General features: G+C 68.7%; 60 protein-coding genes and 1 pseudogene (2 of these 61 running past the window's edge). 27 read left to right on the top strand and 34 right to left on the bottom strand.

What is annotated here, in order from left to right:
• The 4 genes from BA895_RS07720 to pnuC all read right to left on the bottom strand — a co-directional run.
• Positions 1-932, bottom strand: the 5' portion of a protein-coding gene (locus BA895_RS07720; RefSeq protein WP_139142555.1) for a hypothetical protein. Its footprint begins 214 nt before the window's first position; 932 of the gene's 1,146 nt are visible here — the first part of the coding sequence; its start codon is at positions 930-932; its stop codon lies off the left edge, out of view.
• Entirely contained in the window at positions 929-2,524 is a 1,596-nt protein-coding gene (locus BA895_RS07715; RefSeq protein WP_217493857.1) for an AAA family ATPase, read from the bottom strand. The genes BA895_RS07720 and BA895_RS07715 overlap by 4 nt, the downstream gene beginning before the upstream one ends.
• A gap of 182 nt (positions 2,525-2,706) precedes the next feature.
• Entirely contained in the window at positions 2,707-3,747 is a 1,041-nt protein-coding gene (locus BA895_RS07710) for an AAA family ATPase (RefSeq protein WP_070191303.1), read from the bottom strand.
• Positions 3,744-4,343: a nicotinamide riboside transporter PnuC gene (pnuC, locus tag BA895_RS07705; protein ID WP_070191302.1), complete on the bottom strand. Its 600-nt coding sequence runs from the start codon at positions 4,341-4,343 to the stop codon at positions 3,744-3,746. Before pnuC ends, BA895_RS07710 begins: the two co-directional genes overlap by 4 nt.
• Before the next feature lie 158 nt (positions 4,344-4,501).
• Here pnuC and BA895_RS07700 point away from each other — a divergent pair, with 158 nt between their 5' ends.
• From BA895_RS07700 to BA895_RS07685, 4 genes are all read left to right on the top strand, one after another.
• Positions 4,502-5,518, top strand: coding sequence for an ABC transporter ATP-binding protein (locus BA895_RS07700; protein WP_083283097.1), 1,017 nt, complete (start codon positions 4,502-4,504; stop codon positions 5,516-5,518).
• Positions 5,515-6,261: an ABC transporter permease gene (locus BA895_RS07695; protein ID WP_070191301.1), complete on the top strand. Its 747-nt coding sequence runs from the start codon at positions 5,515-5,517 to the stop codon at positions 6,259-6,261. Before BA895_RS07700 ends, BA895_RS07695 begins: the two co-directional genes overlap by 4 nt.
• Before the next feature lie 143 nt (positions 6,262-6,404).
• Positions 6,405-7,523 (top strand): sensor histidine kinase, encoded by a 1,119-nt coding sequence (locus BA895_RS07690; RefSeq protein WP_254666380.1) that lies wholly within the window; start codon positions 6,405-6,407, stop codon positions 7,521-7,523.
• On the top strand, positions 7,520-8,134 hold the full coding sequence (locus BA895_RS07685; protein WP_070191300.1) for a response regulator transcription factor: 615 nt from the start codon (positions 7,520-7,522) through the stop codon (positions 8,132-8,134). The genes BA895_RS07690 and BA895_RS07685 overlap by 4 nt, the downstream gene beginning before the upstream one ends.
• Before the next feature lie 30 nt (positions 8,135-8,164).
• Here the strand turns inward: BA895_RS07685 and BA895_RS07680 are convergent, their stop codons facing one another.
• The 4 genes from BA895_RS07680 to BA895_RS07665 form a co-directional block, all read right to left on the bottom strand.
• Positions 8,165-9,505: a C39 family peptidase gene (locus BA895_RS07680; RefSeq protein WP_070191299.1), complete on the bottom strand. Its 1,341-nt coding sequence runs from the start codon at positions 9,503-9,505 to the stop codon at positions 8,165-8,167.
• Positions 9,506-9,736: 231 nt separating this feature from the next.
• Positions 9,737-10,438, bottom strand: coding sequence for a class I SAM-dependent methyltransferase (locus tag BA895_RS07675; RefSeq protein WP_139142554.1), 702 nt, complete (start codon positions 10,436-10,438; stop codon positions 9,737-9,739).
• A gap of 58 nt (positions 10,439-10,496) precedes the next feature.
• Positions 10,497-12,002, bottom strand: coding sequence for a multicopper oxidase family protein (locus tag BA895_RS07670; RefSeq protein WP_070191297.1), 1,506 nt, complete (start codon positions 12,000-12,002; stop codon positions 10,497-10,499).
• A gap of 38 nt (positions 12,003-12,040) precedes the next feature.
• Positions 12,041-12,250, bottom strand: a complete 210-nt coding sequence (locus BA895_RS07665; protein WP_254666379.1) for an SHOCT domain-containing protein — start codon at positions 12,248-12,250, stop codon at positions 12,041-12,043.
• A 215-nt stretch (positions 12,251-12,465) separates the two neighbouring features.
• Here BA895_RS07665 and BA895_RS07660 point away from each other — a divergent pair, with 215 nt between their 5' ends.
• Together BA895_RS07660 and BA895_RS07655 are read left to right on the top strand one after the other, a co-directional pair.
• A complete protein-coding gene (locus BA895_RS07660) occupies positions 12,466-13,209 on the top strand; it encodes a response regulator transcription factor (protein ID WP_217493856.1) in 744 nt (247 codons plus the stop codon).
• A 95-nt stretch (positions 13,210-13,304) separates the two neighbouring features.
• Positions 13,305-14,381, top strand: coding sequence for a cell wall metabolism sensor histidine kinase WalK (locus BA895_RS07655; RefSeq protein ID WP_254666378.1), 1,077 nt, complete (start codon positions 13,305-13,307; stop codon positions 14,379-14,381).
• A gap of 285 nt (positions 14,382-14,666) precedes the next feature.
• Here BA895_RS07655 and BA895_RS07650 read toward each other — a convergent pair whose 3' ends face one another.
• From BA895_RS07650 to BA895_RS07570, 17 genes are all read right to left on the bottom strand, one after another.
• Entirely contained in the window at positions 14,667-16,091 is a 1,425-nt protein-coding gene (locus BA895_RS07650; RefSeq protein ID WP_070191377.1) for an NADH-quinone oxidoreductase subunit N, read from the bottom strand.
• A 15-nt stretch (positions 16,092-16,106) separates the two neighbouring features.
• A complete protein-coding gene (locus BA895_RS07645) occupies positions 16,107-17,603 on the bottom strand; it encodes a NuoM family protein (RefSeq protein ID WP_254666377.1) in 1,497 nt (498 codons plus the stop codon).
• Positions 17,600-19,645 carry a proton-conducting transporter membrane subunit gene (locus BA895_RS07640; protein ID WP_083283094.1) on the bottom strand — a complete coding sequence of 682 codons (2,046 nt, stop codon included), beginning with the start codon at positions 19,643-19,645 and terminating at the stop codon, positions 17,600-17,602. The genes BA895_RS07645 and BA895_RS07640 overlap by 4 nt, the downstream gene beginning before the upstream one ends.
• Entirely contained in the window at positions 19,642-19,944 is a 303-nt protein-coding gene (locus BA895_RS07635) for an NADH-quinone oxidoreductase subunit K (protein WP_070191294.1), read from the bottom strand. Before BA895_RS07635 ends, BA895_RS07640 begins: the two co-directional genes overlap by 4 nt.
• Positions 19,941-20,501, bottom strand: coding sequence for an NADH-quinone oxidoreductase subunit J (locus BA895_RS07630; protein WP_070191293.1), 561 nt, complete (start codon positions 20,499-20,501; stop codon positions 19,941-19,943). The genes BA895_RS07635 and BA895_RS07630 overlap by 4 nt, the downstream gene beginning before the upstream one ends.
• Before the next feature lie 3 nt (positions 20,502-20,504).
• Positions 20,505-21,452 carry an NADH-quinone oxidoreductase subunit H gene (locus tag BA895_RS07625; protein WP_070191292.1) on the bottom strand — a complete coding sequence of 316 codons (948 nt, stop codon included), beginning with the start codon at positions 21,450-21,452 and terminating at the stop codon, positions 20,505-20,507.
• The gene (locus BA895_RS24385) at positions 21,442-22,569 is read right to left on the bottom strand and encodes a hypothetical protein (protein ID WP_070191291.1); all 1,128 of its coding nucleotides are present in this window, start codon (positions 22,567-22,569) and stop codon (positions 21,442-21,444) included. Before BA895_RS24385 ends, BA895_RS07625 begins: the two co-directional genes overlap by 11 nt.
• The gene (locus tag BA895_RS07615) at positions 22,560-22,904 is read right to left on the bottom strand and encodes an NADH-quinone oxidoreductase subunit A (RefSeq protein WP_070191290.1); all 345 of its coding nucleotides are present in this window, start codon (positions 22,902-22,904) and stop codon (positions 22,560-22,562) included. Before BA895_RS07615 ends, BA895_RS24385 begins: the two co-directional genes overlap by 10 nt.
• Before the next feature lie 153 nt (positions 22,905-23,057).
• Entirely contained in the window at positions 23,058-23,288 is a 231-nt protein-coding gene (locus tag BA895_RS07610) for a heavy-metal-associated domain-containing protein (RefSeq protein WP_217493854.1), read from the bottom strand.
• Positions 23,289-23,480: 192 nt separating this feature from the next.
• Positions 23,481-24,056 carry a DUF305 domain-containing protein gene (locus tag BA895_RS07605; RefSeq protein ID WP_254666376.1) on the bottom strand — a complete coding sequence of 192 codons (576 nt, stop codon included), beginning with the start codon at positions 24,054-24,056 and terminating at the stop codon, positions 23,481-23,483.
• Between the two features lie 116 nt (positions 24,057-24,172).
• Positions 24,173-24,814 carry a DUF3105 domain-containing protein gene (locus BA895_RS07600; protein ID WP_070191289.1) on the bottom strand — a complete coding sequence of 214 codons (642 nt, stop codon included), beginning with the start codon at positions 24,812-24,814 and terminating at the stop codon, positions 24,173-24,175.
• Positions 24,815-24,942: 128 nt separating this feature from the next.
• Entirely contained in the window at positions 24,943-25,602 is a 660-nt protein-coding gene (locus BA895_RS07595) for a DUF305 domain-containing protein (RefSeq protein WP_070191288.1), read from the bottom strand.
• Positions 25,603-25,696: 94 nt separating this feature from the next.
• Complete coding sequence (locus BA895_RS07590; RefSeq protein ID WP_070191287.1) at positions 25,697-26,209, bottom strand: hypothetical protein; 513 nt, start codon at positions 26,207-26,209, stop codon at positions 25,697-25,699.
• A gap of 256 nt (positions 26,210-26,465) precedes the next feature.
• Positions 26,466-26,768, bottom strand: coding sequence for a hypothetical protein (locus BA895_RS07585; RefSeq protein ID WP_070191286.1), 303 nt, complete (start codon positions 26,766-26,768; stop codon positions 26,466-26,468).
• A 16-nt stretch (positions 26,769-26,784) separates the two neighbouring features.
• Entirely contained in the window at positions 26,785-27,792 is a 1,008-nt protein-coding gene (locus BA895_RS07580) for a hypothetical protein (RefSeq protein WP_217493853.1), read from the bottom strand.
• 28 nt (positions 27,793-27,820) lie between these two features.
• Positions 27,821-29,338, bottom strand: a complete 1,518-nt coding sequence (locus BA895_RS07575; protein ID WP_070191285.1) for a molybdopterin-dependent oxidoreductase — start codon at positions 29,336-29,338, stop codon at positions 27,821-27,823.
• A 14-nt stretch (positions 29,339-29,352) separates the two neighbouring features.
• Positions 29,353-29,880: a hypothetical protein gene (locus BA895_RS07570; protein WP_070191284.1), complete on the bottom strand. Its 528-nt coding sequence runs from the start codon at positions 29,878-29,880 to the stop codon at positions 29,353-29,355.
• A gap of 588 nt (positions 29,881-30,468) precedes the next feature.
• On the opposite strand from BA895_RS07570, the gene BA895_RS07565 reads away from it, so the two are divergent.
• Together BA895_RS07565 and BA895_RS07560 are read left to right on the top strand one after the other, a co-directional pair.
• Positions 30,469-30,873 (top strand): hypothetical protein, encoded by a 405-nt coding sequence (locus BA895_RS07565; RefSeq protein ID WP_070191283.1) that lies wholly within the window; start codon positions 30,469-30,471, stop codon positions 30,871-30,873.
• Between the two features lie 103 nt (positions 30,874-30,976).
• The gene (locus BA895_RS07560; protein ID WP_139142552.1) at positions 30,977-31,657 is read left to right on the top strand and encodes a hypothetical protein; all 681 of its coding nucleotides are present in this window, start codon (positions 30,977-30,979) and stop codon (positions 31,655-31,657) included.
• Positions 31,658-32,150: 493 nt separating this feature from the next.
• On the opposite strand, the gene BA895_RS07555 is transcribed toward BA895_RS07560, so the two are convergent.
• Positions 32,151-32,477, bottom strand: coding sequence for a DUF308 domain-containing protein (locus tag BA895_RS07555; protein ID WP_175442274.1), 327 nt, complete (start codon positions 32,475-32,477; stop codon positions 32,151-32,153).
• Positions 32,478-32,518: 41 nt separating this feature from the next.
• Complete coding sequence (locus BA895_RS07550) at positions 32,519-33,517, bottom strand: LacI family DNA-binding transcriptional regulator (RefSeq protein ID WP_070191280.1); 999 nt, start codon at positions 33,515-33,517, stop codon at positions 32,519-32,521.
• A 142-nt stretch (positions 33,518-33,659) separates the two neighbouring features.
• On the opposite strand from BA895_RS07550, the gene BA895_RS07545 reads away from it, so the two are divergent.
• The 4 genes from BA895_RS07545 (at position 33,660) to BA895_RS07530 (ending at position 40,016) form a co-directional block, all read left to right on the top strand.
• The gene (locus tag BA895_RS07545; RefSeq protein WP_070191279.1) at positions 33,660-35,195 is read left to right on the top strand and encodes a xylulokinase; all 1,536 of its coding nucleotides are present in this window, start codon (positions 33,660-33,662) and stop codon (positions 35,193-35,195) included.
• Between the two features lie 46 nt (positions 35,196-35,241).
• On the top strand, positions 35,242-37,869 hold the full coding sequence (locus tag BA895_RS07540; protein WP_070191278.1) for an ATP-binding cassette domain-containing protein: 2,628 nt from the start codon (positions 35,242-35,244) through the stop codon (positions 37,867-37,869).
• Positions 37,866-38,870 carry an ABC transporter permease gene (locus BA895_RS07535; protein WP_070191277.1) on the top strand — a complete coding sequence of 335 codons (1,005 nt, stop codon included), beginning with the start codon at positions 37,866-37,868 and terminating at the stop codon, positions 38,868-38,870. The genes BA895_RS07540 and BA895_RS07535 overlap by 4 nt, the downstream gene beginning before the upstream one ends.
• A 99-nt stretch (positions 38,871-38,969) precedes the next feature.
• Positions 38,970-40,016 carry a substrate-binding domain-containing protein gene (locus tag BA895_RS07530; protein WP_070191276.1) on the top strand — a complete coding sequence of 349 codons (1,047 nt, stop codon included), beginning with the start codon at positions 38,970-38,972 and terminating at the stop codon, positions 40,014-40,016.
• A gap of 131 nt (positions 40,017-40,147) precedes the next feature.
• Here the strand turns inward: BA895_RS07530 and BA895_RS07525 are convergent, their stop codons facing one another.
• The gene (locus BA895_RS07525) at positions 40,148-40,732 is read right to left on the bottom strand and encodes an HdeD family acid-resistance protein (protein ID WP_139142551.1); all 585 of its coding nucleotides are present in this window, start codon (positions 40,730-40,732) and stop codon (positions 40,148-40,150) included.
• A gap of 167 nt (positions 40,733-40,899) precedes the next feature.
• Here BA895_RS07525 and BA895_RS07520 point away from each other — a divergent pair, with 167 nt between their 5' ends.
• The 4 genes from BA895_RS07520 to BA895_RS07505 all read left to right on the top strand — a co-directional run bounded on the left by BA895_RS07520 (position 40,900) and on the right by BA895_RS07505 (position 45,037).
• Entirely contained in the window at positions 40,900-42,129 is a 1,230-nt protein-coding gene (locus BA895_RS07520) for an acetyl-CoA carboxylase biotin carboxylase subunit family protein (protein WP_070191274.1), read from the top strand.
• Positions 42,130-42,157: 28 nt separating this feature from the next.
• A complete protein-coding gene (locus tag BA895_RS07515) occupies positions 42,158-43,081 on the top strand; it encodes a Type 1 glutamine amidotransferase-like domain-containing protein (RefSeq protein WP_070191273.1) in 924 nt (307 codons plus the stop codon).
• Positions 43,078-44,229 (top strand): alpha/beta hydrolase-fold protein, encoded by a 1,152-nt coding sequence (locus BA895_RS07510; protein WP_070191272.1) that lies wholly within the window; start codon positions 43,078-43,080, stop codon positions 44,227-44,229. Before BA895_RS07515 ends, BA895_RS07510 begins: the two co-directional genes overlap by 4 nt.
• Positions 44,230-44,311: 82 nt before the next feature.
• Complete coding sequence (locus tag BA895_RS07505; protein WP_070191271.1) at positions 44,312-45,037, top strand: esterase family protein; 726 nt, start codon at positions 44,312-44,314, stop codon at positions 45,035-45,037.
• A 78-nt stretch (positions 45,038-45,115) separates the two neighbouring features.
• Here BA895_RS07505 and BA895_RS07500 read toward each other — a convergent pair whose 3' ends face one another.
• Positions 45,116-45,826 carry a lysoplasmalogenase gene (locus BA895_RS07500; RefSeq protein ID WP_083283091.1) on the bottom strand — a complete coding sequence of 237 codons (711 nt, stop codon included), beginning with the start codon at positions 45,824-45,826 and terminating at the stop codon, positions 45,116-45,118.
• A 17-nt stretch (positions 45,827-45,843) separates the two neighbouring features.
• Between BA895_RS07500 and BA895_RS07495 the strand changes: the two genes are divergently transcribed.
• The 4 genes from BA895_RS07495 to BA895_RS07480 all read left to right on the top strand — a co-directional run bounded on the left by BA895_RS07495 (position 45,844) and on the right by BA895_RS07480 (position 48,466).
• Positions 45,844-46,374, top strand: coding sequence for a GNAT family N-acetyltransferase (locus tag BA895_RS07495; protein ID WP_070191270.1), 531 nt, complete (start codon positions 45,844-45,846; stop codon positions 46,372-46,374).
• 98 nt (positions 46,375-46,472) lie between these two features.
• Positions 46,473-46,871 (top strand): hypothetical protein, encoded by a 399-nt coding sequence (locus BA895_RS07490; RefSeq protein WP_070191269.1) that lies wholly within the window; start codon positions 46,473-46,475, stop codon positions 46,869-46,871.
• A 78-nt stretch (positions 46,872-46,949) separates the two neighbouring features.
• Positions 46,950-47,717 carry a class I SAM-dependent methyltransferase gene (locus BA895_RS07485; RefSeq protein WP_070191268.1) on the top strand — a complete coding sequence of 256 codons (768 nt, stop codon included), beginning with the start codon at positions 46,950-46,952 and terminating at the stop codon, positions 47,715-47,717.
• A gap of 62 nt (positions 47,718-47,779) precedes the next feature.
• Positions 47,780-48,466 carry an NTP transferase domain-containing protein gene (locus BA895_RS07480; protein WP_254666374.1) on the top strand — a complete coding sequence of 229 codons (687 nt, stop codon included), beginning with the start codon at positions 47,780-47,782 and terminating at the stop codon, positions 48,464-48,466.
• Between the two features lie 84 nt (positions 48,467-48,550).
• Here BA895_RS07480 and BA895_RS07475 read toward each other — a convergent pair whose 3' ends face one another.
• Entirely contained in the window at positions 48,551-48,910 is a 360-nt protein-coding gene (locus BA895_RS07475) for a VOC family protein (RefSeq protein WP_070191267.1), read from the bottom strand.
• Between the two features lie 106 nt (positions 48,911-49,016).
• On the opposite strand from BA895_RS07475, the gene BA895_RS07470 reads away from it, so the two are divergent.
• The 3 genes from BA895_RS07470 to BA895_RS07460 all read left to right on the top strand — a co-directional run bounded on the left by BA895_RS07470 (position 49,017) and on the right by BA895_RS07460 (position 51,054).
• Positions 49,017-49,361: a DUF2200 domain-containing protein gene (locus BA895_RS07470; RefSeq protein WP_070191266.1), complete on the top strand. Its 345-nt coding sequence runs from the start codon at positions 49,017-49,019 to the stop codon at positions 49,359-49,361.
• Positions 49,362-49,473: 112 nt separating this feature from the next.
• Positions 49,474-50,058: a carboxymuconolactone decarboxylase family protein gene (locus BA895_RS07465; RefSeq protein ID WP_070191265.1), complete on the top strand. Its 585-nt coding sequence runs from the start codon at positions 49,474-49,476 to the stop codon at positions 50,056-50,058.
• Between the two features lie 93 nt (positions 50,059-50,151).
• Positions 50,152-51,054 carry an RNA polymerase sigma-70 factor gene (locus BA895_RS07460; RefSeq protein ID WP_070191264.1) on the top strand — a complete coding sequence of 301 codons (903 nt, stop codon included), beginning with the start codon at positions 50,152-50,154 and terminating at the stop codon, positions 51,052-51,054.
• 202 nt (positions 51,055-51,256) lie between these two features.
• Here the strand turns inward: BA895_RS07460 and BA895_RS24890 are convergent.
• The 3 genes and pseudogenes from BA895_RS24890 to BA895_RS24380 all read right to left on the bottom strand — a co-directional run.
• Positions 51,257-51,368, bottom strand: a pseudogene (locus BA895_RS24890) (NAD(+)--rifampin ADP-ribosyltransferase); the annotation flags it as partial.
• Positions 51,369-51,605: 237 nt separating this feature from the next.
• A complete protein-coding gene (locus BA895_RS07450; RefSeq protein WP_254666373.1) occupies positions 51,606-51,935 on the bottom strand; it encodes an addiction module antidote protein in 330 nt (109 codons plus the stop codon).
• Positions 51,898-52,653, bottom strand: a complete 756-nt coding sequence (locus BA895_RS24380; protein WP_254666372.1) for a type II toxin-antitoxin system RelE/ParE family toxin — start codon at positions 52,651-52,653, stop codon at positions 51,898-51,900. Before BA895_RS24380 ends, BA895_RS07450 begins: the two co-directional genes overlap by 38 nt.
• Between BA895_RS24380 and BA895_RS24885 the strand changes: the two genes are divergently transcribed.
• From BA895_RS24885 to BA895_RS07430, 3 genes are read left to right on the top strand one after another with little or no spacing between them, the layout of a single operon-like run.
• Positions 52,652-53,047 carry a helix-turn-helix domain-containing protein gene (locus BA895_RS24885; protein ID WP_175442273.1) on the top strand — a complete coding sequence of 132 codons (396 nt, stop codon included), beginning with the start codon at positions 52,652-52,654 and terminating at the stop codon, positions 53,045-53,047. The two genes, BA895_RS24380 and BA895_RS24885, sit on opposite strands and share 2 nt — an antisense overlap.
• Positions 52,954-53,142 (top strand): hypothetical protein, encoded by a 189-nt coding sequence (locus tag BA895_RS23880; RefSeq protein ID WP_175442270.1) that lies wholly within the window; start codon positions 52,954-52,956, stop codon positions 53,140-53,142. Before BA895_RS24885 ends, BA895_RS23880 begins: the two co-directional genes overlap by 94 nt.
• Positions 53,139-53,432, top strand: a complete 294-nt coding sequence (locus tag BA895_RS07430) for a hypothetical protein (RefSeq protein WP_070191261.1) — start codon at positions 53,139-53,141, stop codon at positions 53,430-53,432. The genes BA895_RS23880 and BA895_RS07430 overlap by 4 nt, the downstream gene beginning before the upstream one ends.
• 540 nt (positions 53,433-53,972) lie before the next feature.
• Here BA895_RS07430 and arr read toward each other — a convergent pair.
• Positions 53,973-54,926 carry an NAD(+)--rifampin ADP-ribosyltransferase gene (arr, locus tag BA895_RS24880; protein ID WP_083283087.1) on the bottom strand — a complete coding sequence of 318 codons (954 nt, stop codon included), beginning with the start codon at positions 54,924-54,926 and terminating at the stop codon, positions 53,973-53,975.
• Positions 54,927-55,021: 95 nt separating this feature from the next.
• Here arr and BA895_RS07420 point away from each other — a divergent pair, with 95 nt between their 5' ends.
• Positions 55,022-55,042, top strand: the start of a protein-coding gene (locus tag BA895_RS07420) for a phosphatidylserine/phosphatidylglycerophosphate/cardiolipin synthase family protein (RefSeq protein ID WP_070191260.1). 1,557 nt of this gene lie beyond the right edge of the window; the window shows 21 of its 1,578 coding nt (coding positions 1-21); its start codon is at positions 55,022-55,024; the stop codon falls past the right edge of the window.

Raw genomic sequence — 55,042 nt, 5'->3', positions numbered from 1 at the left:
AGCGTGCCGGACCCCTCCGGGGCGGCCAGCACCGCGGTGCCGAAAGCATCGGTCAGCACCGTGAACCGTTCGCTCCCCGAACGCACCGACCACCGGTGCCCGTCACCCCCGAGAACCACCGGGGGCAGGCGCCACGGCCCCCCGAAGCCGCGAAACGCCCCGATCGAGCGGCGTGAACCGGCGACTCCCGGCCACTCACCGGGGCGGCTCGCGTTCGCCGCGAGGGCCGAGCGCACGGTGGCCGGGCCCCCCGGCGTGCCGAGCACGGCCGCAGCAACCTCTGGCGGCAGGGTGAGCGCGGCCGCCCGTGCCGCCCCGCGCAGCCGCACGAACCCGGCTCGCCACGCCGCGACGGCCCCGACCTCTCGCAACCGGAGGTCGCTCAAGGGCTCGCCCTCCGGCCAGGCCCCGACGGCGCTCTCGACGCCGCGGGCCCACCCGGTGACGTCCACCTGGCCATCGAGGCGCGCGGCGGCCTCGACGAGATCGCCGATCGCGGCGGGCGTGCACCCTCGATCGGCGGGCACGAGGGGAGCGACCCACCGCACGACCCACTGCGCGAGCGAGCCATCGGCGAAGCGGCGGGCGGTGACGAGCCGGATGACGGTGCTGGCCCACCCGAGTGCCCACTCGTCAGTGAGCGCAACCGAGTTGGCCACCGCACGTTGCCGGTCGAGGAAGGGTTCGAAGCCAGCACCGGCGAAGCGCAGGGCGACGGCCAGCTCGTGGTCGTCGACACCGCCGGCCCGAGCGATCTCGAGGGGTCGAGCGAGGGCCTGCGCGTTCCGGGCGACCGCGTCGGCCCAACGCGGCGCTGGGCTCGCGTCGGGGTTTGACGGCTGCTTCGACGGCGGCCCTGACGGCGGCCCCGTCGGCGGCCCGGTTGCCGAGTCGGTCACGGGCTCAACGGCATCCGATGGCTGCTCGGTCATCGTGACCATCGCAGCCAGGCCAGATAGTTCGTGTAGCGCTGGTGGAGGTACTTCACCGCCAGCACGTCGTCGTAGAGGTGGCCGTAGAGCTTTCGCTGCCCCGCGATCGAGGCGAGCAGCCGTTCGAGACCAGAGAGTCGTTCGCGCACCTGACTCTCTCCCAGGCCGTCGAGGCCACGGTCGAACAGGTCGAGGGCGGCGCCCACCGGGTCGTCGGTGTCGAGCCCGTCGGCGTCGAACTGTCGGCACGTCGTGTCGAACATCGAGCGCAGCCATGACACGCGGTCGGTGCGCAGCTCGGCCGACTCCTCCAGGTCGAAGACGCGGGCCTCGGTGTCCATCGGCAGCTTCTGGAAGAGCACGAACGGCAGCACCGCCCGAACGTGGTCGACGCGCACCTGCGGCTCGCCGCGGAAGTGGGCCATCGCCTTGCTGTAGAGCACGAGCGACTGCAGCGAACGCACCGACAGGCCGGCCGTGGTCTGCGTGCCGACGTCACTGCGTGCGTCGCGACCGGTGTCGTCCTGCTGCACGAGGTGCGGGTCGACGCCGGCGAGGCGAGCGGTGTCTTTCGTGCGGTACTCGAACTGCCGCCCGGCCCGCTCGAGGTACTCGAACTGCCCGGCGAAGTGCTCCATTCGGCGCAACACCGGCCGGGGGATCGGCACCGCGAGCACCTCGCGGTGCAGCCGGTCGTGCTCGGCCTCGGTGAACACGATGCTGTCGGGCACGACCTCCTCGGGCCGCACCCGGCGCTCGGCCCGGGCGACGAGCGCCGAGAGGAAGCGGTGGTTGAACGGCAGGGCCGCGACCACGACGTCGATGCGGTCGCGCAGCGCGTCGATGACCTGGTAGGTGCCGCCCCCGGCGTCGTCGTTGGCCGTGAGGTACCAGGCGCTCCGACCGGTCTCGTAGACCTGGTCGAAGCTCTCGACGTAGCCGTCAGCCAGCACCGTCAACAGCGCCGACTGCGTTCGGGTCGGGATGCGGTTGTACTCGTCGATGATCTTGACCCGCATGCCCAGCCACGACCGCCAGGCCACGTCGACGTCTGACAGCTTCTCGGCCTCGACGAGGTCGCGGGGCAACGGGGTGCCGAACAGGTCAGACACGGTCAGCTGGGGGTGCCCGTGCTGCATGGCCCGTCGCATCTCGTGCGGGGTGTATCCCGCGAGCACCCCCATCAGCAGCGAGCTCGCCGTCTTGCCGCGTCCTGGCCCGCCGACGAGCAGGCACCGCCCGCGCACCATGAACGTGAGCAGCGGCATCAGCACGAAGCTCGAGTAGGACTGACCGCTCGGCAGTACAAGCTCACCACCGCTGTCGCCCAAGCGAACTCGCTGGCTTGGGCCGTCGTCGAACTCGACGTCGTAGTGCGGGCTGATGATGGCGTGGTTGGTGACCCAGAAGTACGCCTGTCGCAGCTTCTCGTCGAGGGCCGGCCCAGCGGCATCCGACGTCGTCGTGGCGGAACCGTAAAGGTCGCTCAGGTCGAGCTCGTCGCGGGGCGCGCTCGCGGGAGTGGGGCGGGTCGGTGCGTTCGACACGTGCCCGAGTGCGCCTGGGCCGCTCTGCTCCCCTGAGGTGGTCACGGTGAGATTGTGTCAAACACCAGGCCGGATGCCGGTTCTCAGCGGTCAAGCGGCGGATCAGTCTGCGTTCAGTGCTGCCCTGACGACACCATCTGCAGACTGATCCGCCGCTTGATCCCCGCCGGCCGTGGTGGCGACGCCAACTGCCCGCCCCACGGGCCAGAACCGTCGAAAGGACGGGTTCAGCCGAGGGGGGCCGCGAGGTGCCAGCCGGCCGCGACGACGTCATCGACGGCGGCGACCCCGGCCGCGAGCCGTTCGGCGGGTGTGCCCCGCACCTCGAGCCAGGGCACCCCGCGGTCAGCCTGCACCTGCCCGAGAACCTCACGAAAGCGCTGCTGCATCTCGGTTCGCAGGTGCTGGCCGTCTCGCATCCCGTCTTGCACGAAGGGGATCTCGTCGCCGGTGAGCAGGTAGAGCGCCGGGGCCGGCCGGGCGGCGGCGGCCGCGACCACGGACGGTGAGGGCCGCCCGATGTACCGTTCGTGCCAGAGAGTGGTGGTGAGCACGTCGGTGTCACACACGAGCAGCGGCCGTCGCACTCGGCCAGCTGCGCGGTCTTCCGCCGCCGCCTGCTGCAGCGCGACAAGATCGAACTCGACTGAGTGCCAAGCAGATCGGGGGCCCCCGGGGCGGTGTTCGGTCCATTGCCGGCCGTACTCGGGCACCACCTCGGTTCCGTAGTGCTGACCGAGGGCACGCGTCAGGGTCGTCGAGCCGGTTGATTCCGCACCGAGCACGACAACTCTCTTGGTGAACCAGCGGCGCACCGGGGTGGGCAGGGCCCACCAGCTGCCCGCCGGGTCGTCGCGGATCGCTGTTCCCGAGATCGGGGTCGAGGCCCGGCCGGGGTCGACCTGCACCCAGACGGCTCCGAGCCGACGCGCCATCTCGGCCCCGTAGGCGTCACTGGTGAACACGGCATCCACCGGCCCGTCGAGATGCGACGTGATGACGGCCATGTGCAGGTCCCACAGCGCGGGAGAGTCGAAGTCGACCTCGGCGTCGTCGAAGGCGGCGACGACTCGGGCGTCGGGGTGCTCGCCCTGCACCCACCCCACGCGCACCGCCGCAGGAATCGACTCGACACCGTGCACCATCACCTCGACGGTCACGCGGTCACAGCTCGACGTGGCCGCGCGCACGAGGGCTTGGTGGCCGGCGTGGAGGGGGTAGAACTTGCCGATGACCAGGCCGTGCCGGAACCGTCGGGGGCCGGTCACGAGACCACCGCCCGCTCGCGCACGACCACCGCGGTCGGGGCTTCGTCGCGCGCGCGCCACCACTGAGCCAGGCCCACCAGGCAGAGCCCGAGGAACCCGAGGTAGAGCACCGCCGTGAGGGTGAGCCCCTTGTGCAGATAGAGCGGCACGTGCACCAGGTCGGCGACGATCCAGAACACCCAGCTGCCGACCCACTTGCGCCCGAGCATGACCTGGGCGACGAGGCTGACAGAGGTGGTCAGTGCGTCCCAGGTGGCGACATCCGAGTCGGTGTGGCTCGTCAGCAGGGCCCGGATGGCCAGGGTGAGAGCGCCGACCACCGCGACCGCGACCGGCCATGCCCAGCGCGGCGTTCGACGCACCACGAGTGGGCCACGGCCGGCTCCGCCGTGCAGCCACCACCACCAGCCGAGCAGGCCCAACCCGATGTAGACGACCTGCAGCACGGCATCCGCATACAGACCGGCGCCGACGAACAGCACGATGAAGAAGATGTTGTTCGCCACGCCGACCGGAAAGTTCCAGACGCTGCGTCGCACCGTGAGCCACACGCACAGGGCGCCGGTGGCGAAGCCCAGCACCTCGGTCCATTCCATACGGCCACGCTAGTGCGACCGGGCCGGGCTCGCCGTCAGCGCCGACAGCGGCGGCAGCGCCGACCTCGGCGACAACGGAGACAACCCTGACACCTGTCACGGGTAGTTCATGACGCCTGCCCGATCTGCAAGCGGTCTGCGGTCGACAGACTGGGCCCATGAACCCGAACCCCGCTGCCGCCACGGTCGCCGCCATCGAGCTCACCGACCTGGTCAAGACCTTCAAGGGTGCCCACGGCGAGCGGGTGCGCGCCGTCAGCGGTATCGACCTACGCATCGACTCGGGCGAGGTGGTCGCCTTCCTCGGGCCGAACGGCGCCGGCAAGACCACGACCCTCGACATGGTGCTCGGCCTGACCAACCCCGACAGCGGAACCGTCAGGGTCTTCGGCGAGCGACCCCGGCGGGCGATCGACACCGGAGCAGTGTCGGCGGTTCTGCAGACCGGCGGCCTGCTGCGCGACCTCACCGTGCGCGAGATCGTGCGGATGATCGCCTCGACCTACCCCACGCACAGCGACGTCGACGAGGTCATCGACCGGGCCGGGCTGCGAAAGCTGGTCGACCGCAAGGTGTCGAAGTGCTCCGGCGGCGAGCAGCAGCGCCTGCGGTTCGCTCTGGCCCTGCTGCCCAACCCGCGACTGCTCATCCTCGACGAGCCCACCGCGGGCATGGACGTCAGCGCTCGCCGCGACTTCTGGGACACGATGCACGCCGACGCCTCGGCCGGCCGCACCGTCATCTTCGCCACGCACTACCTCGAAGAAGCCGACATGTTCGCCGACCGCATCGTGCTCATCGCGGGCGGCCGCATCGTGGCCGACGGCACGACCGCCGAGGTGCGCGGCCGCGCAAGCGGACGCACGGTGTCGGCGACCCTGCCTCGCCAGTCCGCCGCCGGCGCCATCACGACCTTGCGGGAGGCGCCCGGGGTGCAGTCGGTCGACGAGCGCGGCGAACGCGTGGTCGTCACCGCCACCGACTCCGACGCCGTGGCCCGGATGCTGCTGAACGACCTGGGCGGCACCGACGTCGAGATCGTCACCGCGAGCCTCGAGCAGGCCTTCATGGCCCTCACCGGTGACGATGCGTCAGCACACGGCTCCCCGAACAGCCCGGCCTCCGCCTCCGCCCCGGGGGACAATGACCTCAGCAGCAAGGAGCTCGCGCGATGAACCCCACGTACACCCTTCTCGAGTTGCGGCGCATCACCCGCAACTACACGAACATGTTCTTCACGGCCGTGCTGCCTGCCTTCTTCTATGTCATCTTCGGCGCGGCGACCAGCTACAAGAACGAGAGCATCGGCAACGGCAACGTCGCGATGTACATCATGATCGGTATGGCGTCGTACGGCGCGGTCATCGCCACGACGAACATCGGTGGCAACGCGGCGCTCGAGCGACAGCAGGGCTGGGGGCGGCAGCTGGGGCTCACCCCGCTGACCGACGCCGGGTACATCGGCATGAAAGCGGTCATCGCCATGACCGTGGCGGCCATCCCGATCGTGCTCATCTACGCGCTCGGGGTGTTCACGGGGGCCAAGGGCTCCCCTCTCGCGTGGGGGCTCAGCGCCGTGATCTGTCTGCTCGCCTCCTCCATCTTCGCGCTCTACGGCCTGTTGGTGGGCACGGCGCTGCCGTCGGAGGCGGCCGTCGGCGCGGCCTCCGGCTCCATCGTCATCTTCGCCTTTCTCGGCAACCTCTTCATCCCGCTCTCGGGGTGGATCCTCACCGTCGCCAAGTTCACCCCCCTCTACGGGTACACGGCCCTCGCCCGCTACCCGCTGACCGAGGGTGGCCTGGTCGACGGTTCCGTGGACCCGCTGTGGGTGCCGGTGGCCAACGTGCTCGCGTGGTTCGCCATCTTCGGGTTCGGTGCCATCTACTTCGTGAGGCGAGGGCGGGAGCGCCAGTGACCGAGCAGCGCTCAGCGCATGGGCCCGGCGCCGACAGCCCGGCAGCCCCCGCCGCCCGGCCTCTCTCCCGGACGGCCGGATCGGGTGGTGAGCCACGGTTCAAAGGCGCACCGCCGGAGGGCCCCTCCCCCCGACCGCCGCGCGTGCCGGTCGCCAACGAAGCCGAGCCGGAGGCTGGTCGGAACCCGTGGGAGCGCTTCGGCTGGTTGATGCGCGCCGTCTGGCTGGTCTTTCTCATCTACCCCCTGATCTCGGTGTTCCAGTCTGATCGCGGAGTGCTTGTCGAGATCGTCGGCGTCCTGTTGGTCGCGGCGTTCGTCGTGGTGTACCTCGGCGGCATGGGGGCGCTCGACAGGCGGGAGGAGTGCGGCGAGGACCGTGGTCGTCTGTCACTGCTGTTGCTCGTCGCACTCTGTGTGCTCGCGCTGCTCACGGCGACGATCATCGGCCTCAACGCGCTCGGCTTCGTGCCCTTCATCCTCTCCTTCACCATGTTCGTGCTCCCGATCCGCTGGGCGTTCATCAGCGCCGTCTTCGGTGTCGCCTTCACCATGCTGCTGCCGTGGGCCCTCGGCGAGTTCGACGAATGGTGGTCGTTCGGGCTGATCGTCTTCTCGGTCGTCGTCGCCACCGGCCTGGTTCGGGTGGCCATCGAGCAAGGCGAGCGCTACGAGCAGGTGCGTGACCGGCTGGCCGTCGTCGACGAGCGAGAGCGGGTGGCGCGCGACGTGCACGACGTGCTGGGGCACTCCCTCACCGTGGTGACTCTCAAGGCCGAGCTCGCCGAGCGGCTCGTCGACCGCGACCCCCAGCGAGCCAAGGCCGAGCTCGCCGAGATCCAGCAGCTGACCCGGCAGGCGCTCGCCGAGATCCGTGAGACGGTCGGCGGGTTGCGGGTCGCCCGCCTCGACCACGAGCTCGCGTCGGCCCGAGCAGCACTGGCGGCGGCGGGTATCGTCTCGAACCTGCCCGCCCAGGGTGAGCACGACATCACCGTTGTCGACCCCCGCCACCGGTCCGTGCTGGCGTGGGTTCTCCGCGAGGCGATCACCAACGTCGTGCGTCACAGCGACGCCGACGCCTGCACGGTCGAGCTGCAGACCCACGGTCTGACAGTGGCCGACGACGGCCGCGGTCTCGGGGGCCGCCCCGAGGGCAACGGCATCCGTGGTCTTCGTGAAAGGGTCGAGATGGCCGGTGGGCGGTTGGCGTATTCGAACGGCCCCGACGGACACGGAACCACCTTGGAGGTGACGATGTGAGCACGGCGATCAGGGTGCTGCTGGCCGACGACCAGGCCCTCGTGCGAGGGGCGCTCGCGGCTCTGCTCGCGCTCGAGAGCGATCTCGAGGTGGTGGCCGAGGTCGGCCGAGGCGATGAGGTCGTGGCCCGCGCCCGCGAGGTGGCCGCTGACGTCTGCCTGCTCGACATCGAGATGCCCGGCCTCGACGGCATCGCGGCCGCCGCCGCCGTGCGTGACTCCCTACCGGGGGTGCGCTCCCTCATCGTGACGACGTTCGGCCGGCCCGGTTACCTTCGTCGCGCCCTGGAGGCCGGGGCGTCCGGCTTCGTGGTCAAGGACACCCCGGCACGCGAGCTGGCCGAGGCGGTGCGCAAGGTGCACGCGGGCCTGCGCGTCGTCGACCCGTCGCTCGCCACCGAGTCGCTCGCCGACGGGGCCAACCCGCTCACCGAGCGCGAGCGCGACGTGCTGCGCGTCGCGATCGCGGGAGGCACCGTGGCCGAGATCGCCGGCCAGGTGCACCTGTCGCCGGGCACCGTGCGCAACCACCTCAGCAGTGCGATCGGCAAGACCTCGACCTCGACCCGCGCTCAGGCCGCCCGGGTCGCGCAAGACCGCGGCTGGCTCTGACGGGCAGCGGGCCGACTGGCCCCGGCCGCGTTACCAGTTGGGGGTCGCGCCGGCCACGTGGGCCGGCAGCGCCACCGCCTTGGGGTGGATGACGTAGGCGATGCCGCCGGTCGAGCCCTGCCAGACCTTCTCGAAGTTCCGCCGCGTGTAGACGTGACGCACAGCGGCATCCGTTTCGGAGTTCGGGTCGTTGATCACCGGGTCACCGGCGGCCGTGAAGCCGACCAGCACGAGCAGGTGACCGCTGGTGCCATAGCCGGCCTCGGGCATCTCGGAGGGGTCCCACGAGGCAGAGAGCACGAGCGGGATGCCGGCCGCGACGAACCGTTCGGCCTCCGCCAGCGAGCGCAGCCGGGTCACCTGCGCGTCGAGCCCGAACCGGTGGGCGTAGGCGGCGTTGAACGGCCAGTTGCCCGAGCCCTCGTAGGCGTGGTCCCACGTGTTGATGGCGGCGTAGGGAACCTGCGGGTCACCGTTCGGGGCCGAGACGGCGGCCAGCTCGGGCTGCGGCACCCGGCGCCCGCGACCCCAGAAGTACTGCACCATCGAGGTCGACGTGGGCGAGCACCACACCTCGCCGCCGCCGCCGAACTGTGGATACTCCCCGGCGTGGATGTTCTGCGAGAAGCGCGGCACCGCCAGCTCACGGGCCCGGCCGAGGGTGAAGGGGCTCGTCACGCCGGAGTAGTCGGGGAGCAGCTCGTTGGTCATGGTGCTGACCGAGTCGAGCCGCGGGCTCCGTGAGGTGCCGACCGGCTTGAGCAGGGTGACCCGGGTCTGGTAGGCCACCGGCTCGTGCCCGGTGCGTGCCGAGAAGGTGTCGGTGTAGACGGTCGCATCGGCGTCACCCTGACCGTCGACCGACGTGCGGTGGATGTCGCCGGCCGCATAATCGTCGCCCGAGGCCCACCGGCCCATGACGTACCACTTGGTCCAGGTGCCGCCGGCGAGGCGCCCGCGGAAGGTGGTCTCGACGAACGTGCCGGTTGGCGTCTTGGCGTTCCACGAGGTGATCGACTCGTCGACCCCGTAGCCCGGCTTGACGACCGGTGAGGTCCAGCTGCCTGTGACGTAGGTCTTGGCGGTTCCGTCGCCGAACGGGTCGGTGTAGCGCACCCGCTTACCCCGGTTCGAGTCGATGACGAGCGCACCGCCCGGGCCGGTCCACACGTTGTCCCACGTGCCGTGGCTGAAGTCGGCGACGTCGTCCCACGCGCGCACGCTGATCCGGGTGGGGGTCGGGGCGGCCGAGCCGGATGCCGTTGCGGGCGTGGGGCCCTGGCTGGCGACCGCGGTCGGCGCGGCGAGCAGGGCAGTCGTGACGAGACCGGTGACCGCAACGGCGAGTCGAAACTTCGGGGTGGTTCGCATTGGAGCCTCCTGGGTCGGGTGCCCCCTGAGTCTGGCGCTGCGTCACCTCGGCCGCGACCCGAAAGCTCTGCCGTTGCGACTACCCGTTGCTACGGATCGTCGGTGACGAGATCGCGAACGTCGCGCCGCTCGAGAGGCTCCTCGAGACGATGACCGAGGTCCGCGAACGGGGCTGCCGGGCCTTGCTGGCGTTCCAGTCAGCCAGGCTGGGCCTGAGCGTGCGGGTGGGGGTTACTGCGCAGCAACCGACCCGGAAGGAACCGGTTGGGGCGCAACGGTGCAGCACTTGGCCAGGGCAATCTGCGTTGCCAGCCCGCCGTGCGTGCTCAGTCGGTGGGACCGGTCGCAGTCATGCCAGGGAGTGCTCTCCTCGGGCAGGAACTGACCGGCGAAGCCGCGTTTCACCGCCCCCCGTAGCCACGCGCTGCCCGCACGGGAGAAGAATCCCTGTGGCAGGGAACAGAACGTGTAAAGCACGCTGCCGCCCGGGTTGATCACCCGCAGGTATTCCGCTACCGCGGCGATCGGGTCGGGAACGGTCTCGATGACCCACCCGCTGAGCACGATGTCGAAGCTGTTATCGGGGAACGGGAGGTCGAGGACGCTGCCGATGATGTGGTCGCCGGGCACGTCGTCGGCCTTGGCCAGCATCCGGGGTGACAGATCCAACAAGGTGAGCTGTGCAGTCGGCTCGATCGCCAGGACCTGGCGGGCCAAGGCTCCAGTGCCGCACCCGGCATCAAGAACCGTGGCCCCTGGGTGCAAAGCGTGCCGTAGGTCATCGAGCAGGCCCTGCTCCGCCCGGGCACCGGCCAAGCGGAGCCACAGGTCGCGGAAATGGTCGTACCGGTAGGCCGCGCGGTCGTAAAGAGCGCCCACATCACCCATCGGGGCGTGGAACAGCAGTTCCGCGTCATCCAGTGGGCTTGGCACGGTCACCACGTAGCCGGCGAGGCGGGTGAGCAGGGGTGCGGGCAGTTCATGACAGGCCTCAGCTCTGGTAGGACAAGGTCGTCATCATGCCGGCCTCCGCGTGGTAGATGTTGTGGCAGTGGGTGGCCCACTGGCCGGGGTTGTCGGCCTGGAGGTCGACCTCCACCGTTTGCATCGGTCGGACGATCAGCGTGTCCTTCCGGGCCCCTCCGGCCGTCAGCGCGAACGTGTGACCGTGCACGTGCATGGGGTGGAACATCATGGTGTGGTTTCGGAAGCGAAGCCGCACCCGTTGTCCCTGTCGGACCTCCAACGGATCGGTATCAGGAAAGCTCTTGCCGTTCAGGGTCCACCGGTAGCCGGCCATGGACCCTCCGAGGACAAGGTCGTGGGTGGTGTCCACGCCGCGGTCCGGTAGCGCAGACGAGGCTGCGGCCAGGAGGTCGGTGCCGAGCATGACCCGTCCGGTCAGCTCGGACGGTGTGGCCGTTGCCGCGGGGGCGGCGGCTGCGGGGCTGGTGCGGACGACGGCCATCCCCTGACCGCTCTTGCCCTCGGCGGCGGCGACCAGGGGGAAGGCGCCGTCGGCAAGGGTGACGAGCACGTCGAACCGCTCGCCCATACCGATGAGCAGGGCGTCCGTGACGGCGGGCTCGACCGGGTAGCCGTCGGTGTGGGTGACGGTCATCCGGTGACCGCCGAGAGCGAGGCGGAAGGCGGTGTCAGATCCGGCGTTGACGACGCGCATCCGGACCCGTTGGCCGGGTTTGCCGGCCAGGGTGACCGGGCTGGTCGGGATCCGGCCGTTGACCAGGTAGTGCGGGTAGGCGATGTCGCCCGCCCCGCCCAGCAGCGGCGACTGCATGCTCTCACCTATGCCGCTGCCACCCATGCCACCCATGCCACCCATCCCGCCACCCATGCCACCGCTGCCGTTGGTGGTCTGGAGGTTCTTCAGGACCTCGTCCGGGGTGGTGCCGGTGCCGTCGATCCAGTCGTCGAGGACGACGATCCACTCCTGGTCGTATTGGCCGGGCTCGTGGGGGTCATCGATGATCAGGACCCCATGTAGGCCGCGGTCGAGCTGCACCCCGGAGTGCGGGTGGTAGAAGTAGGTGCCGGGCTCGGGCGCGGTGAAGTCGTAGGTGAACCCGGTCCCGGGGTCGATGGGTTTCTGAGTGATCCCGGGTACCCCGTCCATGTCGTTGCGAAGGGCGATGCCGTGCCAGTGCACGCTCGTCGGTGCGGTGAGGGTGTTCGTGACGGCCACCCTCAGCCGGTCACCGGCACTGGCCCGCAGCAGTGGGCCGGGCACGGTCTCGCCGTAGGCCCACGTCGCCATGCTCAGCCCGCCGAGGTCGATGCTCGCGGCCCGGGGATTGAGCTGCGCCGTGACGACCCGTTGGCCGGTGGGCCGACGGGTTGCTTCCGTGCTCAGCACGGCCGCGGACCCCGCACCGACCGCGGTCCTGGAACGGCCGCAGCCAACCAGGCCACCGACGGTCAGGGCGCCGGTTACACCGACGGATCCGATGAGCAGGGTGCGGCGGGTGATGTTCGTCAAGACGGTGTCCTTCTCGGATCAGTCACAGTCAGCTGCGGTCAGCGTCGCTGGGTGGAGTGCAGGACCGCGCGGCGTGCGTGGTACTCCTGCTCATCGATCTCCCCGCGGGCGAAACGTTCGTCAAGGACGTTCTCGGCGCTGCGTCCGGGTGTCGTGCCTGAGTCCGGACCGGCAGGGCGGCGGTTGCGGAAGAGAGCGACCACACCGCCGACGACCAGTGCCCAGAAGGCCAGCATGAGAACGGTCATGACCACCCATCCGCCTCCGCCCAATCCGCCCCAGTCCATTCCGTTGTTCCACCACATGGAAACCAGCTCCCTCTATCGGCTTGTTCTTTCAGCCTGCTCGGCCCGTACCGGGGTATCGGTGGTGGTTGTGTGAAGGTTCCCTGAAGATGCCTCCGAGAAGTCCCTCGATGACCTTGAGGAGGAGCGGCGGCGGTCGTTGCTGCGACGATGACGGCATGGCAGGTATCCGCAGCGATCACCCAGTCACGCCGAGCGCTGTCCGGGCGATGGTCGTGGAGGACGAGGTCGCCCTGGCCGGGGTGTTGGGTAGCTACCTCGAGCGGGAGGGGTTCGAGGTCCACCTGCGCCACGACGGTCAGGCGGCCATAGCCTCAGCCCGCGACGTGGACCCAGACATCGTGGTCCTCGACCTCGGCCTTCCGGGCCTGGACGGGATCGAGGTGTGTCGCCAGCTGCGGACGTTCTCCGACGCCTACGTCGTGATGTTGACCGCCCGCGACGACGAGGTCGACAAGCTGATCGGCCTGTCCGTGGGCGCCGACGACTACATGACCAAACCGTTTAGTCCTCGTGAGCTGGTAGCCAGGGTGCACGCCCTGCTGCGACGCCCGCGACATCCGCAGCCCCTCGGGACCACCCCGGACGACGGGCCGGTGCTGAGGGGCTTTGGCCCCCTCTCGGTCGACCCCCTCGGGCGTGACGTATGGCTGCACGGCGAACCGGTCTCGTTGACCCGGACCGAGTTCGACCTGCTCGCCGCCCTGAGTGAGCACCCCAAGATGGCTTTCAGCCGACGCCAGCTCATCGACCAGGTCTGGGGACCGAGCTGGATCGGCGACGAGCACCTCGTCGATGTCCACATCGGTCACCTCCGGCGCAAGCTCAACGACGAGGCTGCCACCTCCAAGTTCGTCCGCACCGTACGTGGAATCGGCTATCGGATGGGGACCGGCCAGTGACCCGAGAGACCAGAGACAGCGACCGGGACCAGGACTGGAATCGCAACCAGGCGCATCGTGTTCGACGAACATCCTCCCGGCTGGCCACTCGCCTCTTGGCGGCCCAGTCCTTGGTTCTGCTGGCGGGGGCGCTGACGACGTGGCTCGTCGCCTCAGCCGTCGCGCCCGCCATCTTCCGGGAGCACCTGCGGCAGGCCAAGGTCGCGCACACCGCCGCTGAGGCCGGGCACGTCGAGGAGGCGTTTGCCTCCGCGCTGATCATCGCGGTCGCCGTCGCCCTACTCGTCTCGGTGGTCATCGCCCTGACCGTCACGTGGTACTTCACTCACCGAGTGCAACGTTCGGTTCTCGCCGTCGCCGTCGCCGCCTCCGCGATCGCCGAGGGAAGGCACGGCGCCCGGGTCCCGAGCCCAGCCCTCGGCGCCGAGTTCGACCAGCTCGCCGACACGGTCAACCGGCTCGCGCAACGGCTCGAGGGGATGGAAACCAACCGACGCCGGATGCTCGCCGACCTGGCCCACGAGATGCGCACCCCGCTGGCCACTATCGATGCCCACCTGGAAGCCATCGAGGACGGGGTGCGCGAGCTCGACGACCCGACCCTGGCCGTTCTTCGCGGCAGCACGCACCGGCTGGGCCGACTCGCTCAGGACGTGACCGCCGTGTCGCGGGCCGAGGAGGGCCAGCTCGAGATGTCGCTGCGCCCCACCAACCCGGCGGCGCTTGTCGGGGTTGCCGCCCTCGCCGCCCAGGATGCGTTCGACACTAAGGGCGTTCGTCTGACCACTGCAGTTCTCGACACCCCGCTCGTTGCCGCAGATCCTGAGCGGATGGCCCAGGTCTTGGGGAACCTTCTCGACAACGCGCTGCGCCACACCCCGGCAGGGGGGACCGTCTCCCTGACCACGTCGAACTCCGGCCTCCGGTGGGTCGAGATCACCGTCGCCGACAACGGCGAAGGCATCAACCCCGAGGCCCTCACCCACGTCTTCGACCGGTTCTATCGGGCCGACCCCGCCCGCACCTACGACCGCGGCGGCAGCGGGATCGGCCTGACCATCACCCGAGCCATCGTCGCAGCCCACGACGGCACAATCACCGCTCGCAGCGCGGGAAAGGAGATGGGAGCCACCTTCGTCGTCGGCCTTCCTGGACTGAGCACCCCGAGCTGAGGTGCATTGCACCGAGCACCAGACCCGCCTAGGCACGCAGTCTCAGCTCGCGGGCACGGTGTCGGCACCCTGCCACGTCACCATGGATGCGGTATGGCGCGGAGGGCCCAACGTCCTGCCGCCGCGGGCCGATATGCCGCAGGGTCGCGTGCAACGAGGTTGGATCTGCGTAGCCCTCGCTCTACCCGAGACGAGAGGTGCGCACTCTCGGGGCGTGCACCGTGACGCCCCTCTCATCGGCGCCGTCTCGACCGTCTCCACCCACGGAAGTCGCGCGGAAAGCCCTCACGGCAATAGGGGCCCGCCGACGACCGACCAGACGAGGCCACCGGTGAACCCGAGTCCGACGCTCAGGAGGGCGGCAGCGACAGCCGTGTCCGACGACCAGTGGCCGGGCGTCCTCGGTGCGGCCGCGTGGTGTTCGTCGGTCTGCGCTCCGGCCACCGCAGGTGAGAAGACGGGAATGATCCAGCGTAGGTAGTAGAAGAGGCTGATCAGGCTGTTGACGAAGACGGCCACGGTGAGCCACGCCATGCCGCCGTCCCAGGCGGCGGTCGCGGTGGTGAGCTTGCCGACGAAGACCACCGTCGGGGGGGTTCCGACCAGACCCAGCAGGGCCACGAGCAGGGATGCCGCCAGCCCCGGCCGGGCGCGCGAGAGCCCTCGGTAGTCGGCGAGGTCACGCGCCTGCGGTAGCGCGGTGGTGACGGCAAAGGCGGCCACGTTGGTGACGGTGTAGCCGAGCAGGTAGAGCAGCAACGACGGGAGGGCGAGGTCGCTGCGGGTTGCGACCGCGACCGGCACGAGCAGGAAGCCGACCTGGCTGACGGTCGACCAGCCCAGCAGCCGGCGCGGGTCCTGTTGCCAGTAGGCGGCGAGGTTGGCCAGGGTCATGCTCACCACGGCCAGCGCCCCGACGAGTAGCGGCCAGTTCACGGTGTCGGGCAGCACGGTCACGAAGCGGTAGAGCGCAACCATGGCGCCGATCTTGGGCACGGTGGTCAGGAAGGTCGCCACGGTGCCGTTCGCGCCCTGCGCCGCGTCAGGCACCCAGAAGTGGGCCGGCACCCCGCCGGCCTCGAACATGAGCCCGGCCACCACGGCAAGCAACCCGGCGGCCACCGCGGCAGGGGGCGCCGCGGCGAGCCGCTGGGCCAGGTCGGCGTGCAGGGTGGCGCCGGTGACGCCATAAAGCAGAGTCACCCCGAGCAGCAGCACGATGCCGAAGAGCGCGCCCATGAGGTAGGTCTTCATCGCTGCCTCGGCCCCCCGAGGGGTCCGCACCATCCCGATGAGGCCGTAGAGGGGGATGCTGGCGAGGAAGAAGGCGACCGCGAGCACAAGCAGGTCACGTGCGCCGGCGAGCACGATCGTGCCGGTGGTGGCGAAGAGCAGCAGGGCGTAGGTCTCGCTCTCGCGGGGGGTTCCGGTGATCTCGTCGCCGGCGATGCCGAGCACGAGGAGGGTCCCCAGTGCGGCGGCGATGCGGGCGACGCCGGTGGCGGTGTCGACGGCGTAGGTGCCCTGGAAGGCGGCAGCGGGTGCGGCGGTGAGCCCGATCGCCGACACAACGATGCTCGCCACCAACGTCGTCGCGGCGATGACTCGGGTGAGCCATTGGTGGTCGCGGGGCAGGAACGATCCGCCGATGAGCGCGGCCAGCCCGCCGACGAAGAGCAGGATCTCGGGCAGGAGCAGCAGGGGCCGCATGGAGGTCTCCACGGCTCACCGCCCGAGCAGGGTGACGACGGCCGTGGCGGCCGGCTCGATGACGGCGAGCAGCGGAGCCGGGTAGACGCCGATGAGTAGCGACAGGCCGAGCAGGATGCCGCCGGCCCACACCTCACGGGGGTGGAGGTCGGCGAACCCGAATGACCTGCCACGAAGTTCGCCGGTGAAGATGCGCTGCAGGGACAGGAGAAAGAGCGCGGCCGTGATGAGGATGCCGAGCAGCGCGATCGCGGTCACCGGCGCCACCGCGATGCTTCCGGTGAAGATCTGGAACTCGGCGATGAACCCCGACAGCGCGGGCAGGCCGAGCGAGGCGAACGCCCCGACCGCGAAGAGGCCGGCCAACTTCGGGGCGGTACGAGCGAGACCGCCGAACTCGGCCATCTCGTAGGTCCCGGCTCGCTGGTGCAGGGTGCCGACGAGCAGGAAGAGCGCGGCGGTGATCAGGCCGTGGCTCACCATCTCGGTCACCGCCCCGGTCACCGCGATCCCGCGGGCCTGGGCGGCGTCGCCCGCGACGAGACCGGCGGCGCCGACCGCCATGACGACGTAGCCCATGTGGTTGACCGAGGTGTAGGCGACCATCCGCTTGATATTGCTCTGGGCGAGGGCGACGAGGGCGCCGTAGAGCACCGAGACGATCCCGACCACGAGGATGACCCAGGCCCAGGCACGCCACGCCTCGGGCAGCATCGGCATCGCGATGCGCACGAACCCGTAGGTGCCCATCTTCAGCAGCACCGCGGCGAGCACGGCAGAGCCGACCGAGGAGGCGTCGGTATGGGCCGGCGGAAGCCAGGTATGGAAGGGCACGGTCGGGGTCTTGACCGCGAGGCCGAGCAGGATCGCTGCGAGCACCAGCCCTGCGGCCAGGCCGTGGCCGGCGAGCGGCTTCGCGGCGATGAGCTCAAGCATGTCGAAGGTGTGCGGGTCGGCGTAGACGTAGAGGCCGATGAACCCGACGAGCAGGGCCAGCGAGCCGAGAAAGGTGTAGAGGAAGAACTGCAGAGCCGACCGGGCCGCGTTCGCGTGGCCCCAGCCGGCGGTGAGGAAGTACATCGCCACGATCGACAGGTCGAAGAAGACGAAGAAGAGGATGAGGTCGGCCGAGACGAACAGGCCGATGCTGACGGATTGGAGGAAGAGCAGCAGGGCGGCATGCAGGCGCGGGCGACGCGCCTCCTTGAGCGAGTAGACGGCGCAGGCGAGGAACACCACGGCCGTCATGGCCACCAGCGGCAGCGATAGCCCGTCGACCCCGACGTGGTAGCTGCTGCGCACCCCGGGGATCCACTCCACCTGTTGGTCGAGCGCCAGCCGACCAGGCGCCGGCGTCGTGAAACCGGCCCAGGCCACGCCGACGAGCACCACCTCGACGGCGGCGACGCCGAGCCACAGCCACCGGGCGACGGCATCACCGAGCCGGGGGACCGCGGCCAGCACGACCGCGGCCACCAGGGGCAGAAAGACCAGCAGGCTGAGCACGTTCACCTCACCATCAGAGGAAGCAGGAGCAGCAGGAGCAGGGCGGCAAGAAACGCCACCGCCTGCAGGTAGTAGTGGTGCAGCTGACCGGTCTGCGGGCGGCGTGCGAGCTGCCCCAACCCTCGGATCCGCCCGGTCAGTCCGTGCACGGCGTCGTCCAGGGCCTGGTCGAAGCGCGCTGCGAGCCCGGCCAAGCCACGGGTGTCGGATGGGGTGCCGGCTGCCGTGCCGAGCCCGCCGTGCCCAGGCTGCGCCCCCGATCCCGACGCCTGCTTCCCCCCGGTCACGGCTCCAGCCAGCGCCCACACGCCGCGGTCGAGACGGCGGTCGACCTGGTCGAGACTGCGAGCCAGAGCGAGGGTCGGCTCGACGACGAAGCGGTGCGCCGCCCGTTCCAGCCCGAGCCAGCCCGCCGCCCACGCGGGCGAGGGGGTTCCCCACCACCAGACCGCGAGCCCGACCACGACCGCGATCAACCCGGAGACCGCCAGCTCAAGGGGAGATGCGCCCACGTCGGTGCCTCCGCCGACGGTACGGGCCACGGCGTCGGCCAACGGTGGCAGGGCGAGCAGACCGAGTAGCATGGCGCCGGCCGCCAACGGCAGCAGCGGAATCCGCTGCCAGGTGGTTACCTCGCGGGTTCCTTGCTCCTCTTCGTCGAGGTGGCGTTGCGCCTCACCCTCCTCGACCGCCGAGGGGCGGCGCCAGATGACGACGACGATCTTGGCCGCGTAGGCCGCCGACAGCGCCGCCGCCGCGAGCCCAGCGGCATACAGCCAGGGGGACTGCTCGAGCGCGGCGGCGAGCACGGCGTCCTTGGTGGCCCAGAGCGAAAGCGGCGGGAGGCCGGCCAGTGAGGCAGCCCCGATGGTGGCGCACCAACCGACGAGTGGCCACCGGCGAGCAACGCCGAGCAGACCATCGAGGTGCTTGGTGCCGAGCGCGGTCAGCCAGGCCCCGGCGGCGAGGAACAGCAACGCTTTGGTGGCGGCGTGGGCCACGAGCTGCGCCGTGCCGCCGGCGACCGACCCGACCCCGGCGGCGAGCACCACGAAGCCGAGCTGTGAGCCGGTGGAGGCGGCGAGCAGCTGCTTGAGGTCGGTCTGTGCGAGCGCCACGGCCCCGAGGCCGAGCGCGGTGAGCACTCCGGCCCAGGCCGTGACGGTGGGTGCCCAGCTCGTGGCCGTGAGCAGAGGCTCGGCGCGCAGCAGCAGGTAACCTCCCATGGCCACCATGGCGGCCGAGTGCAGCAGCGCGCTGACCGGGCTGGGCCCCTCCATGGCGCGTGAGAGCCAGAATGAGAAGGGCAGCTGGGCCGCCTTGCCGAGCGCCGCGACGAGCATGCCGGCCGCGATCACGTCGCTCCAGCCCGCCCCCGTCCCGGTACCCGAGCCGGCTGCCGCCCCGAGGTCACCGAGTGAAAGCCCGACCCTGGCCGCCACGGCCGCGCCGGCCGCGAGGTAGAGCCCGAGGTCACCGAGCCGGGTGGTGAGGAACGCTGTCAGGCCTGCCGAGACGCGGTCGGTCTCCCACCACCAGAAACCGATCAGGGCGTACGAGGTGGCGCCCATCACCTCCCAACCGGTCAGCAGGGTGGGCAGCGTGAGCGCCGTCGCGGTCAGCGAGGCGGAGGCTGAGAACAGCAGCATCAGGCCGTTGAAGCGGGCCCGGTTCTCGCGCACGTCGGCGGCCGCGAAGACGAGCACCAGCAGGGTGACCACGGCGACGGTCGGCACGAGCAGGGCCGACAGTCCGTCGACGCCGAGAGCGAAGTCAGACCCCGCGACGAACGGGAAGGCGACGGTGGGGCGGCCGACAGCCACGACGGCGGAGGCGGCCACCACCACGGTCGACACGGCAATGGCGACGGGCGCAGCCACGCGGCGCACCGCCGGCACGACGATGACCAACCCACCCGCGGCGGCGGGGAGCGCGACGAGCAGCCAGAGCGTGAACGCGGCGTACCCGGTCGTGCTCGTGATCGTGTTCGCGACGACGTTCGTCGGCAGCAGCGTGGTCAGGGTGGCGGCCGCGGTGGTGTGTGTCATTCGGAGAGGTCTCCCGCCATGTCGGTCATGTCGGCCTCGTGGTCGCGGTGCAGCAGTGTGGCGACCGCGAAGCCCATGGCCATCTCGACCGTCATGGCGGCGATGATGACCATGAGCAGCACCTGCCCGCTCGGGTCGGGGGAGAGGAACCACCAGAAGCTGGCGGCGGCGAGGATCAGCCCGTTGATCATCAGCTCGAGGCCCATCATCACCATGACGACCACCTGTTGGGAGATGGCTCCGTAGAGCCCGATGCTGAACAGGGCGGCGGCGACCAGCAGCACGGTCTGCAGCGTCATCGGCCGACCCCTCCGCGCTGGGGGTCGTCGGGGGCGCCGCGCAGGTCGTCGCCCAGCCGGTCGTAACGGCTGCGCTTCGAGGCGATGACGACCCCGGCCACAATCGTAGCGACCATGACCGGGCTGACGACGGTCATGACGAGCATCTTCGAGCTCATCAGCGCCTCGCCGAGTGCCCGGGTCGTATCGGCAGAGGGGGTACCGCGCCTCGTCGGCCACGGCACGAGCAGCGCCCCGGCGGCCAGCGTGACGAACAGTGCAGTGGACGCGGCCAGGGCCTTGCGCTTGTCGTGAACCATGCTCATCGGCATCAGGGCGGGGTTCATGCCCATGAACATCACCATGTACACCGCCATGACGGCCATCTCCATGACCATCATGAGGATGACGATGACCCCGACGTAGTCCTGGTGCAGCAGCAGCACCTGTACGCCGACGGCCACGAACGACAGGGCGAGAGCGTAGGTGGCGCGGGCCATCGAGTCGACCACGAACACGGCCGCACCCATGACGACCGCGACCACGGCCATCACCCAGAAGAGAATGTCGACGAACACGACTCAACCCCTCCACGCGGCGACGACCGACACGATGAGCACCTGCGCGAGGGCGGCGGGTAGCAACCACAGCCAGCCGACCTCCATGAACAGGTCTGGGCGCAGCAGCGGCAGGCGGCGGCGCACCAGCACCAACGCGGTCAGCACCACGATGGTCTTGACGAGCACCCACAGCCACCCGGGCAACAGCGGCCCGGCTCCACCGCCGAGAAACATCGGCACCGCGAACGCCGCCCCGGCGGCGATCAGCGCGTACCGGCCAGTGAGGAAGAGCAACCGGTCGAGGCCCGACAGCTCGGCTTCGACCCCGCCGGCGACGTCGGCCCCGACGGCCGCCGAGAACGGGCCCCACACCGAGAAGCCGAGCACGCCGATGAGGTAGACGAGGAAGGCGACCGGCATCCAGACGACGAACCAGAGCCCGTGCTGGGCGGTGGCGACGTCGCCCACGCGCAGGCTGTGTGCCGCGATCGGCGGGGCGACGAGGGCGAACATCAGCGGCAGCTCGTAGCCGAGGGCCTGGGCGAGAAACCGGTATCCGCCGACGAGGCCGTGGGCGGAGTTCGGGCCCCAGCCGGTGAGCCAGACCAGCGCCCAGACGCACACGTCCATGGCGTTGAACCAGACCACGCCGACCGGGGGGTCGAAGACGGTCCACGACCCGAGCGGCACGACGATGACCATCAGGGTCGCGATCACGAGCAGTCCGCTGCTGCCGGTACGCCACAGCGGCGTGTCGGCCTCAACCGTCGTGCGGCGTCGTTGTCGCATCAGGCGAGCCACCTCCCGCAGCGGGCGGCCGAGACCGGCCGGGCTAGCTTCGGAGCGGCTCGTTGCGACGCCGTCGACGATCGCCGCCAACCACGCGAGGCCCAGCACGATCGCGCCAGCCAGTACGACCCAACCGACGGGAACGAGGGTGAGAGGGGAGGTCGCCGCGTCAGGCGTCACGCGCCTCCTCGTCCTGATGCGGGGCCAGGTCCGACGTGGTGGCGACGTCGATGGCCAGACTGGCCACGACGAGCCGAGCCGCCGCGAGATCGAGGCCGACCACGAGGCGTTCGGCCACGGCGAGCAGCACGGGCACGGGTGCCGGGGTTGCCGAGGATGCGGCATCGCGCGTGAGCTCAGCGCTGGCTTGCTTGGACAGACTCATTAGCCGCTCGTAGACGTCGCCGTGCAGCTGTGGTGGAGCGTCAGGCTGATCGTCGGCGCGGAGGTTTCCGATGTCACGCAGCGACCATCGTAACAACCGGGCTCGCCGCAGCCGACGCTGGAGCACATCGAGCAGGGCGCTGCTGGCTGCGGCATCCTGCTGGTCGATGAGTGCGTCGCGAACGCGTACGGCGGCGGAGTAACCGTCGACCCAGCCCGAGAGTGCGAGCACTCTCGCGAGCTGGTCACAGCACCAGGCGGCACGTTCGTTCGGGTGGGGTAGGACTGGCGTGCAGTCGGATTCGTCAAGCACGCTGGCATCGGCCGCGACCACCACGTCGCCCTGCAGGGTGCAGCGCAGCACCACCCCGGCAGGCCAGTGCGGCAACACCGGGCCGAGCGGCAGGTGGAGCGCGTCCATCTCCAACCCGTCTCGGTCGTTACCGCCCTCGGCCAGCGGGATGCCGCTGGGCGACATGTCCATGTCCATGTCGCTGTCACCGTGCATGTCCATGTCGCCGGCCAGGTCGCTGTCGTCGCTCATCTGGTCAGAACCGAAGCCCTCGCGATCACGCGCGTCACCGACCTGCCGTTCCGGGTCGAGCAGCTCGGCCGCCACCTGGTCAAGGGCCTTTCGCACGCTTGCCGGGTTGGTGTCTCCGGCGATGACGGTCCGCGACCGCGGGCCGGGTAGCTGCTCCCAGACCGACTCGATCCGCTCCGACAGCTCTGGTCCGGGTGTCCCTACGGTGACGAGCGCGTCGGCGTCGGCCGGAGACGTCGCCAGCCGCCAGCCCCGGCGGTCGATCTCTCGTTCGATCGCCACCCGGGTGAGCCACGCTCCCGGTGACTCGATCACCAGCACGTGGGTGGCGTCGACGGCGAGAATGGCCAGCCGCCGCCTCAGGCCCATCGCAGGGCCCCCTCGCGCCAGGCCCAGACGACAGCGAGCAGCAACGCGCCGAGAAAAAGGAACATCTCGATGACCGCAGACGCGCCGACGTCGGCCACCACAACCGCCCACGGGTACATGAAGAGCATCTCGACGTCGAAGGCGAGGAAGACGAGCGTCGCGAGGTACCAACGGGCGTGGTAGCGCGACAGGGCATGCTCCTGAGGGCACCAACCCGACTGGAACGGCAGGACTTTCAGCGGCTCGGGTGACACAGCAGTCATCCGGTGCAGCCCCCACAGACCAGTGAGGCTCACCGCTGCGACGACGATCACCACGAGCGGCGCGACGTACACGGTGCGACTCCAAACCGGGTCATGGCAGAGAATGGGAGGCAACTCTGGTGGGCCGACTCTGCCCTAGTCAGCACCTCCCTTGGATTGCGTCGGCGCGGGGCCGAGCCCGACGGAGCGCCCCTACCGTGCTCCTCGACGAGATGTGATCGCGGCTCAGCCGTGAGCGAGGTGGTAGCCGCCGGCCTCGTCGAGCGCAGTGACAACGTCGGACTCGGACAAGGGGGCGTCACTGACGACGGTGACGGTGGAGGCCCCTTCGGAGGCGAGGTCAACGGCGACGGTATGTACCCCCAGCAGCGCTGAGAGCTCGCTCGTGACGGCGTTGGTGCAGTGGTCGCAGGTCATGCCGACCACGGAGAAGCTCTGCGTGTTCTGCTCACTCATCATGCCCTCCATCGGTTCGGACGGGTTGTTTAACCCGACAGCGCATCGAGGCTGGCTGCTCACCGCGCTTCGGCCAGCATACCCCCTGGGGGTGTGTGGCCATCCATACCCGCCCTCGTTCGGTCGCTCCGCGCCGTCGGCGACCCGCCCGCGACGCTGACCGGGCAGCCCTCCGCAGTGCTGCCGCTGTCGCTACTGCCGCTGGGTCAGCAGCGTTTGCAGCTGGACGATCTCTGACTGTTGGGAGGTGTGGATGGCTCCGGCGAGGGCGTGGACCTCTGGGCGCCGGGCCAGGTCGAGCGCGGCCTGCGCCATGGCCACCCCGCCCCGGTGGTGGGCGATCATCAGTGTCAAGAACTGTCGTTCTGCCTCCGGGCCGCTCGCCCGACGGAGTGCCTGAATCTGGGCAGGGGTGGCCAGTCCCATACTCTGCGCATTCGCCATCGCGTGATGGTCCCCTCGCATCCAGGCCATGCTTGTCGTGGACGAGGTCTGGGCCAGTCCCCAGACCGAGAGCCAGCCGTACATCTGACCGGACTGCTGCGCCTGACTGGTGGCGATGTCGTACGCGACCGATCTGACGGCCGGGTCGGCCGTTCGGTCTCGAACGATCAACGACAGCTCCACCGCCTGGTTGTGGTGGGTCTGCATGTCGCGCGAGAACCCGGCGTCGGCGCTGTCGTCGGCCGGGGCCTGGACGGAGGCGCCCACCCGGTAGCCGGCGAAGGCCGCCACCGCGATCACCGCGAGCAGTGTCACGGCTGCCACGGATGCTGCGGCCAGCCACCGACGACGTGGCGAGCCAAACCGAACGTCGCTGCCCGGCTGCCGCACTGGTCCAGACGCTGTCGGTACCGGGCTCGATGGGATGGAGGAGGTCATGGTCAGCCTCCCGTGGGAGCCGGGTTGCCGGTGCCGCCGCTGCAGGCGGCCCCAGGTTCGGGAGTCTGTGGCCCTTGTCGGTAGGCCTTGACGAACGCGCTGAGACGCGTGTCGTCCGCGCCAGTCAGCACGAGCTGCTTGCCCCACGCGGAGACCACCACCGGCGCCTTGAGCCCGGTGAAGGGAGAGAGCAGGGCATACGTCGACGGCAAGCTCTGCCGCAGCGCGGTGACCTGCGCCGCGGGCAGGTCAGGCCGGTAGGTCACCCAGACCGCTCCGTGCTCGAGGGCGTGCACGGCGTTCTCGTTGGACACCGGGGCGGTGTAGGCGCCGCAGTTGAGCCAGACCGGGGAGTGTTCGCCACCGGCCGGTGGGCTCTGGGCGTACGTGACCGGGGTGTCTACGTGGCCCTGCTTCACGGTGAAGGTTGAGACGGCGGAGAGGTCGGGCTCGTTGCCCGGCTCTCGCGTGACCACCACCGTGACGGCGATGGCGATCGCTGCCACCACGGCCGTGATCGATCCCCACAGGGCGACCGTTCGGCGACGGTCTCGGGACCGTTCCCGTGCCTGCATCTCGGCGACCAGGGCACGCCGCTCCGTTCCGGCCTTGCTGTTCTTGCGCGCTGGGTTATTACCTGCCATGACCTGCTGCTCCTCATGTTTTTGCTCAGTGCCGACGGCGTCACGACGCCGTCGGCACCGGTCGAGATCTGTCGGTGGCGGGCCGGGGCCGTCTGGTCGGCGCCAGGCGGCCCCAGCCCGCCTTGGTGTCAGCCGGTGATGGTGGGAAGGAGCTGCTGCATAACGGTGATCTCCCTCTTCTGGGCGTCGATGATCTCCTGTGCGAGCTTCTTCGCGTCAGCGTTCTTCCCGCCGCTCAGCTCGACGTTTGACATCTCGACCGCGCCCTGATGGTGGGCGATCATCAGCTGTAGCCACATCCGGTCGAACGCGGTGCCGGAGGCTGCCGACAGCTGCTGCATCTGCTCGTCGGTCATCATCCCGCCCATGCCGGCGCCGCCCATCTGCGACATGTCGTGTCCGCCGCTGGTCGGGGCGGGTTGCCCCCAGGCGGTGAGCCACCCGGTCATGGTCTGAATCTCCGGGCCTTGAGCGGCCTGGATATCCGCGGCCAGCGCCTTCACCTTCGGGCTGGTGGCCTGCTTCTGCGCCATCTGCGACATCGTGACGGCCTGCTGGTGGTGCGGGACCATGCCGGCGGCGAAGGCGACGTCAGCCGCGTTCTGTTCTCCGGATGCCGTGTCCGTGCTGGCGCCCGCGCTGGGCGTGGTGACAGTCGTGCCTGCCGCAGCGGGGCGGTTCTGGTCGGCGGTGCCGGCCGGGGTGCTCGTGCTGCCGCACGCGGTCAGGGCGATGGCCGTAAGCGTGCCGGCCGCCGTGATTGCGGCGTGGCGAATCGTGCGGTTCATGGGGTGGTCCGTTCTGTTCGTTGTCAGAGCTGGAGGGGTGCACCTGCGTGAGAGGCGCGCACTCACCCGCCGTGGGGTCAGGCGCGCGGCCTGCTCACGTTCGACAGATGCACAGCTCGGACAACGAGGGTGTTCGACAGCTCGGCGGGCCGCGGATCAGTCCTGTGAACGCGCGAGGAAGGTCGCCACCGAGGGTGCGCACCATGCGGAAGGGTCGGCGCTGTCTGCGCAGCACCACCCACACCAGCAGTGACAACACAGCAAGACACATCGCCAGACCGTCGTGGCCGCCCGCCTGGTCTGGTCCGGGTGCTACCCCCGCAGCGCACCCCAGGCAACCCAGCGCGCCGTGGCTCACTGACGCCGTAATGACCGTTCCGAACTCACGGTTCAGCGTGCCGGCGTTCGGCTCCACGTCTACTACCGGGTGGGCAGACATCGTGGGACCGCGGTCATGACCGAGTGCCTGCGCCATCCCGAGATGACCGGCACCGAGGGAGTGCATCGCGACGATGCCGCACGACAGCAGTACGACCAGCAGGGCCAGCAGCCCGCTGCGCAGCCCGAGCCGGGCGTGCAGCAACCCGGTCCTGTCTCTGCTGGCCATGGTGCTCAGTCTAGGTCGGTGACGCGAAGGTCGGGATGTGCGCTGTGCGGATGAGGGTCTGGCTGTTGGTGATCGCGTGGGGCGGCTCGCGGCTTCCGGCTTGCGCCTCGTGTAGGGGCTACTGGCCGGTCGTCACCGGCACCCGACGACGACGGGCCCATCCGGTTGGGGTGGCCTCGTCAGCAGCGACGCCACCATCCGCACGTACCTCGCGGGAGGTCGTGGACGGTGGCGTCAGGACGCGACAAGGAGATGCTCAGCCAGCTGTTCGTACCGCTTCCTCCGGCGCGTTGGATTCTTCGGCTGCACGGTTGGCGTTGCGCATCCTCATCAGCTTGACCACTCCCACGATGCTGAAGATGCTCCAGCAGAACTCGGTGATGAACACTCCGGTGTTGAACGGCTCGATGACCGAGTAGGTCAGGCAGGCGGCGCCGATCAGGTTGAAGAGCTGGTAGATGTAGGACGTGCTGGGGTTGAGCTTTCCGGTCTGCAGGCCGGCGTAAGCGGCCAGCAACAGGACGGATCCGACGACCGAGACGGCTTGGTAGAGGGGCATGGTGATCTCGTTTCCGCTAGGAGCTGGTTGGTGTGGGGGTGTCGGATGACGGGGTCCCCGATTCGGACCGAGGTTCGGTGTCGGGGCGGGTGTCTTCCACCGATGCCGGGTCGGCCTCGGGTCGCGACTCGGTGAGAGGCCGCGGGTTGCGGATCCGGAGGCGGCGCACGAGTGTGCCGCTCTCAGCCTTCGCGGCCTGCTCGAGGGCGGCATCCGCCACCCGCTCGGGAGAGGCGAGGCCCAGCTCTCGGAACACCGGTTCCGCCTGGGCCGCCCGCTGCTCGAAGGAGTGCAGGGCGGCTGCCGTCGTCTCGTCGAGGCGACCCTTCGACTCGAAGTACTTCAGGCGCGGGTAGCGCCCGGCGAGGGCGACCCCCCAGTTCAGGGCCGGGTTCCACCACGAGTTGATCTCGCGGCTGCGCCCCGTCGCGTGGTGGGCCAGCACGTCGTCGAGCGCGCCGTTCAGCAGCCTCAGGTCGAAATCGGCACCCGGTACCCCGTCATCGGAGGTCGCGGCGTGCGAGTCGACACCCGTCCGGGTCGGTCCGGTGCGGGTGTCGCGATAGCGGGCCAGCGTCATCATGTCGCTCGCCAGCACCGGTTCGTTGACGGGCAGCCGAGGAGCGTCGGGATCTCCCATGAGCTGGCCCCAGGACATGCGGATGAAGGTGTGCTGGTCCTCCAGGCCCGGATGAGTGCAGCGAAGCCCGACGGCATACGCCTCCAGAGGTTCCTGCACCAGCTGGAACCCGGTGTAGCGGGCCCAGCGGACCACGAGGAACTCCTCGGGGGTCGCCCCGGGCAGCTGGAAGCCAACCTCCCGGATGTAGTCGAGCACGATCTCGACCTGTTCGTCAGACAGTTCGAGGTCCTCGTGCAGCGGGAACATCCCGTCGAACGTGTTGCGCACGGGGCGTGGCCACTGCGCGACGAGGTCGTCAAGCTCAGCCTGGGTGCGCGGTCGCTGGGCGACTCGGGCGTCGAGCTCAGCCTGCGCGCCGGGGCGAATCCTGTTGGGCGTCATGGTGTCTGCTTCCTTCCTGCCTGGCCGGTCAGATCAGCTGGTTGCGGTCGTAGAAGTCCGCGTCTTCGAAGTAGCCACCGCGACCCTGCCCGATGATGTCGTAGCGGTTGACCACCTCGATCCGCTCCAGCCACTTCAGGCTGCGGAACCCGGTCGAGGTCTCCATGCGCAACCGCACGGGGGCACCGTTCTTGGCCGGGATCGCGCCTTCGTCATTGAGCTCGAAGGCGATGAGGGTCTGCGGCATCCGCGCCTCGATCATCGGGTTGGACTCGTAGTACGTGCCACCCTCGTACAGGGCGTCGTCGCGGCCCATGTTCTGAAAGCTCGTGTACACGACGTCGGTCGCGCCGGGCAGAGGCCCGGCGAGGTCGAGCAGGTCGGAGACCGTGATCCCGCGCCATCGCCCGATCGAGGAGAAGCCCTGCACACAGTGGTGGAGGGTGGTTTGGGAGTGGCCGTCGGCGAGCTCGCGCAGATCGCGGATGGTCAGCGACATCGGGCGCTCGACGTAACCGCCGATCTCGAGCACGTAGTCGTCGTCGTAGCCGTTGGCCATCAGGGCTAGGTACTCCTTGGCCTCCGGCGGCCGCCCGCTTCCCCGGAAGTTGTGGGTGGTGTTCTGCAGCCCCACATCCTCTCCGGAGACGTTGGAGCGGCTGTAGTGCATCCGGGCCGGCAGGCGGTAGAGCAGGTTCGACCAGGGCCGCACGACCACGTTGTGCAGCCTCTCGACGGCGCGGCCGTCGGCCAGCGTCCAGCGCGTGGCCACGACGTGCAGAGCCACCACGACGATGAGGCTGACGGTGAAGATGATCCCGCCCGCCACCGGAAGGTCGGTGCTGCCGAACACCATCTTCGACGTCTCGTGGGCGTACCCGTGGATCAGCACCATCAGCACGTGCACCACGAAGAACGCGACGTACCCGAGCAGGCACAGGAAGTGGACGGTGCGGATCACCTGACGGCCACCGACGGCGCGGGTGAGGCGGGAGAAGTAGTTGGCGATGGCCGGCGACTGGAACGCGCCGGTGATGATCACCAACGGGGTGAGAACCAGGATGACGAAGCCGTAGGACAGCTGCTGCACCGCGTTGAACGGCATCCCTTCCACGGCCTCGGGAACCGTGAACGCCAGGTAGGCGAGCATGTCGTGACCGGCCTGGGTGAAGGTGTCCAGAGAGGTGGGAACGTAACGGCGCCACTGACCCGTGAAGATCAGCAGCACGAAGTAGATCACCCACGAGGAGACGAACCCCGTGACGGTGATGAAGTGCCAGTACCGGCCCAGGCCCAGCAGCCCGCGGCCCGGCAGGGAGAGGCGGGGGGAGTAGTCGTCGTACTCACCGCCCACCGTGTAGTACTTGTGCTTGGGAGCCCGCTGGATCGTGAACTGGGCCCACGCCGTGCCCGCTACGGTGTGCTGCGAGCGGTACAGCTTGGGGTAGGTGCCCAGGATCTCGATACCCGAGCGAACCAGGAACGAGATGAAGACGAGGTTGAGGAAGTGCTCCACGCGGAGCCACCAGGGAAAGCCGAGATCCACGACGAGGCTCCTTCTCAGTCCATGAAGTTCTGGTCGTCGGGAGCGGCCACGATGATCCCGTACCGCAGGGCCGAGTACAGAACGAGATAGCCGATGGACGCCAAGAGCGTCACGTTCCACGTCGCGGCGAGAACGATGCTGGCGCCGTTCCACACGTACGGGGCATCGCCCGCGAGTCCGCCGAGATAGACCAGCAAGGAAGCCACGGCGAGTGCTGCGCCCCAGGCCCAGATGCGGGCCGAGGTCAGCAGCCCCACCGCGACGAACACGACGGCCACACCGCAGACGGCCCACAGGACCGGGGCGGCGAAGGCGAAGGGTTCGCGGTCGCTCAGGGCGACAGCCGCCGACGCCGCGCCGATGACGGCGACGACGAACAGCAGGAGCAACCGCGTGGCCCGCGGGAGGTTGAAACGCACGTAACGCAGCAGCGGCGCGCGTTTCCTCCCCGGCCTGACGTGCTCGGAGACTCGCATCGTCGCGTTCTGCGTGCCGCGGAAGTCGACACCCGCGCGCAGGGCGGGTGACTTCTCGTCTTCCATAACCGTGTGCTCCCTTCGACAACTCGGCAAACTGCTCATCGGTGCCGCCCGGCACGCCACCAGACAGCCGCAAATCATGCGGTTGGTAGCGATCCCAATCCAGCCGTGCGGCAGGGGAACTCGTCGTTCCAGCACGCATGCCACTGCCTTCGCGCAAGTGAACGCGCCGTGACACGTCGATCGTCAGCTCGTGCGCCGATCGGTGTCATGACCAAGCATCCGCCTGCCAGGACGGTCCGGACAGAGTCGAAGGTCCCTCGAGCGGTGACGGGCCGGGACCCGTCATTGGTGGCCGACGCGTTCAGGGCGGGTTGCGCAGAGGCCCAGAGCCGGGCCGTGCGCCCCTTCTGCTTCAAGGCAGCGAGCAGCTCGGCGTACCCGCTCGGCGCCATCGACCCGTTCACCGCGCATCTTGTCGCGGAACCGCTACCGGATCGTCTCCGCTGGAGCAACGGCGCAGCAGATCGGTCGGCTTATGGTCCAACACCTCGCACAACGCGTCCAGGTGCGCAGACTCAGTCCCTGCGGCGAGCTGGCGCGGGACGTTCGACTCTGCCCGAACCGTCCTGCGCGCCGGATGCTGGGCCTATGACACCGGTCCACACCCCCACGTTCTCGGCAGCCAACGCCGCCGCCGTCACGAACGGTCTCGCGAACCGGATCCTGATCCCGCTGCTGTGCAGCACGGCGGGTACACGGCTGGGGCGCCGGTTGGCTGTGCTCGAGTACGTGGGACGCCGCACCGGCGACCACCACCAGCTCGTCACGATGTACGCCAGCGAGGGACCGACCGTGCAGATCACGGTGGGCATGGCCCAGCACAAGACCTGGTGGCGCAACTTCGAGAACCCAAGGCCCCTCCAGCTGCGGCTGGCTGGCGTTGACCACGACGCGGTCGCGCACGTCGTTCACGAGGGCGAGCACGTGATGGTCGTCGCTGAGCTGGCACCGCCCGCGGATCCTCCGATACGCACCCACCCGGCCGGCTCGTGAGTCTCTGGGCGCCACCGGCCGCACCGCGGCACCATGCGCCAGTGAACCCCATGGCGATCACGGCCCGCATTTCGGTCACGAATCGCCACGTCCGTTGATGAGGGTGGACACCGTCACCCGCCAGCCAACCGCCGGGACCTACCTGAACCTGGGACTGTTGGCCTTCGCGGTCGTGGGGTGGGAGTTGGTGCTGCTGCTCCTCGAGTCTTTCCTCCCGGCTTTGACACTGGTGGGGTCGCTCAGCGCTGCGGTCGTGCACTGGGCGCTGACCGGGGCCGGATGGCTGGTCGGCTCGGCCATCGTCCTACGCGCGGCGCGCCGCCGAGAGGGGTTCATCGCCGATCCCCCTTCCCCGGCGCGCCGGCTCGAGCGCGTCGTCGCTGTCTTTGCGCTCGTAGTGTTGTGTGTCGGGCTCCGGTGGGTGGGCCAGGGCAGTCCTTTTCCGCCGGTCGCCGAGTACGGACGCATGATCGAGCAGTATGCCGACCTGGCCTGGGTGGCGTTGGTGGTGCAGTGGTTGTACTACGCGGCGGAGGTCGTGGTGATGACGCTGATCATCGCGTTTGGCCAGCGCGCCGGCGAGCTTCGGTTCGGCTGCCCCGCGCTGCCGTGGGGAGGGTTCCTGCTCGCTCTCACCTGGGGGCTCGTGCACGTGCTGCTGCAGGGAGTGGCTGCCGGGTTATACGGGATGCTGATCTCGGTCGCGTTCGGGATGATCTTCGTCCTGACCGGGCGCAGCGTGCGACGATCGTCCGCCCCGCTCGTCGTGGCATTCATCCTCTGAGTCCCGCGGCCTATCGGACGCCCTGATCCGGCTGGTTGTGGTGGCCGTCCAGCACGACCGGTGCGCTGTGCGGGTGCCTGCGGCAGCGTGCTCCCAGCTGCGACGTCGGGCGGGTGGTGCCACGGCGCAGCATCGTCACAGGCACCGCAAACAGTCGCTCTTGGTCGTCCCTTACGTCAGCCCCGGGCGGGGTCCAGGATGCGCCGGCGCCCAGGCTCCAGGACTGCGCCAGACAGGCTGAAACCGCGGATGAGCACGTACAGTAGGGCACGCCAAGGACAGCTGCAGGATCAGTCGACCGTAGGCGACACTCAACTGCTTCCGGGTCTGGTGAGTAGATGATGCCAACCGGCGCGAGAGGGGTCGCTCCAGGCGACCCGCCTCGGGGTTCCACTTGCGGCTCACCCCCGCCACTGACGCCCGCTCCAGCGAGGCCCGTTCCGGACCCTCGGCCCTCACGTGATCGGGGGCCGCTCCGTCGTTGAGCGGGTGGTCAGCGCGTAGCGGTGAGGCGTCTGGCCATGACGGCCGCGATCACTTCGGCGATACCGATGATGACCAGCAGGATGCCGCCGAAGCGGGTCAGTAGCTCGAGGGAGTCGCGCGGGAAGAGCGCGACGACGAGGCCGGCGACGAGCGAGATGGTGCCGCTGATGATGAAGAAGATGCGTGCCCCGACCGAGCGGTCGGCCATGACGGACTGGGCGAGGGCGGCGATGCCTTCGAAGATCCAGCCGATCGCGAGGAAGATGGCGATGACGAGCAGTGAGGTGCCGGGTCGCAGCAGGCGGCTGCGAACGTGCGCGAGGCGCGTCGACAACGACGAGATGGGCGAGCTGGGCTGCCAAGGCCTGTTGGCGCTCAGAAGGTCGCGTCCTGAGCGCAGCCACACGACTCCCGGTGGACGAAGGTAGACCGCAGCTGAACTGTTCGGCTCGGCAGATCGGGTTCGGCCAGGCGGGACAGAACCAGCTCACCTGCCTGGGTACCGATCGCCTTGGTGGGTTGGGCGATCGCGGTCAGCCCCGGATGGAACAGGTCGGCCCATTCGAAGTCGTCGAAGCAGACGAGGGCGATGTCGTCCGGGACCCGCACTCCTCTGGCTTTGGCGGCGCGCAGGACGCCGATGGTCATGCTGTTGTTGGCGACAACGAGGGCTGTGGGCGGCGTAGCGAGAGCGAGCAGCTTCGTAAAGGCTGCGGCCGCTCCAGCCTCGGAGGAGTCTCCCGCGGTGAGCAGTTCTCGCCGGAATCTCAGCCTGTTGCGTCGCAGCCCTAACCGGTAGCCTTCCTCGCGTTCATCGGTCGTCGCCAAGCCATGGCGCCCACTGATCATGGCAATACGGCGGTGACCGAGACCGGCAAGGTGGTCGACCAGTTGTGCGGTGGGCTCGAGGCTGTCGGCGCTGACCTGGTCGACGTCGGCAGCCACCGCACGGTCGATGACCACGACTGGGACATCGTGCTTCTTGGTGAACTCGAGGATCTGAGAAGCTTCCCCGACCGGCGCCAAGATTATCGCGTCCACGTGCTTTCGCAGCAGTTCGGAGACGGCGCGCAACTCGGCCCCGGGCTCATCATGGGTATCAGCCAAGAGCAACGAGTATCCCGCTGCCGCAAGGGTCTTCTCGATGCTTTGCACAACGGTGCCGAAGTAGATGTTTGAGATGGCCGACATGGCCAGACCCACCGTTCGGAGGCCAGTGTTGCGGGCTGCACGCACGTCAGGGAGAACGTAACCGATCTCGGTGGCAGCCTGCAGCACGAGTGCGGCGGTGGGCTCTGCGACGGGACGCGTGCGGTTGATGACGTGGGACACGGTGGTGATGGAGACGCCGGCGCGCTTGGCGACTTCAGACATCGTTGCGGCACTTCGAGGTCCGGGACCTGGCATGCGCTGACTGTAGCAAGGGTTGCGTAAATGTTTGCGCAAGCCCTTGCGCAAATGTTTGCGAAGGGTCTACGGTTCTGAAAATTCCCGATTTGCTGGATGAGGAGGTCTGATGTCCGAGGTGATCACGATGCGCCGTGGGCATCAGCCGCCGACGTTTCTGGGAATTGACCTTGGTACGAGCTCGGCCAAGGCCGTAGTGACCGACGCTTCAGGAGCGGTACTGGCCCGAGCCAGGTCGAGCTATCCCGTTGACACCCCGTTCTCGACCTGGTCAGAGTCCGACCCTGATCTGTGGTGGATGGCGATCACGTCAGCAGTCCGAGAAGCCACCGCCGGTGTGGGCCACACGGTCTGCGGAATTGGCCTTTCCGGTCAGATGCACGGACTGGTCACCACCGACTCCGCGATGCGGCCGGTGCGCCCAGCCGTCACGTGGTCGGATTCCCGGGCGGTTGATCAGCTCGCCCTTTACCGTGCCCTTCCCCACCGTGTCAGAGCCCGGTTGGCCAACCCGTTGGCGCCAGGGATGGCCGGCCCGATATTGGTGTGGTTGATGCGTAACGAGCCGTCCAGCTACCAGCAGACGCGGTGGGCGCTGCAGCCGAAGGACTGGGTACGTAGCCGCCTGACCGGCCGGGTGGAGTCTGAACCCAGCGACGCGTCGGCGACCCTGCTCTATGACGTCCTGGGCGACGGTTGGGACGAGGAGCTGGTGGGCATCCTGGGCCTGGACCCCAAGATTCTGCCGCCGCTTCTGCCCCACTCGGGTTCCCATGCGGGAGCGCTGCTACCAGCAGTCGCCGAGGAGTTGGGACTGCCACCGGGTACCCCCGTCGCGGCGGGAGCCGCCGACTCGGCCGCGGCGGTGTTCGGCACTGGCCTGCGTCACCTCCAGGCCCAGATCACCATCGGGACCGGCGCGCAGATCATCGTGCCGCTCCACGCCGCGCTACCGAGGGCGCCCGGTTCAACGGTTACTCATCTCTACCGCGACGCGACGCCGCGCGGATGGTACGAGATGGCCGCAGTGCAGAGCGGCGGCCTAGCCCTTTCCTGGGTGACCCAGGTTCTGGGTGCGTCGTGGGCTGAGCTGTACGACTCAGCGAAGACCCCCGTGCTGTACGACGACCCCATCTTTCTGCCGCATCTGACCGGTGAGCGTACGCCGTACCTCGATCCCACGATGCGAGGCGCCTGGACCGGGCTGGATGCGCACCACCACCGGATCGCCTTGCTTCGGTCTGCGCTCGAGGGAGTCGCCTTCACTCTCGCCGAGGCTATGGACAGCCTCACAGGACTCGACCTGGAGACCGGCCACCTTCGTATCGCGGGAGGCGGCAGCACCCATGCCGCCTGGCAACAGATGCTGGCCGACATCCTCGGACGCCCCCTGGCTACGGTCCACGTACCCGACGCGTCCGGCCGCGGAGCGGCCCTGCTTGGGGCATGCGCTGCCGGGTACCTCGACGAGACCGCGATTTCCTCGCTCTCGGCGCCGGAGGTGCTACCGGTGACCCGCCCCAACGTGCAGTGGTCTGGTGTGTACGCCGATCGGCGCCAGACGTTCCAGCGAGTTCTCCACGCCGTGCGACGTGCACGCGCCGTGGACGCCTCTAAAGCCAGCGCGCAGAGGAGCTACGCATGACCCGCCGACCGACCCAGAGCTGCCCCACCAGAGCAGGAGCGACGAGATGACTGCCAGTTCGCCAGACCGAATCGACGAAGACCAGCACGACACCGGAGGGCACTCACGCGTCGTAGCCGAGCTGGTCGGTGTGTCAAAACGGTTCGAGTCCAACTACGCAGTCCGCCAGCTCTCGCTCTCGATGCGAAGTGGAGAGGTTCTGGCCCTGGTCGGGGAGAACGGCGCGGGCAAGAGCACCTGCGTAAAGATGCTGGGTGGTGTCTACCACCCCAGCGAAGGAGCGATCCGGATCAACGGGGAGGAAGTCGAGCTGCGGACCCCCTTGGACGCCCAGCGCCTGGGCATTGCCGTCGTCCACCAACACCCAGGCCTGTTCCCAGACCTACCGATCTATGAGAACGTCTACGCCGGGCAGCCACTCACGTCCAGGTTCGGTCTTCTTGACCACGCGCAAATGCGAGATGAAGCACGCAAGTGGCTCGAGATGCTGGGGTTGAAGGTGGACCCGGGCCTGACTACCGGGTTGCTGAGTACCTCCGAGCAGCAGCTGGTTGAGATCGCCAAAGCCCTTGCCTTTGACGCCCGCATCCTTATCCTCGACGAACCCACCGCCTCGTTGACCATCGGGGAGACCGACCGGCTGTTCAAGGTGATCGAGAACCTGAAGGCCCACGGCGTCGCGATGCTCTTCGTCGGCCACCGGCTCGAGGAGATCATGGCCGTGTCCGACCGGATCACCGTCATGCGCGACGGGCAGTGGGTCGCTGATCTGCTGACCCCGGACACCACCCAGCAGCACATCGTCGAGCTCATGGTCGGCCGCGAGCTGACCGATGTCTACCCCGCGAAGGTCGCCACCATCGGCGACGTTGTGCTGCAGCTGGACGACCTCAGCGTGGCCGGAAACTTCTCGGACGTCAGCATCGAAGTGCGTGCCGGGGAGATCGTCGGACTGGCTGGATTGGTCGGTGCCGGCCGCACGGAAGTCGCCCGCGCGGTGTTCGGGATCGACAAGCCCAGCCACGGCCAGATCCAGCTCAACGGCAAAACTCTGCGGATTCCGTCACCAGCAGCCGCTCTGTCGCACGGCATTGCCTACGTCTCCGAGGACCGCCGCGGGCAGAGCATCATTGAGGACTTCTCGATCCTCGACAACGCCACCCTCCCGATGGTCGCGGAGGCGTCACGGCTGGGCCTGATCCAACGGCGCGCCGAGTTCGCCCTGGTCGACGGACCGCTACAACGAATGCGACTGAAGTTCGCGAACTATGCCCAGCCCATCGGTAACCTCTCCGGAGGCAACCAACAGAAGGTCGTGCTGGCCAAATGGCTGGCCACCAACCCCAAACTGTTGATTCTGGACGAACCTACGCAAGGCGTCGACATCCAGGCCAAGGCCGAGGTGCACCACATCGTCGCCGACCTGGCCGAGCAAGGCCTGGCGATCCTGATGATCTCCTCAGATATGCCTGAGCTGCTGGGTACCTGCGACCGGATCTACGTTATGTACCAAGGCCGGATCACGGCGCAGTTCGACGCTGAGACGGCCAACCAGATCGACATCGGGCTGGCCGCCACGGGTGTGCTCGAGTCGAGCACCAAGCTTGGAGCCATTTCCGACTCGGACCTCGAGGAGCTGGAGGTCGAGGAGGAGAAGAAGAAGACCGAGCTGGTCAGCATCACGCAGAAGAAGCGACCCTGGTGGCGCAAGATCGTCGCTCGACGAGAGTTCGGTCTCTTCGCCGCCATCCTGCTCGTCCTGCTTCCCCTGGGCATCATCAACCCGAACCTGCTCAGCCCGTCGAACATCGGTGACCTCGGGGTCACCACCGCGCTCTACGGGGTCGCTTGCCTCGGCCAGATGGTCGTGATGCTGACGCGCAACATTGATCTCTCCCTGGGTTCGATCATCGGCCTGGCCGCCTATGTGTCCGCATCGACGATGAGCAACATGCCCAACGCCCCGGCCATCCTTGGAATCGTTGTGGCGATCGGCGTCGGCCTGCTCTGCGGCGCCTTCAACGGGGTGATCGTGGCCTACGGACGCGTGCCTTCGATCGTCGTCACGCTCGGCACCCTGGCCATCTTCCGGGGGGTAGACGCGATCCTCTCAGACGGACAGCAGATCTCCTCGGGCATGGTGCCCTCGCAGTGGCTGTCCTGGACTGCAGGCAAGCTCCTCGGAATCTCCCTGCTGGTCTGGATCGGCCTGATCCTGTTTCTGCTCTTCGCGGGCTTCCTGCGATGGACCAGGTTCGGACGCGATATCTACGCCACCGGGTCCAACCCCGACGGGGCCGACCTGATCGGTATCAAGACCCAAGCCCGCACGTTCGCGGCTTTTCTCATCTCCGGCACCCTCGCTGGGTTCGCTGGCGCCATGTGGGCCTCTCACTTCGCCACCGTGGACGGACAGCTGGCTTACGGGCTCGAGCTCACTCTGGTCGCGTCCGTCGTTGTCGGCGGCGTCTCGCTGCGGGGTGGTGCAGGGTCCGTGAGCGGCGTTCTGCTGGGGACGATCGGTTTGATCATCATCCAGAACGCCATCACCGTCGCTCGCATCAACCCCTCCTACCTACAAGCCTTCTTCGGCGGCGCAATTCTGCTCACAGTCCTGATCGACACCATCCTGTCGCGGCGTAGCGCACAACAGATGCGAGGAGCACGAGCATGAAGGCCAAACTGATCGCCCAGCTCAAATCCTGGGAGTTCATCCTGTTGATCCTCGTGGTGGTCACTCTCGTCCTCGCCGCGGCCGTCGTTCCTGGGTTCACCCAGCCGTTCAGCATCTCGACCGCCCTGGCAACCTTCGCACCCGCTGCGCTGATGGCTCTGCCGATGGCACTGCTCGTGATCGTGCGCGACATCGATATCTCCGTGGCCAGCATCGCTGGACTCTCCTCGGTAGCAGGCGGGCTGGCCATTCAAGCTGGCCAGTCGCTGCCCGTCGTCATCATCGTTGCTCTGCTCGCTGGGGTCCTCTGTGGCGCCATCAACGGGTTCTTCGTCGCGCTCCTCGGATTGCCGGCGCTGCTGGTCACCCTCGGGACCTTGGCCCTGTTCCGGGGGCTTTGCTACGTCCTCCTCGGGGGAACGCCGATCTCGCCGGTTCCCGACTTTTTCGCCGCGCTCGGCAACAACAACATCCCTGGTCTGATCGTCCCTTGGGCGATCGTGCCCTTCCTCGTCCTGTCTGTCGTCTTCGCCGTCGTACTTCACCGCGGCACCGTCGGCAGACGGATCTACGCCATCGGAGGTAACCCTGACACCGCCCACTACAGCGGTATCCACGTCACGCGCATCCGTTTCGTCCTGTTCACGATCTCCGGAGTCGTGGCCGCTCTTGCTGGTCTGATCAACATCGGGATCACGAGCCAGATCGCTCCCGACGGGGCTCTGGGCGTCGAGCTCGACGTCATCACCGTGGCCTTCCTCGGTGGCGTCAGCGTGCTCGGCGGCAAGGGACGTATTACCGGAGTCTTCCTGGCGAGCGTCCTCATCATGACGCTGCGCAAGTCGCTGCAGCTGGAGAACGTCAGCGGCTACACCCAAGGCATTGCCGTCGGGGGCGTGCTCATCCTGAGCCTTCTGGTGACAAACCTCTTCCAGCAGCTCATCGGCTCGGTCCGTAACCGCCGCAAGTCAGCCCTCGGATCTGGCCCGTCGCCTGCGTGACACGCAGCCGCCCCGGGCATCGCAGACCTACGAAAATCCGCACACCCCGAACCGGCAACCAGGATATCCGTCCTGCCATCCCACCCGTAAGGAAGCATCATGAACCGCATATTCAAGTCAGCCACTCTCGGAGGAGCCACCATCTTGGCCTTCTCCCTGACCGCTTGCGCCTCGGCCACCACCCCAGATGCCAGCGGTACCGGACAGGCGGGTGGCAAGTGCGTCACCGGACCCGTCAAGGTCGGGATCATCCCCAAGCTCGGCACCGACCCCTACATGGTCACCGTCAAGAAGGCCGCTGAGGCTGCTGCTGCGAAGGACGGCTCTACCGTCATCTACACCTCACCCAGCGACGCGACCGGTGCAGCCCAGATCCCGTTCGTCAATCAGCTCATCTCGCAGAACGTCAACGCGATCATGATCTCCGGTAGCGATCTGAACAGCACCTCTGCCGCCCTCGCGAAGGCCAAGGCGGCCGGGATCAAAGTCGTGTCCTGGGACTCGGACATCGCACCGGAGTCGCGTGGGTTCTTCCTGAACCAGGCCGACACCAGCAAGATCGGTGACCAGATGCTGATGTCTATGGCCAAGATGATGAACAACGAAGGGGAGTTCGCGATCCTTTCGTCAACGCAGACCGCGGTGAACCAGAACGCCTGGATCGCCAGCATCAAGGCCAAGCTCGCCAAGGACCCGGCCTACGCGAAGATGAAGCTCGTGACCGTGGCCTACGGCGAGGAGAAGGCCGACGTCAACGCGCAGAAGGCCAAGGAGCTCGTTCAGGCCTACCCGAAGCTGAAGGGGATCATCGTCCCGGCTGGTATCGGTCTGCCGGCCGCCGCTGAGGCGCTCACTCAGAGCGGTGACCTCGGACGCGTCAAGATCTCTGGCCTGGCCCCGGTAACGCTCATCAGCCAGTACATCAAGACCGGCAACGTGCAGGCTGTCTGGTGGAACGTCGGCAACCTCGGCACCCTTGCGTTCAACACCGCGAAGATGTACGCGCAGTGCAAGATCGAGCCCAAGGAAGGCACCAGCTACACCGTCGACGGACTCGGCAAGTTCACGGTTGGTGCTGACGGGGTGGTGCTCCTCGGTGAGCCCACGATCGTCACACCGGAGAACCTGACCAGCTTCCCCTTCTGACGGTCGCCGGGTTCGACGACGAGCCCGAGCAGGGGTGAGACGCGAGCCGGCGTGGCGAGGGTCCGGAACCAGGCGGTTCCGGACCCTCGGCCCTCACGTGATCGGGGGCCGCTCCGTCGTTGAGCGGGTGGTCAGCGCGTAGCGGTGAGGCGTCTGGCCATGACGGCCGCGATCACTTCGGCGATACCGATGATGACCAGCAGGATGCCGCCGAAGCGGGTCAGTAGCTCGAGGGAGTCGCGCGGGAAGAGCGCGACGACGAGGCCGGCGACGAGCGAGATGGTGCCGCTGATGATGAAGAAGATGCGTGCCCCGACCGAGCGGTCGGCCATGACGGACTGGGCGAGGGCGGCGATGCCTTCGAAGATCCAGCCGATCGCGAGGAAGATGGCGATGACGAGCAGTGAGGTGCCGGGTCGCAGCAGGCAGATGATGCCGGCGATGACGGTGAGCACGCCCATCACGATGACCAGCGGCTTGAGCCATGGTGGTTCGGCCGGCGCGACACTGCTCAGCGCGATGCGCAGGGCGCCGAGAACGATGAGCTGGATGCCGAAGAGCACCGCAACCACGAGCAGGGTCGCGCCCGGCCAGGCGAGCACGAGAATGCCGATGATGATCGACACCGCCCCCATGCCGATCCCGGCCGGGCCCATGGCGGGCATCGCCACCGGCGTCGCAGAGCGGGGCGGAACGCTGGGGCTTGGGGTCGTCACGACAGCCTCCGAGAGGTCAGAGACGGCACGGGATGCGCCATCACCACAGTTTCGCGCCCGGCGACCACAAAGCGAAGCACCCTCGCTCACCCGTTTCGGATGAATGCACCCCCGGCCGGGGCGGATGCCGCATGGCGGGGGGCCGCGCCGCCCCCTAGAGTCGGCTCGTGAACATCATCTTCGTCGAGCCCGGCTTTCCGGCGAACCAGCGTCGGTTCGTGCACGCGCTCGCCTCCGTGGGGGCGAACGTCTACGGCATCGGCGAGTCGGAGGAGGGGCATCTCGGCGACGACCTGCGCGACGCGATGAGCGGCTACTACCGCGTCGGCTCCGTCACGAACGTCGACCAGATGGTCGAGGCGGTACGCCACATCCAGGACCACGTGTGGGTCGACGGCCTCGAGGCGACGGTCGAGGCACACACCATGCCGGCTGCGCACGTGCGCGAGGCGACCGGCATCCCCGGAACGAGCGTGCGCACCACGTGGCTCTGCCGCGACAAGCCCTCGATGAAGGAGGCGCTGCGGCAGGTGGGAGTGCCGACGGCCGCGAGCGCCGCCGTCGACTCCGCCGCGGAGGCGCACGCCTTCGCCGACCAGGTCGGGTACCCGTTGATCCTCAAGCCGCGCAGTGGCGCCGGCGCGCAGGGCACGAGCCGCGTCGACAACGACGAAGACCTCATGCGAGCCCTGCAGTCGTTCGCGGCCGAGGGCGCCACCTCGATCGCGATCGAGGAGTTCGTCGAAGGGCACGAGGGCTTCTACGACACCATCACCCTCGACGGGGCCGTGGTGCACGACTGGGCCACGCACTACTACCCCAACGTGCTCGAGGCGATGCGCCACCGCTGGATCTCGCCGCAGTTCATCACGACCAACCGCATCGACGACCCGAGCAACGACTTCTACCGGGAGGTGCGCGAGCTCGGCCACCGCGTCATCGAGGCCCTCGGCATCGAGACGTCGGCCACGCACATGGAGTGGTTCTACGGCCCTAAGGGCCTGAAGTTCAGCGAGATCGGATGCCGGCCGCCGGGCGTCGGCGCGTGGGACCTGTACTCGGCCGCCAACGAGGTCGACGTCTACCGCGAGTGGGCGCACGTCATCACCCACCGCGCTCCCGAGCAGGCGATGAAGCGGTCGTATGCAGCCGGCATCGTCGCGCTGCGGCCCGACCACGACGGTCAGATCGCGGGGTACAGCGGCGTCGACGAGATGCAGGCCCGCTACGGCGAGTGGATCATCGACGGGCACTTCCCGCCGGAGGGCCACGGCACGCAGGCCGTCGAGGCCGGTTACATGGCCAACGCCTACGTGCGGCTGCGCCACCCCGACTACGACGCCGCCCACGCCATGCTCGACGACATCGGACGCACGATCCACGTGCACGCCGGCTGACCGCCGACGCCACCGATCGAACGACACGATGACGACCATTCTGCTGGGCCCCCAACGGTTCACGATCACTGTCGACAAGACGTTGCGCTCGCTGGGCCTCGAGGGCTCTGTCGCCATGATCAACTCCGGCTGGGAGGAACGCGAGGGCGACGACGACGAGCTGGGTGGCTACCTCCAGGGCCGTGGTGACAACCTGCGCCTCTACCATCGGCTGGTCGACTCCCTCTCCAAGGACCGCGACTTCGCCCGGGCTGCGCTGCGCTTTCGTGACCGTCACGACGAGCTGAGGGCCTTCTACGGCATCCGGCTGCAGGGCGCCGTCGAAACGGTGGCGGCGGTCGCACACCGCACGTCCGTCGAGTCGATCGGGCCGGTGGCCCACAGCGCGGCCATCGAGGCGGTGCGCGATGTCGACCGCTGGTACGGCGAACAGCTTGAACAGCTGCACGACGAGATCGCGACGGATGCGGCCGAGCACAGCGAGGTGATCGGCTGGCACCGCTCAGAGGTGGCCGGGGCCCTGGACGCGTGCGCGGCGGTGGTGATCGCGGGCGGCGACGTGCGGTCGCTGATGCGCACACTGCGGCTGTTCGACGTGCGCATCCCGGCCGACAAGCCCGTCATCGCGTGGTCGGCCGGCGCCATGGCCCTCACCGAGCAGGTCGTGCTCTTCCACGACTTCGCCACCCACGGCGTCTCCGCCTCGGAGGTGTACGACCGCGGGCTGGGCCGGGTGCGAGGTATCGTCGCGCTGCCACACGCCCGGCGTCGGTTGCGACTTTCTGACACCGACCGGATGTCGTTGCTGGCGCGACGCTTTCCCGACCAGCGCCTGCTGTTGCTCGACGACGGCGCGGTCGTTCGCCTCGACGACGACGGGCCCGACCTGCCCTCCGGCTCGCGCACCATCGGCGCCGACGGCGCCGTGTCGGTTGTCGAGGATGCCGCATGAGCCCCAGGGACCGGCTCGCCGTCAACCGGCTCAAGGCCAAGCTGCCGCTCGACGGGCCGACCATCGACCGCTTCATCGGCAGGCACGGTTCACCCATCATCGAGGGCGAGCGGGCCACCTTCTTGTTCCGGGGAGAGGTCGACGAGGTGTGGCTGCGCCACCGGGTCGTCGGGCTTCCCGACCCGATGGCACTTGAGCGCATCGGCGACTCCGACCTCTGGGCCGTGACGACCGTGCTGCCCGAGGGGTCCCGGGTCGAGTACCAGCTCGAGATCCGCAAGGGCGAGAGCTACGAGCGCTTCAACGACCCGCTCAACACCCGGCTCGCCCACAGTCCGATGGGGTCGTCGTCGGTGTGCGCGGCGTTCGGCTACCGCGTTCCCGACTGGGTCTCGCCCGACCCCGAGGCCCGGCCCGGTGAGCTCGTCGACGAGGTGATCCAGAGCAAGGCCTTGGGCCGCGACCAGCCGGTGCAGATCTACCTGCCGGCCCGCTACAACCGCGCGCAGCGCTACCCGCTGCTCGTGGTGCACGACGGCCCCGACTACCTGGCCTACACGTCGATGAAGACGGTGCTCGACAACCTGATCCATCGGCTCGATGTCGACCCCCTCGTCGTCGTGTTCGTGCCGCCGGGTGACCGCCTCAAGGAGTACCCCAACCACGCCCCCCACGCCCGGTTCATCACGCAAGAGCTGGTGCCGCTGCTCAACGAGCGGCTCCCGCTGATCGACACCCCAGAGGCGCGCTCGCTGATGGGCAGCTCGTTCGGGGGAGTGGCCTCGCTGTCGACCGCCGCGCGCTACCCCGGCTTCTTCGGCTCGCTCATGCTGCAGTCAGCGTCGCTCGTGTCGACCGACATCGGCTTCGACCACGGGGGCGGCCCGGTCTTCGACCCGGTGGTCAAGTTCGTCAACGGCTATCGCGAGAAGCCGGAACAGGTCGTCGACCGCATCTACATGACCTGCGGCGTCTACGAACCGCTCATCGCGCCTAACCGGTCGATGGTGCCGGTGCTGCGTCACACGGGCACGAAGGTGCACTACACGGAGTCGCGTGACGGTCACAACTGGGAGAACTGGCGCGACGGTCTCGGCGGGGGCCTCTCGTGGCTCTTCCCGGGGCCCCAGAAGTTCGTCTACGAATGAGAGTGCACGTACGGGGCGCTGGGCATCGAGCCCCGTCGCCGGTTCGAACGCCGTCACGGCCGAGGCAGCAAGAAGGAGCGACATGAAGGTGACCGACCGGTGGTTCTCCCACCGCCTCGAACACGACATCACCGTGGCCCGATGGGGCACCTACGGCACGCCGGTGCTGTTGTTTCCCACGGCCGGTGGCGACGCCGAAGAGGTCGAGCGGCACAAGATGATCGCGCACCTGGCGCCGCTCATCGACGCCGGACGCGCGAAGGTCTACTCCTGCGACAGTGTCGCGGGCAAGGCCATGGCCGAGAGGGTCGGCACGCCGGAGTACCGCATGGCGCTCTTCAACGCCTTCCACGAGGCCGTCGCCGAAGAGGTCATCCCGGCGATCCACTCCGACCTGGGCAGCCAGCTTCCGGTGGTCGTCGCCGGGGCCTCGATCGGTGCGTTCAACTCACTCGCGATCGCCTGCCGCTACCCGCACCTCGTGGGGGCGGCCGTGTGCATGAGTGGCACCTTCGGTATCGAGAAGCTGATCGGCGGTCGCTTCACCGAAGATCTCTACTACTCCTCGCCCCTGCACTTCCTGCCCGGTCTCGAGGGGCCGGGCCTCGACCTGCTGCGTCGACGGTTCATCGTGTTCGCCTCGGGCAGTGGCGAGTGGGAGGACGTCGGCGAGTCATGGACCGCCGCCAACCTGCTGGGCACCAAGGGAATTCCGAACCGGGTCGACGACTGGGGGCCGAACTACAAGCACGACTGGCCCACCTGGTGGGAGATGCTGCCCACCTACCTCGACGACCTGCTCCCTTAAGCCTCAGCCGCCCAACCCCACCCTTGCCCGCGAACGACTCGTTCGAGGTCGAACGCGCCGGTGTGCCGCGTCGTTCGCTCACGAAGGCGGCGTTCGGCCAGCGCCAACCACGGCCCAGACGATGAGCGACTGACCGACGATGTAGGTCAGCATCACCAGGAACCCGTGCGCCGGCAGGTCTACCGAGGTGAACTGACCGAGGGCGATGAGGGCGTCACTCACGAGAAAGATCGCACCACCGGTTCCGGCCACCCGCGACACCCCCGTCGAGAGCACGGCCATCGTCACGAGGGCGAGGCCGTAGACCAGGACGGCACCGATGAGGCCCCCCGCCCCCACGACACACGCCAGAACGAGGGCGACGAACACGGCGGCGTAGGGCAGCAGCCACGCGGGTCGACGCACGATGCTGCGATGACGAGAGGGCCAGAAGGCGACGATGTAGGCCAGCTGGGCGAGCAGAAAGCACCCGACCATCATCAGGAAGGTCGCGTCACCGCCGACCAGGTCTGGCCCGGCATCCCCTAGGAAGGAGAAGCCCAGCGCTACCAGCGTGACTCGCGTCAGCCGGGGACGAGGCGAGTCGGTCGCGAGCAGCAGCACGAGTGCCAGCAGCGGCATCAGCAGGTCTTGGCTGAGGTTGTTCAGCATTCCACTCGAGTTGGCCAGCTGGGTGGCCAGCTGCACGAGCGTCACCACGGCGAGCGCAGCGGCGCCAACGCGGGCGGATGCCGGCCAGCCGCGCGTGCCGAGGCGGTGCCGTTGGCGGGTGGGCGGCGCCGTCGACATGCGCCTAGCCTCGCACCATGGATGCCGCCCCGCTGCCGATCCGAGAGGCGCGGCTCGGTGAGCTCGGGCACCTGTGCGACATCGAGGTGCTCGCTGATGACGCCTTCGCGTCCATCGGGCTGCACTTTGTGCTGGATTCGCCTCTGCCTGATACTGATTCACTGGTAGAACCATTGCGACGTGGCCGGCTGCTCGTAGCTGCCGGCTCAGATGACCGCGCGGTCGGCTTCGTCAGGATCGACCTGCTCGACGGCGTCCCACACGTCGAACAGGTCGCGGTGCACCCCGACCATGCCGGTCGGGGGATCGGCGCCGCCCTCATGCGGGCCGCCGAGGCCTGGGCCCTTGCCCATGGAGCAGACCGCCTGACGCTGACCACGTTTCGGGACGTGCCCTGGAACGGGCCGTACTACGAGCGCCTCGGCTGGTTGGTGCTGCCCGACGACGAGGCCGGACCCGAGCTCGCCGCGGCGCGACGCCACGAAGGGCAGCTGGGTCTCGACCAGGCCCCGCGTCAGTGCATGGTCCGGTTCGTCGACGGGCGGTGACCGGCATCGACGGGCGGTGACCGGTATCAGAGGCGCGCACCGAGGCCTCTGACGAGATGACGCTCGCGCGAGCGTCTCCCCGACACCGAGGCGTCGCCATGAGCGTGACCGAGCTGTTTCCTCTCATCAAGCTGCCGGCCGCCTGGCCCGTGCCGGTTGTGGCGACGATCGCCATGGTCTGCCTTGCGGCCCTGGACCTGCTCGGCGCGCTGTTCGCCAAGGAGTGGGCCGACAACGGCAGCCTCCGCGCCCTGGTGCTCGGGGCCGCGACTTTCCTCCTGCTCTTCTGGGTCTACGCCTCGTCGCTGCGCTACGCCGAGCTGGCGCTGGTGACCATGGGGTGGGTGGTGCTGCTGCAGGTCGGGCTGCTCATGATCGACCGGTGGTTCTACGGCGTCGAGCTGCCGACCGGCAAGTGGGTGGCGGTCGCCGTCGTGCTGGTCGCCCAGGGCTACCTCGTGCTCGCTCCGTCGGCCGAGCAGGCCATCGGCGCCTGATGCCCCCCCCCCCAGCTGGCCAACGGCCGGGGGCCGGGGGCCACGTCGAGGGAGGTCAGATCGTGGCGCGGTAGTGGCATGAGCGAGATCGACCTGTCACGAGCGGGCAGCTTCGGCGCCCTGGCCGAGCGCTACGACCGGTGGCGGCCGGGGTATCCGGCGGCTGCCGTCGACTGGCTGCTACCACCGGGGGCGCACGAGGTGGCCGATCTCGGGGCCGGAACGGGAAAGCTCACCGGCGACCTCCTCGCTCGCGGCCTGGTGGTCGACGCCATCGAGCCTGACCCCGCGATGCTCGAGGTGCTGCGTGAGCGGCATCCGCTCGCTCGCGCCCACCAGGCTCGGTCCATCGCCCTCCCGCTGGCCGCCGCCAGCGTCGACGCCGTGCTGGTGGCGCAGGCGTGGCACTGGATGCCGCCCAGCGAGACGACCGTCGAGGTGCGCCGGGTGCTGAGGCCGGGCGGCTGGCTCGGGCTGGTGTGGAACGTGCCCGTCCCCCGTGAGCAGTGGGAGATTCGCCTGCACGACCTCGACCAGGCGACCTGGGTGCGTGAGAACGCCACGACCGGGGCGGCCCGGCTGCCCTTTCCGCAGCACGAGGTCGAGAGCGCCGAGTTCGCGTGGACGTGGGCGGTCACCGCCGACGCCTGGCTCGAGAACATCGCGACCCACTCGGCCGTGTCGACCCTCGACGAGGCCGACCGTCTCGAGCTGCTGGCCGAGAAGCGGGCCATCATCGCCGGTCATCTGGAGGAGGTCGGGCAGCCGGAGGCGCAGGTGCACCATCAGGCCGTCTGTATGCGGTGGCGCCCCGCCCCCGACTCGGCCCCATCGCCTGCTGCCTGACCCTGATCTCACGGGGGTCGGCAAGCGCGTGCTTCGGCCGGCGCACCGATAGCCTTCGGCGCGTGAACTCTCGTATTGCGCAGACACGGGTGCCGCACGTGCGCGGGCTGCTGCTCGCCGCCGGTGCAGGCCGACGAATGGGCGCGCCAAAGGCCCTGGTGCGCACCGGCCCTGACCAACCGACGCTCGTCGAGCTCGCCGTCTGTGAGCTGCTCGACGGTGGCTGCGACGGGGTCACCGTCGTCATCGGCGCGGCGGCTCTCGAGGTGCATGCCCTCATTTCGACGATCGGGCGCGACGTCGAGGTCGTCGAGTGCACCGACTGGGCGGTCGGCATGGGCGCCTCGCTGCGCGCCGGCCTCACGTCGCTGGCTTCCACGACCCGGGAGGGCAGCTCTCCCGTCGAGGCCGTGCTCGTCACCCTCGTCGACCTGCCCGACGTGGGTTCGGATGTCGTGCACCGGGTGCTCACGGCCTTCGCCGGCCAGGCCACCAGCTCTGACCCGGATGCCGCAGCGCCGGCTGCCGTGCACTGGCGCGGCCAGCTGGGCCGAGCGGCCTACGAGGGCGTGCCAGGGCATCCCGCCCTGATCGGCCGCGACCACTGGTTGCCCGTGGCCACGTCAGCGGTGGGTGACCGGGGCGCTCGCGACTACTACCGCGAGCACCCGCACCGACTGGTCGAGTGCGGCGACCTCGCCACCGGTACCGACGTCGACACCCCCGGCGAGCTGGCGTCCCGCGGCTGACGGCACGGGGCGGCATCCGACGGCATCCGCCTCACGTGATCGAGTCACCCGAAGCGGAGCGGCGCCGATCAAGGCGCAGCTGCGTCAGTCGACGCAGAGGCAGAACGGGTGACCGGCCGGGTCGAGAAACACGCGGAACGTCGTTCCGGGCTGGTGCTCGGGCTTCGTCGCTCCCAGCGCCAGCACCTCCGGCTCGGCCGCGTCGAGGCTCTCGACCATGACGTCGAGGTGCACCTGCTGCGGCACGTTCTGCCCAGGCCACTGGGGCGCGGTGTAGGCCTGCACCTGCTGGAAGCAGATGCACTGCTGCCCGCTCTCGTCGCGAATCTCGCCCCACCCGTCGGAGGCCTTGACCGTCCAGCCGAGCAGTGTGCCGTAGAAGGTGGCGAGCGCCTCCGCGTCGGGGCAGTCGAGAACGAAGCTGGGGTAGCGAGCAATGGCCATGCCGTGAAGGCTAAGTCTCCTTGCGGACGATCCGCGACCGGATGCCGCCTGCTTTTCTCACGATCTCAGGCCGGCCGTCGTCGGTGGCCGTCACTACCCTCGGGGGATGGGCCACCGCATCTTCACGACGCCCGTCGCGTCGGTCTATCCGCACTACGTCGCCAAGCTCGAGCGCAAGGGCCGCACCAAGGCCGAGCTCGACGAGGTGATCGAGTGGCTGACCGGCTACGACGCGAACACCCTCGACCGGCACCTGGCCGACGAGACCACCTTCGACGACTTTTTCGCCGCGGCTCACCTGCACCCCAACGTCTCGGCGATCACGGGCACCGTGTGCGGCATCCGGGTCGAGGAGGTCGACGACCCGCTCATGCAGAAGATCCGCTACCTCGACAAGCTTGTCGACGAGCTGGCCAAGGGCAAGGCGATGCAGAAGGTGCTCCGCAGCTGAAGGGCGTCGCCGCGTGGGCCGGCCCGGCGCCATCGCCACTGTCATGTCACATCCGGGCCGCGGCCGGTGTCTTGATGGCGACGCATTCCGGCGTCGCCACGAGGAGGAAACGATGACCACGAGGATCGCACCGACGAAGATCACCGGCCTGTACGGCGTGGTGGTGAAGAAGGTGAGCGCCAGGATGTTCGGCCGGGTGCCAGAGTCGATGGGCGTGATGTGGCACCACGTGCCGGCGCTCAAGGCCGGGATGCGCTTCGGCCAACAGACGCAGAAGTGGCACGCCTGCGACGAGAACCTGAAGTCGTTCGCGCACATGGCCGTGGCTTCACTCGTCGGCTGCTCGTGGTGCCTCGACTTCGGCTACTTCATGGCCGGCAACCGTGAGCTCGACGTGGAGCGGGCTCGAGAGATCCCGCGGTGGCGCGTGTCCGAGGTGTTCACGCCGCTCGAGCGGGAGGTGCTGGAGTACGCCGAGGCGATGAGCCAGACCCCGCCCACCGTGACCGACGAGCAGGTCGAGAGCCTGTCGCGGCAGCTCGGCGCTGCCGGGATCGTCGAGCTGACCACGGTGATCGGCTACGCCAACCTGACCACCCGCTCGAACGTCGCCCTCGGGATCGAGTCGGAGGGCTTCGCCTCCGCCTGTGGTCTGAAGACGCTGGCCGAGCGCGAAACCGCGGGCTCAGCAGGATGAGCCAATTGATCAGCCATGGAGTCGACCAGGGAATCAGCCACGCAGTCAGCCACGCAGTTAGCCATGCGGCCAGCCCCGGCGAGGGATGACGGCATGGGCAACGGCACGAGGGGCGGCACGGGTACTGACCCGTTCCTGCTCCACCGCAGCCTGCTTTTCACCGTGGCCTACGAGATGCTCGGCTCGGCCGCCGACGCCGAGGACGTGGTGCAGGAGACCTGGCTGCGGTGGGCCGACCTCGACGACGAGCGTCGCGCCGAGGTGCTGGACGCCCGCGCCTACCTCGTGCGGATCGTCACCCGGCAGGCGCTCAACCGCCTTCGCACCGTGGCCCGGCGGCGCGAGGACTACGTGGGTGAGTGGCTGCCCGAGCCGCTGCTGACCAGCCCCGACGTCGCCGACGATGTCGAGCTCGCCGAGAGTGTCTCGATCGCGATGCTCACCGTGCTCGAGACCCTCACCCCGACCGAGCGGGCGGTGTTCGTGCTGCGCGAGGTGTTCGACCTGCCGTACGACGAGATCGCGCAGGCCGTGGGCAAGACGCCGGCGACCGTGCGCCAGGTGGCCCACCGCGCGCGTGAGCACGTCGCGGCGAGGCGCCCCCGCGTGCGGGTCGACCGGTCGGAGCAGGAGCGCGTGCTCCGGCGGTTCCTGGCTGCGGTGACGACCGGTGACGTGCAGTCGCTGATGGACGTGCTCGCTCCCGAGGTCGTGCTCGTGGCCGACGGCGGCGGGCTGGCCCGTGCTGGCCGGCATCCGCTGCACGGCGCCAAGCGGGTGGCCACGTTCCTCTCGGCGTTCCCCAAGGTCGGCGAGGGGGCGACCATCGACACCCTCTGCCTCAACGGCGCGCTGGCGGCCCGGATCGAGCTGCCTGCGTTCGGTACGACGGTGGTGAGCGTGGCTGTCGAGAACGGCCGCATCACGCACGTCTACGCGATGCGCAACCCCACCAAGCTGGCGCGACTGGTTGAGGAGGCGCAGCTGAGCCGCTGATCACGCCAACAGTGCGCGGTGGCGCCGCACGCCGATCGACGGGCCCTGCCGCGGATGCCGTTGACTTCCGTGCGTGCGATGGGCCCGTCTGCGCGTGGCTAGTCGTCCATGGCCTCGATGCCGAGCCCGGCAAGCTCGGCCACGTGCTCGCGTAGGCGCTGAACCATGGCTGGCGGGGGAGGCTCCCAACCGATGACCTCCTCGAGCACCCGCAGCGGCTCGGTGGTGCGGTACGGGCGGGTCGGGTTGCCGGGGAAGCGCTTGTCGGTGACGTTGGGGTCGTCCTCGATCATGCCGACCGGCTCGACCCGGTAGACCCGAGGGGGCCCGTCGTCTTCGGCGCGCTCGGCGGCTGGAGCGCAAGGACCGCATCAAGGTCGAACTCGACGAGGTGATCGAGTGGTTGACCAGCCTCGACGAGGTGATCGAGTGGTTGACCAGCCTCGACGCGCGACCATCCTCGGCCGGCACCTGTCCGACGAGACGACCTTCGACGCAGCGGCACCCATCAGCGCAGAACACTCAATGGCGGGTAGTGCAATGCTCTTCGATCAGGCGACTGTGTGCAGTTCAAAGCGCAGGCCGAGGGCGCCCGTGACCTTCAGGATGGTCGACCAGGTCGGGTTGCCATCGGCTGAGAGTGCCTTGTATAGGCCGTCGCGGCTCATCTCCACGCGGCGGGCGAGTTCGCTCATGTTCTGCGAGCGGGCGATTACGCCCAGAGCCCTGGGGATAGCGGTCGGATCCTCGGCGGACTCTTGGAGGGCAATCTCCAGATAGGTCGCGACGTCGTCGAGGTTCTCGAGGTAGTCGGCGGCCTCGAAGGTTGTGTACTTGCTGTTCCTAGCCATGACCCTGGCCCTCCTCGTTCCGATACTCATCGGCCAACCGGTGCGCCCGCTCGATGTCTCGTTGTTGTGTCGCCTTGTCGCCACCGCAAAGCAGCAAGATCACTCGTTGGCCATCGTGTAGGTAGTAGACGCGGTAGCCGGGACCGAACATCAGTCGTAGTTCCCAGAGGCCTTGGCCAATCGGTTTAGCATCGCCCGGACTACCGTCAGCAAGCCGGTCGATGCGTGCGACGATTTGAAGCCGACCGACGCGGTCCTTGAGGTTCCGCAGCCACTTCTCGAAGTCCTCGGTCTTGACGACCTCGGTCATGTGTCGACTATAGCCGACACTCGGTGCAGGGAGCCAGCCTTCGAAGGGCGCTGCTACCGCGATGATGAGCCAGATCGGCTTGTGACTGCGCACGGCCATCGAGGCGATGAGGTGCGAGGTGATGGCCCAGTCGTCGAGCTCGGCGGCGAGCTGCTCCTCGCGGGTGGTGGTGGCCTCACCGGTGGTGCCGGCGGCGCGCCGAGGGGTGGCGTGGCCGTTGGCGACGACGTGGATGACCCCGTCGACCGGCTCGTCGTGGAAGACCTCGTCGAGGGCGCCGAGCCTTGTGGCGGCGTGGTCGCCCGGGACGACGAGGAAGCGGAAGCCGTGCAGGTTGGCGCTGCGGCGGGGGCGCCGCTCCATCGTGGCCGAGCCGAGCTCGTCGGCGGCGCGGCGGGTGAGGCGGTCGACGAGCTGGCTCTTGCCGACGCCGGTCATGCCGCTGCTGACCACCGGCCAGGCAGCGCAACTGCTTGGTTGCTCACGCCAGCACGTTGTCGACCTGTGTGAGTCTGGCGACCTGCCCTATCTGACCGTGGGTACCCACCGTCGGCTTCGTCGCGAGGACGTGGAGCAGGCGCGGCAGCGCACGACGCGCTCGAACCGCTCTGACCGCCGTAGCCGGTGGCTGAACATCGCGGTGGCGGGCGCGCTGGTGCGCAACCCCGACACCGTTCTGCGCCGGGTGCACGCAAACCTTGCGCTCCTGCGGGCGAGCCACCCGCGGGCCGTGGCGCGATGTGGCTGCGCGATTGGGAGAAGCTGCTCGACGGCTCGATCGAGGATGTGCTCGACGTCCTCACCTCGCAAACACCACGCTCACGGGAACTAAGGGCGAACTCCCCGTTTGCGGGCGTGCTGCGCAGCGAAGACCGCGACAAGACGCTGCACGCGTTTCACACTCACAAGAAGCCTCGGGCCTCGTGACGCGCGAGCAGTTGGCGCACATCCTGCGCGCAGCCGCGAGCGTCGCCCACGACAACCACGTCATCGTGGTGGGCAGTCAAGCCATTCTCGGCACCTACGACGAGGACGGCTTGCCAGAGCCGGCGCACGCCTCGATCGAAGCCGACGTTTTCTTCACCAATGACCCTCACCTGACCAAGACGGACACGGTCGATGGCGCCCTGGGTGAGGACTCTCCGTTCCACGAGATGTATCGCTACTACGCCCAAGGGGTCGATGTCACCACTGCGACCGTGCGACGGGTGTGCTAGAGAGGGTCGCCGCAGCTCGCGCAGGCGACTTCGCCATCTTCATACATCATTCCGCAGCAGTACGTCGGCCCACCGCTGACCTCAAAGCAGGCTTCGTGGTAATCGACGCCATTGAAGTCGACATGGCTGTCGTCGGCCGTGATCGGTTCTTCGCATCCAATGCAGACGGGTGTAGTCATAGTTGCCTTCCTCCAACCGACTCTGCGGCATCCCAATCCCAGCAAGACGGGGATGTGAACGGCGAGCAGTAGTCGTCGTCGTGGCGCTCGGAGTAGTCGTTCATGTTGGCTGTCGGGTTGCCGCATTTCGGGCACGTCGGGTGTTTGCCCTGACATGTGCGATTGTTGTGCCCACCGAGTCCACATTCCGTGCACGCCATGCCAGCAGCCTAGACCGACCTCGGTGGTGGGGGGCGCAGTTCTAACCATGGCCGTGACGATGTGTCGAGCTTCCAGTATCTGGGCGACCGTGACACGTACCGCGTGCTGTCTCGGTGGTTCTTGACTGTTCGAAACCGATCGGGATTGAACGGTCTCCGGGCTAGTCGTCCATGGCCTCGATTCCGAGCTCGGCCAGTTCGGCCACGCGCTCGCGGATGCGCTGCACCATGGCGGACGGGGGAGGCTCCCAGCCAACGATCTCCTCGACGACACGCAGCGGCTCGGTGGTGCGGTACGAGCGGGTCGGGTTGCCGGGGAAGCGCTTGTCGGTGACGTTGGGGTCGTCCTCGATCGTGCCGACCGGCTCGACGCGGTAGACCCGCGGGGGCCCGTCACCCTGGGCGAGCTCGGCGGCGAGCGGGGCGCCTGTGCTGCTGGCGGTGAGGTAGATGTTCTTCGACTGGCGGCCAGAGCCGTAGTTGGTGCGCCAGCCGGGGGTGAGCAGGTCGCCGGGTCGCAGGTCGGCCCGGGTGCCGTGGAAGAAGGGGCCGAGGTCGTCGACGACGCGGGGCGTGGGCGGTGGGTCGCGCAGCAGGTTGTCGAGCCGGGTCATGAGCGCCGCGACCCGAGAGCGGCCCTGAGGCGCTCGCGGGTAGCGGGCGAGCACCTCGAGCACGACCGGGGTGGCGCGCTTGGCGGCGGCCGTGACGACGTACTCCGCGACCACCGGGTCATCACCGCGCGCGAGCTCGGCCGCGCGGGCGGCGTGCGCAGCCGCGCCGAGGATGTGGCGCACCTGCGTCGCAGTGGCGAGGGGGTGCAGGTAGGCCGCCGCGGCTGCATCGCCGGCGGCCGTCGCCGCGTGGCGGGCGGGCTCGGTCGACGCCTCCTTGGCGGCCCGGTGGGCGTCGGCGGCAGCGGTGCGTTGGAGGCGCGAGCGGGGTGCGCCGTCGACGAAGACACGTGCCGCGTCGAGCGCCACGGCCGGGCGCGGGTCGTCGGGGTGGGCCCGCTCGAAGAGCATCAGGGCGGGCGCCGCGCACGCCAGGGCGTACGCGGCGACGGCGCGCAGCTCGTCCAGGGTCAGCTCGAAGTCACCGGTGCGGGTCGCCATCCTCCGAAGTGTGGCACCCGCGCACCCCGCCGTGCCCAATCGCACGAGGCCATCCCACGTCGCGGTGACGGTCACGGATACGGCATCCTCGATTCATGATCGACCCCGAAGACTGG

It is taken from the genome of Humibacillus sp. DSM 29435 (assembly GCF_001758225.1).
Lineage (GTDB): Bacteria > Actinomycetota > Actinomycetes > Actinomycetales > Dermatophilaceae > DSM-29435.
This window is presented reverse-complemented; position numbering and strand designations above follow the sequence as displayed.

Excerpts from the sequence above, each read along its gene's own strand:
- pnuC (WP_070191302.1), bottom strand. The coding sequence starts at position 4,343 with ATGGAATGGACCGAGGTGCTGGGCTTCGCCACCGGCGCCCTGTGCGTG.
- BA895_RS07700 (WP_083283097.1), top strand. The coding sequence starts at position 4,502 with ATGAACCCGAACCCCGCTGCCGCCACGGTCGCCGCCATCGAGCTCACC.
- BA895_RS07695 (WP_070191301.1), top strand. The coding sequence starts at position 5,515 with ATGAACCCCACGTACACCCTTCTCGAGTTGCGGCGCATCACCCGCAAC.
- BA895_RS07680 (WP_070191299.1), bottom strand. The coding sequence starts at position 9,505 with ATGCGAACCACCCCGAAGTTTCGACTCGCCGTTGCGGTCACCGGTCTC.
- BA895_RS07665 (WP_254666379.1), bottom strand. The coding sequence starts at position 12,250 with ATGACCGTTCTCATGCTGGCCTTCTGGGCACTGGTCGTCGGCGGTGTG.
- BA895_RS07660 (WP_217493856.1), top strand. The coding sequence starts at position 12,466 with ATGGCAGGTATCCGCAGCGATCACCCAGTCACGCCGAGCGCTGTCCGG.
- BA895_RS07650 (WP_070191377.1), bottom strand. The coding sequence starts at position 16,091 with ATGCGGCCCCTGCTGCTCCTGCCCGAGATCCTGCTCTTCGTCGGCGGG.
- BA895_RS07640 (WP_083283094.1), bottom strand. The coding sequence starts at position 19,645 with ATGACACACACCACCGCGGCCGCCACCCTGACCACGCTGCTGCCGACG.
- BA895_RS07635 (WP_070191294.1), bottom strand. The coding sequence starts at position 19,944 with ATGACGCTGCAGACCGTGCTGCTGGTCGCCGCCGCCCTGTTCAGCATC.
- BA895_RS24385 (WP_070191291.1), bottom strand. The coding sequence starts at position 22,569 with ATGGGCCTGAGGCGGCGGCTGGCCATTCTCGCCGTCGACGCCACCCAC.
- BA895_RS07610 (WP_217493854.1), bottom strand. The coding sequence starts at position 23,288 with ATGAGTGAGCAGAACACGCAGAGCTTCTCCGTGGTCGGCATGACCTGC.
- BA895_RS07600 (WP_070191289.1), bottom strand. The coding sequence starts at position 24,814 with ATGGCAGGTAATAACCCAGCGCGCAAGAACAGCAAGGCCGGAACGGAG.
- BA895_RS07595 (WP_070191288.1), bottom strand. The coding sequence starts at position 25,602 with ATGAACCGCACGATTCGCCACGCCGCAATCACGGCGGCCGGCACGCTT.
- BA895_RS07590 (WP_070191287.1), bottom strand. The coding sequence starts at position 26,209 with ATGGCCAGCAGAGACAGGACCGGGTTGCTGCACGCCCGGCTCGGGCTG.
- BA895_RS07585 (WP_070191286.1), bottom strand. The coding sequence starts at position 26,768 with ATGCCCCTCTACCAAGCCGTCTCGGTCGTCGGATCCGTCCTGTTGCTG.
- BA895_RS07580 (WP_217493853.1), bottom strand. The coding sequence starts at position 27,792 with ATGACGCCCAACAGGATTCGCCCCGGCGCGCAGGCTGAGCTCGACGCC.
- BA895_RS07570 (WP_070191284.1), bottom strand. The coding sequence starts at position 29,880 with ATGGAAGACGAGAAGTCACCCGCCCTGCGCGCGGGTGTCGACTTCCGC.
- BA895_RS07565 (WP_070191283.1), top strand. The coding sequence starts at position 30,469 with ATGACACCGGTCCACACCCCCACGTTCTCGGCAGCCAACGCCGCCGCC.
- BA895_RS07550 (WP_070191280.1), bottom strand. The coding sequence starts at position 33,517 with ATGTCTGAAGTCGCCAAGCGCGCCGGCGTCTCCATCACCACCGTGTCC.
- BA895_RS07545 (WP_070191279.1), top strand. The coding sequence starts at position 33,660 with ATGTCCGAGGTGATCACGATGCGCCGTGGGCATCAGCCGCCGACGTTT.
- BA895_RS07540 (WP_070191278.1), top strand. The coding sequence starts at position 35,242 with ATGACTGCCAGTTCGCCAGACCGAATCGACGAAGACCAGCACGACACC.
- BA895_RS07535 (WP_070191277.1), top strand. The coding sequence starts at position 37,866 with ATGAAGGCCAAACTGATCGCCCAGCTCAAATCCTGGGAGTTCATCCTG.
- BA895_RS07530 (WP_070191276.1), top strand. The coding sequence starts at position 38,970 with ATGAACCGCATATTCAAGTCAGCCACTCTCGGAGGAGCCACCATCTTG.
- BA895_RS07515 (WP_070191273.1), top strand. The coding sequence starts at position 42,158 with ATGACGACCATTCTGCTGGGCCCCCAACGGTTCACGATCACTGTCGAC.
- BA895_RS07510 (WP_070191272.1), top strand. The coding sequence starts at position 43,078 with ATGAGCCCCAGGGACCGGCTCGCCGTCAACCGGCTCAAGGCCAAGCTG.
- BA895_RS07505 (WP_070191271.1), top strand. The coding sequence starts at position 44,312 with ATGAAGGTGACCGACCGGTGGTTCTCCCACCGCCTCGAACACGACATC.
- BA895_RS07500 (WP_083283091.1), bottom strand. The coding sequence starts at position 45,826 with ATGTCGACGGCGCCGCCCACCCGCCAACGGCACCGCCTCGGCACGCGC.
- BA895_RS07495 (WP_070191270.1), top strand. The coding sequence starts at position 45,844 with ATGGATGCCGCCCCGCTGCCGATCCGAGAGGCGCGGCTCGGTGAGCTC.
- BA895_RS07490 (WP_070191269.1), top strand. The coding sequence starts at position 46,473 with ATGAGCGTGACCGAGCTGTTTCCTCTCATCAAGCTGCCGGCCGCCTGG.
- BA895_RS07485 (WP_070191268.1), top strand. The coding sequence starts at position 46,950 with ATGAGCGAGATCGACCTGTCACGAGCGGGCAGCTTCGGCGCCCTGGCC.
- BA895_RS07475 (WP_070191267.1), bottom strand. The coding sequence starts at position 48,910 with ATGGCCATTGCTCGCTACCCCAGCTTCGTTCTCGACTGCCCCGACGCG.
- BA895_RS07470 (WP_070191266.1), top strand. The coding sequence starts at position 49,017 with ATGGGCCACCGCATCTTCACGACGCCCGTCGCGTCGGTCTATCCGCAC.
- BA895_RS07465 (WP_070191265.1), top strand. The coding sequence starts at position 49,474 with ATGACCACGAGGATCGCACCGACGAAGATCACCGGCCTGTACGGCGTG.
- BA895_RS07460 (WP_070191264.1), top strand. The coding sequence starts at position 50,152 with ATGGGCAACGGCACGAGGGGCGGCACGGGTACTGACCCGTTCCTGCTC.
- BA895_RS07450 (WP_254666373.1), bottom strand. The coding sequence starts at position 51,935 with ATGAGTATCGGAACGAGGAGGGCCAGGGTCATGGCTAGGAACAGCAAG.
- BA895_RS24885 (WP_175442273.1), top strand. The coding sequence starts at position 52,652 with ATGCCGCTGCTGACCACCGGCCAGGCAGCGCAACTGCTTGGTTGCTCA.
- BA895_RS24380 (WP_254666372.1), bottom strand. The coding sequence starts at position 52,653 with ATGACCGGCGTCGGCAAGAGCCAGCTCGTCGACCGCCTCACCCGCCGC.
- BA895_RS23880 (WP_175442270.1), top strand. The coding sequence starts at position 52,954 with ATGTGGCTGCGCGATTGGGAGAAGCTGCTCGACGGCTCGATCGAGGAT.
- arr (WP_083283087.1), bottom strand. The coding sequence starts at position 54,926 with ATGGCGACCCGCACCGGTGACTTCGAGCTGACCCTGGACGAGCTGCGC.